Below are 57,269 nucleotides of genomic sequence, written 5' to 3' on the forward strand. Positions count from 1 at the left end.
GACTGACTGTGCGGTCAGGACTGACTGTGCGGTCAGGACTGACTGTGCGGTCAGGGCCGCTCGTCCGGGCGGGGGGAGCGGACCATGTCCTGGTAGCGGGGGTGGCTGGCGCCGTAGACGGCGAAGTTCAGCCGGGCGTGGCTGAGGCTGAGGTCGCCGTTCGGGCCGCCGCGCACCTCGTCGGCGTCCCCATCGGCCTGGCCGTCGTCGGTCCAGAAGCAGACCGGGCAGGTGCCTCCGCCGGTCCGCGCGGCGCAGCAGGGACAGGCGACCGGTACCCAGAGCTCACCCACGCCGAGCAGCATTCCACACCGGACGGCGCGGCGGCAGGGTCAGCGTTGCCCGCACACCGTGACCACGTCGCCCGGCGCCACCCCGAGCAGGTCCGCCGCCCGGCCGCCGTTCACCGCCACCGCCAGCAGGTTGGCGGAGTCCACGAAGAGCACCAGCGCCCCGGCCGGCGCGTCGGCGAAGGTCCGTCCGCGGACGGCGGCCCGCCCGGCCACGCGCGTGGTGGGAGGCACCGTGGCCAGCAGGTCGGCCCCGGCGGCGAGCTGGACGTTGCCGAAGTGGTCGACGGTCAGCACCTCGGCGGTGAATCCGTCGGCGTCCCGCCGCAGCACCGGTTCGGGCAGGCGGACCAGGGTGGCCGGGTCCACCGGTGGCCCCGCGTCGGCGGGCGGGGCGCCGAGGGCGAGCCGGGCCGCGACCGGGGCGAAGACGTCCCGGCCGTGGAAGGTGCGGGAGACCTCCGGGGCCAGCCACTCCGGATTGGTCAGCTCCACGGCCGCGGTGAGCCCGCCCAGGGCCTCGGCGGCGGCCAGCAGCAGGCCGTTGTCCGGCCCGACCAGCAGTCCGCCCGGGGTGATCAGCGCGATCCCGCGCCGGGCCGTGCCGACACCGGGGTCGACCACGGCGACGTGCACCGCGTACGGCAGGGACGGCACCGTCTGCGCCAGCACCGCCGACCCGCGCCGTACGTCGGCCGCCGGCACCAGGTGGGTCACGTCGATGACCCGTACCGCCGGAGCGATCCGCGCGATCACCCCGTGGCAGGCGGCCACGAACCCGTCGGCGAGGCCGTAGTCGGTGGCCAGCGAGATCCAGGCGGTCGGGGCCATGTCCAGGAGGCTAGCCGGTGCGTGGGTGGCGCTGACCGGAGAACGCCGGTCGGCCGACCGGCCGGTGCCGCCCGGTCACCGCGTTCGGCAGACTGCCGGGGTGACGAAACGCGCTCGTGTCCTCCCGGCCGCCGTGACGATCCTGCTCGCCCTCGGGCTTGCCGCCTGTGGCAGCGACCCCGAGCCCGGCGACCCGTCCTGGGCCAACGGTTCGCCGAAGGCCGTCGCCACCAGCGAGGCGCCGCCGCCCGAGGAGCCGGCCGCCCCGACGAACGGCAAGGCGCCCCGTACCCCGTCGGAGAGTCCGTCCACCCCGGCGTTCCGGATGCCCACGAAGGCCGCCGGCACCCCGGGCGCCCGGAAGGTCGTCGACGCCTTCAAGGCGGCCGGCCTGAAGGTGACCAACCTGCGCAACCGGACGGTCGACTGTGGACCGGACGGCGCCGGCATCGGCTGCGCCGAGCTGCTGACCACCGACGCCGTGAAGGTGTACGTCTTCCCCACCGAGGCGAACGCGACCAACCAGATGGACGTCTGGGGTGCGGACGCCTTCCGCAAGGGGGCCGTGGTGCTGAGCTATCTGGGTACGAAGACCGGGGCTGCGGAGCGCAAGCGCTACAACGACGTCCTCACCAAGCTGGGCTGAGCCGCACCGGGGTGCCGTTCCGGACGCCCGGTGCCGGAGTGGTCGAGGAGTGCTGCGGTGCCGCCCAGCCCGCCGGCCGCCGGCCCGGGCGAGCACATCAGCGGCGGTGCGGCCTAGCCCCCGTCGCATCGCTGTCGCAGTCAGGAACAGCGGTGGCAGCGCCCCGCCGTCGCACTGCGGTGGCCGGGTGGAACAGCCGGGGTCAGCCGCGCAGCCGCAGCCCGCGCGGGGTGGCGCGGAAGCCGGCGGCGGTCAGCGCGTCGCGCAGCGGCGAGGAGCGCACCGCCTCGCCGTCGGCCCGCTCCACCGACATCGCCCCCAGCGCGCCGGAGTGCACCGCGTCGGCGAGCGCCTTGCCGGCCGCGGCCAGTGCTTCGGCGTCGTCGGTGAACGACAGGATCGTCCGGCCGCCCCGCTCCACGTAGAGCACCAGGTCCCCGTCCACCAGCACCACCAGCGCACCGGCCTTGCGCCCGGCCCGGTGCCCGGTCGCCGGGGCGGCCCCGTCCCCGGAGTCCACCACCCGTTCCGGCCAGGGCAGCGCCGCCCCGTACGGGTTGGCGGGGTCGGTGGCGGCGAGCACCACTGCCGGCCCGCCCCGGCCCCGCGCTCCGTCGACCGGGTCGGCCAGGGCCCGGATCCGGTCCACCGCCCCGGGCACGGCGAACTGGGCCGCGCCCAGCCCCTCCACGAAGTAGCCGCGCCGGGCGGCGCCGCGCTCCTCCAGCGCGGAGAGCACCGGGTAGACCGCGGCGAAGCCGCCGACCACCTGCTCGGCCATCACCGCGCCGCGGGTCACCACCCCGTGCCGTTCGAGCAGCAGGTCGGCCAGCGCGGCGGAGCGTCGGGTCGGGTCGGTGTCGCGCTCCGGCAGCCGGGACCAGCGCCCGGCCACGGTCGGCGGGCCGCCCCGGGTGGGCAGCGCGACCCGGCCCGGCCGGCGGTAGCGGGTGCGCGGCGCGGACGGCCGGGACCGGTGCGCCCCGCCGCCGCCGAGCACGGCCCGCAGTGGGGCGAGAGTGTCGTTGGTGAGGTGACCGGCCCAGACCAGGTCCCAGATCACGCCGGTCAGCGCCGCGTCGTCGGTGGCGCCGACCCGGTCGGACAGCGAGCGGAAGAAGAGCGCCTGCCCCTCGGCGAGGGCGTCGAGGACCGCCTCGTGCAGCGGGGTGAGGGTCAGCGCCTCGTCCGGCGGCGGCAGCAGCAGCGGCGCGGTGTCCGCGTACGCGAGGGTGACCCAGCCGTCCCCGCCGGAGATCGCCCCGGCACCGGCCCAGAGCACCTCGCCGGTGGCGCAGAGCTCGTCGAGCTGGGCGGGGGAGTAGTCGGCGACCCGTGCGGGCAGCACCAGCCGTTCCAGCGCGGACGCCGGCACCGCCGCCCCCTGCACCTGTTCGATGGTGGCGGCCAGCGCCTCCACGCCCCGCGCCGACGAGCCGACCTGCTGCCAGCGGGGCAGGAACGCCGCGAGGGCCCGGGGCGGCACCGGTTCGATCTCCCGGCGCAGCGCGGCCAGGCTGCGCCGGCGCAGCAGCCGCAGCACCTCGGCGTCGCACCACTGGGTGCCGACGGTGTCCGGGGCGAACTCCCCGGAGACCACCCGCCCGGTGGCGGCGAGCCGACGCAGCGCCTGCTCCACCACGAACACCCCCAGCCCGAAGCGGGCGGCGCAGGTCGCCGCCGCGAACGGCCCGTGGGTGCGGGCGTACCGGGCGACCAGGTCGCCGAGCGGGTCGGCCACCGGCGCCAGGTACGCCTCGGCCACCCCCACCGGCAGCGCCACGCCGAGCGCGTCGCGGAGCCGGGCGGCGTCCTCGACGACCACCCAGCGTTCCTCGCCGGCGACCCGGACCCGCAGCACCCGGCGGGCGGCCTCCAGCTCGGTCAGCCAGGGCAGCGGCGCGCCCCGCTCGGCCAGCTCCGCCTCGGCGAGGTCGCCGACCACCCGGAGCAGTTCGACGACGTCCTCCGCGTCGCGGGGGCGGCGCTGCTCGGTGAGCCAGCGCAACTGCCGTTCGGTCTCGGCGAGCACCGCCGGGTCCAGCAGCTCGCGCAGGTCGACCCGGCCGAGCAGCTCACCGAGCAGGGCCGAGTCGAGCGCGAGCGCGGCGGCCCGACGCTCGGCGAGTGGTGCGTCCCCCTCGTAGAGGAAGGCGCCGACGTACCCGAAGAGCAGTGAGCGGGCGAACGGCGACGGGCGGTCGGTCTCCACCTCGACCAGGCGCACCTTGCGGGCGGTCAGGTCGCGCATCAGCTCCGCCAGGGCCGGCTGGTCGAAGACGTCCTGGAGGCACTCCCGGGCGGCCTCCAGAGTGACCGGGAAGTCGGCGTACTCGCGGGCGACGTCGAGCAGTTGCGCGGCGCGCTGCCGCTGCTGCCAGAGCGGCTGGCGGCGGCGCGGGTCGCGGCGGGGCAGCAGCAGCGACCGGGCGGCGCACTCGCGGAACCGGGACGCGAAGAGCGCGGACGTGCCGACGGACTCCTCGACCAGCTGGGCGATCTCGTCGGGCTCAAAGACCACCACGTCGGCGCCGGGCGGCTCCTCGGCGGTGTCGGGCAGCCGCACCACGATGCCGTCGTCCGAGGGCATGACCTGGGCGTCCACCCCGTACCGCTCGGCGAGCCGGCGGCCGATGGCCAGCGCCCACGGCCCGTTGACCCGGGCACCGAGCACGCTGTGCACGGCGAGCCGCCAGTCGCCCAGCTCGTCGCGGAACCGTTCGACCACCACCGTGCGGTCGTCCGGCAGCGAGCGGGTCGCGGCCTTCTGCTCGCGCAGGTACGCCATCAGGTTGCCGGCGGCCCAGTCGTCCAGCCCGCCGGCGCGCAGCGCGGCGACCGCGGTCTCGTCGCTCTGCCGCAGCAGGGCCCGTACCCGGGCGCCGATGGCCCGACCCAGCTCCACCGGCCGGCCGAGCTGGTCGCCCTTCCAGAACGGCATCCGGGCGGCCTGGCCGGGGGCGGGGGAGACCAGCACCCGGTCGGGGGTGATCTCCTCGATCCGCCAGGAGGAGGAGCCGAGCAGGAAGACGTCGCCGACCCGCGACTCGTAGACCATCTCCTCGTCCAGCTCGCCGACCCGGGCGGCGCGTTCCGCGCCGGCCAGGAAGACCCCGAACAGCCCTCGGTCGGGGATGGTGCCGCCGCTGGTGACGGCCAGGCGTTGGGCACCGGGCCGGCCGGTGAGAACGTCGGCGGCGCGGTCCCAGACCAGCCGGGGGCGCAGCTCGGCGAAGGCGGTGGACGGGTAGCGCCCGGAGAGCATGTCGAGCACGGCGTGCAGCGCGGAGTCGGGCAGCTCGGCGAAGGGGGCGGCCCGGCGGACCAGCACGGCCAGGTCGCCGACCCGCCACGGCTCCAGGGCCACCATCGCGACGACCTGCTGGGCCAGCACGTCCAGCGGGTTGCGCGGGTAGTGCAGCTCCTCGATGGCGCCCTCGGCCATCCGTTCGGCGACCACGGTGCAGGAGAGCAGGTCGCCCCGGTGCTTGGGGAAGACCACGCCCCGGGAGACCGCGCCGACCTGGTGCCCGGCCCGGCCGACCCGTTGCAGGCCGGCCGCGACGCTGGGCGGCGCCTCGATCTGCACCACCAGGTCGACCGCGCCCATGTCGATGCCGAGCTCCAGGCTGGAGGTGGCCACCACGGCGGGGAGCTGACCGGACTTGAGCGCCTCCTCGATGTGCTTGCGCTCCTCGCGCGACACGCTGCCGTGGTGGGCGCGGGCGATCACCGGCGGCGCGCCGACCGCCGCGCCCGACTGGGCCATCACCTCGGCCGGCGGCCGGTTGGTCCGCAGCGGCCCGACCGGCCCGCCCCAGGCCTCGGAGCCCGTCTCCGGCGTGCCCTCCGGGGCGCTCGCGGCGGCCAGCTCGTCGGCGGCGAGCTCGTTGAGGCGGGCGCAGAGCCGTTCGGCGCTGCGCCGGGAGTTGGTGAACACGATGGTCGACCGGTGCGCCCGGATCAGCGAGAAGACCCGTTCCTCGACGGCCGGCCAGATCGACGCCCGGCGCGGCCCCGGGCCGCCCAGGTCGTCCTCCGGCGGCTCCTGCTCGTCGAGGCGGGTCATGGCCTCCACCGGGACCTGGACGCTCACCTCGATGGTCTTGGCGCTGGCCGGCTGCACCACGTCGACCGGGCGGGCGCCGCCGAGGAACCGGGCGCACGCGTCGATCGGCCGGACGGTGGCGGAGAGGCCGATCCGCTGGGCGGGGGCCGCCAACAGCTCGTCGAGGCGTTCCAGGGAGAGCGCCAGGTGCGCGCCGCGTTTGGTGCCGGCGACCGCGTGCACCTCGTCGACGATCACCGTCTCGACGCCGCGCAGCGAATCCCGGGCGGCGGAGGTGAGCAGCAGGAACAGCGACTCCGGCGTGGTGATGAGGATGTCCGGCGGGGTGCGGGCGAAGGCCCGCCGCTCGTCGGCGGGAGTGTCGCCGGTGCGCATCCCGACGGTGATCTCCGGGGGTGCGACGCCGAGTCGGGTGGCCGCCTGGCGGATGCCGGCGAGCGGGGCGCGCAGGTTGCGCTCGACGTCGACCGCGAGCGCCTTGAGCGGGCTGACGTAGAGCACCCGGCAGCGCTGCCGCGCCTCGGCGGGCGGCGGCTCCTTGGCCAGCCGGTCCAGCGACCAGAGGAAGGCGGCGAGCGTCTTGCCGGAACCGGTCGGCGCGACCACCAGCGCGTTGCGCCCGGCGGCCACCGACCGCCAGGCGCCGGTCTGCGCCGGGGTGGGCGCGGCGAACGCGGCCGTGAACCACTCCCGGGTCGCCGCGCCGAAGCCGGCCATCACCCGCGCGCCGTCGGCCCCGCCCACCTGCTCTGTCACGCCTTCCATCCTGCCCGGTCGGTGTGACATCCGGCCGGGCGCGGACGCGGTCTGTCCGGCTGCGACTGCTTACGGGTCGGATGAGCGGCTTGACGTGTTAAGTCTTAACTAACTGCTTGCTTGTGACGCGCAACATAAAGTAACTTCACTCGCAACGCAGCGTCGGGTGGAGGGGATCGGATGACCGTCGAGGAGCCCGGCTTCGCGCCCGCCACCGACGTGCTCATCCGCAAGGTCGACAGTCACCTCGCCGCCGTCCGGGGCAGTCTGCGCGGCCCGGAGCTGGAGCTCGCCGAGCGGCTCGCCCGTTCGCTGCGCGAGCTGGTCGTCTCCACCGCCCAGGCGAGCGCCGCCGACCGGGGTCAGGTGCGAGCCGCCGTGCACTACTTCGTGCTGCGCCGGGAGAGCCGGGGCAACCTGCTCTCGGTCCGGTCCCTCGCCGCCGCCCAGCGCGTGGTCAACAAGGTCGTCGTCCAGCTCGGCCGCCCCGACCTGCTGGTGGAGACCCGGCGGGAGCGGCCGTCCCGAGAGGCCGCCGTGCCGGCCGGCGACGTCGCGCTGCGCTGACCAGCCGGGCGGGTCAGCCGTGCGGCTGAGTCGTTCACGACATCCGCTCCACAGCAGCACCAGGGGGTAGCTGCCACCTTCGCCCTGGAGCACGGCGACGGCGGGCGATTTCGGCAAAACGCTCCATCGACCGGCGATCTGACGTCTGATCGGTGCAGACCGGGACATTCCTCCCGGCGCGCGCCGCCAGCTCGACCGGGGGAGGACGCGTGCTCGTACTGCTGCTCCTCCACCTGGCGGCGGCCCTCGCCGCGCCGCTGCTGGTCCGGCGGTGGGGTCCGCGCGCCTGCTACCCGCTCGCGTTGGCGCCGGCCGCCGCGTTCGGCTGGGCGCTGACCCGTACGCCGACGGTCCGCGACGGCGGCGCGGTCGTCGAGACGTACCACTGGATCGACCAGCTCGACCTCGACGTGGCGCTGCGGCTGACCACGCTGTCCTGGCTGATGACCCTGCTGGTCGGCGGCGTCGGCGCGCTGGTGCTGGTCTACTGCGGCCGGTACTTCGCCTCCGACTCCGCCGGCCTGGTCCGGTTCGTCGCGGTCCTGGTCGCCTTCGCCGGCGCGATGCTCGGCCTGGTCCTCGCCGACGACCTGCTGCTGCTGTACGTCTTCTGGGAGCTGACCACGGTCTTCTCCTACCTGCTGATCGGCCACAGCACCGAGCGGCGGGCCAGCCGCTGGGCGGCGGCCCAGGCGCTGACCGTCACCACCCTGGGCGGCCTGACCATGCTGGTCGGCTTCCTGATCCTCGGCGAGCACGCGGGCAGCTACCGCTGGTCGGAGATCGCCGGCGCGCCGTTGCCCGGCGGCGCCGCGCTGGTCGTCGCGGTACTGCTGATCCTGACCGGCGCGCTCGCCAAGTCGGCGATCGTGCCGTTCAACTCCTGGCTGCCGGTGGCGATGGCCGCGCCCACGCCGGTCAGCGCGTACCTGCACGCGGCGGCCATGGTCAAGGCGGGGATCTACCTGATCGGAATGCTCGCCCCGGTGCTGGCCGACGTCGGGCCGTGGCGACCGGTGGTGCTCACCCTCGGCCTGGTCACGATGATCGCCGGCGGCTGGGCGGCCCTGCGGCAGTGCGACCTGAAACTGCTGCTGGCGTACGGCACGGTCAGCCAGCTCGGGCTGCTGGCGGTGGTGCTCGGCGCCGGCAGCCCGGACGCCGCGCTCGCCGGGGTGGTGATGCTGCTGGCGCACGCCCTGTTCAAGGCGGCGCTGTTCCTCGTCGTCGGCATCATCGACCACGAGGTCGGCACCCGTGACCTGCGGGAGCTGTCCGGGCTGGGGCGACGGGCGCCGGTGCTCGCCGCGGTGGCCGCGCTCGCCGCCGCCTCGATGGCCGGGGTGCCGCCGCTGATCGGCTTCGTCGGCAAGGAGGCGGTCTTCGCCGCGCTGGCCGAGCGGCCGGTCGTCCTCGCCGGCCTGGTCGTCGGCACCACCCTCACCGTCGCGTACAGCATCCGGTTCCTCTGGGGCGCCTTCGCCACCCGGCCGGACGTCGAGCCGACCGAGCCCGACCCGGTGCCCGTACCGATGCTGCTGCCACCGGCCCTGCTCGCCGTGGGCGGGCTCGTCGCCGGTCCCGCCGTGGCCGGGCTGGAGGGGCCGCTGCGCCCGTACGCGGAGCTGTTCGGCGCACCGCACGAGCACCTGGCGCTCTGGCACGGCCTGACCCCCGCGCTCGGCCTGTCGGCGGTGGCGCTGGCCGGCGGCTACGTGCTGCACGCGGTGCGCGGCCCGCTCGCGCCCGCCCTGGCCCGGCTGCGCGCGCCGGTCGGCGGCAACCAGGGGTACGAGTGGGTCACCCACCGCTTCGACCGGCTCGCCATCGAGGTCACCGGCGCCACCCAGCGCGGTTCGCTGCCGCAGTACCTGGGCGCGATGCTGCTCGCCCTGGTGCTGGTGCCCGGCGCGACGCTGCTGGCCGCCCGCCCCTGGCGCGAGCGGATCGCGCTCTGGGACAGCCCGTTGCAGCTGGTGGTCACCCTCGTCGTCGCGGTCGCGGCGCTGCTGGCGGTCCGCGCCCGGCGGCGGCTGACCGCGATGCTGCTGGTGGGGGTGACCGGCTACGGCACCGCGATGCTCTTCGTGCTGTACGGCGCACCCGACCTGGCACTGACCCAGTTCCTGGTGGAGACGGCGACCATCGCCGTCTTCGTGCTGGTGCTGCGCCGGTTGCCGGAACGCTTCTCCGCCCGACCGCTGCGCCGCAGCCGGTGGGCCCGGCGGCTGGTCGGCGTCGGCGTCGGGGTGGTCCTCGCCGGCCTCGCCCTGGCCGCCGCCGGCGCCCGGACCGCCGCGCCGATCTCGCTGGCCTTCCCCGACCTCGCCGTGGTCGAGGGGTACGGCCGCAACGTGGTCAACGTGACCCTGGTGGACATCCGGGCCTGGGACACCATGGGCGAGCTCGCGGTGCTGGTGGTGGCCGCGACCGGGGTGGCCAGCCTGATCTTCGAGCGGTCCCGCACCGGCCCCCGACCACGGCGGGGCGAACCGACGCGGGCGCCCCGGCGGGACACCGGGCCGGTCTGGCTCAGCGGTGGCCCCACCCTGCACGAGCGGCGTCGCTCGATCGTCTTCGAGGTGGTCACCCGGCTGATCTTCCACACCATGGTGCTCTTCTCGTTCTTCCTGCTCTTCTCCGGCCACAACGCCCCCGGCGGCGGCTTCGCCGGCGGACTGGTGACGAGCCTCGCGCTGACCCTGCGCTACCTCGCCGGCGGCCGGTACGAGCTGGCCGAGGGCGCCCCGGTCGGCGCGGGCACGGTGCTCGGCGCCGGGCTGGCGATCTCCGTCGGTGGCGGCGTGGTGTCCCTGCTGACCACGGGAGACGTCCTGGAGAGCACCAAGGTGAACCTGCCGCTGCCCTGGCTGGGCGAGCCGTACCTGGTCACCTCGCTCTTCTTCGACGTCGGTGTCTACCTGGTCGTGGTCGGGCTGGTGCTGGACATCCTGCGCAGCCTCGGCGCCGAGGTGGACCGGCACATCGAGGCGGCCGGCAGGTCCGAGCGGGGGCTCGTCGTCGAGCGGGAGGGGGAGTCGGGGTGAGGCAGGGCGGCGCGGGGCCGACCCTGGTGCTGGTGCTCGCCGTCGGCGTGCTCGCCGCCACCGGGGTGACCCTGCTGCTGGAGCGCAGCCTGACCCGGATCCTGCTCGGCGTCATCCTGCTCGGCAACGGGGTGAACCTGCTCATCCTGCTCGGCGGCCGGTCCGGCGCGGCGCCGGTGGTCGGCACCGCCGAGGTGGCGGAGTTCAGCGACCCGCTGGTCCAGGCCATGGTGCTCACCGCCATCGTGATCACCTTCGGGCTGACCGCGTTCCTCGCGGCGGTCGCCTACCGCAGCTGGTATCTCGGCGGCGACGACGAGGTGCAGGACGACCTGGAGGACCGCCAGATCGTGCAGCTCGCCGAGCGCAACGAGGCGCTCGACGCCGACCTCGGCGGGGAGGGGCCCGACGACGACCCGGAGCAGGTGGACCCGGAGCCCGCCCGACGCCGGCTGCGCCGACGGGGTGGGCGGCAGTGAACCGGCTCGTGCCGCTGCCGGTGGTGGTGCCGCTGCTCGGCGCCGCGCTGACCCTGATCCTGGCCAACCTGCCCCGGGTGCAACGCACGGTCAGCGTGGTCGCGCTCACCGGCAACCTGGTCGTCGCGGTGGCGCTGCTGGTGCAGGCGTACCGGCACGGGCCGGTGGTGACGCAGGTGGGCGGGTGGCGGGCGCCGGTGGGGATCGTGCTGGTCGCCGACCAGTTGTCCGCGCTGATGCTGGTGGTCTCCTCGGCGGTCACCCTCTGCGTGCTGATCTACTCCATCGGCCAGGGCCGGAGCGAGACCAGCGAATCCGCGCCGGTGAGCATCTACCACCCGACCTACCTGGTGCTGACCGCCGGCATCACCAACGCCTTCCTCGCCGGGGACCTGTTCAACCTCTTCGTCGGCTTCGAGATGCTGCTGGCGGCCAGCTTCGTGCTGATCACCCTGGGCGGCACCGAGGCCCGGATCCGCACCGGCTCGACGTACGTCGTGGTCGGCATCCTCTCCTCGATGATCTTCCTGGTCGCGGTCGGGCTGGTGTACGCCGCCACCGGCACCCTCAACCTGGCCCAGCTCGCCACCCGCCTCGACGCGCTGCCGGACGGCGTACGGCTGGGGTTGCAGCTGATGCTGCTGCTCGCCTTCGGCATCAAGGCGGCGGTCTTCCCGGTCTCCGCCTGGCTGCCGGACAGCTACCCGACCGCGCCGGCCCCGGTGACCGCGGTCTTCGCCGGCCTGCTCACCAAGGTCGGCGTCTACGCGATCATCCGGACCGAGACGCTGCTCTTCCCCGGCGGGCAGGTCTCCGGCCTGCTCATGGTGGTGGCCGGGCTGACCATGGTGGTCGGCGTGCTCGGCGCGGTGGCGCAGTCGGACATGAAGCGGCTCTTCTCGTTCACGCTGGTCAGCCACATCGGCTACATGATCTACGGGGTGGCGCTGAGCACCGCCGCCGCGCTCTCCGGCGCGATCTTCTACGTGGTGCACCACATCACCATCCAGACCACGCTCTTCCTCGTCGCCGGGCTGGTCGAGGAGCGCGCCGGCAGCACCGACCTGCGCCGGCTCGGCGGCCTGGCCCGGATCGCCCCGCTGCTGGCGGTGCTCTTCTTCGTCCCGGCGATGAACCTCGCCGGCATCCCGCCCTTCTCCGGCTTCCTCGGCAAGGTCGGCCTGCTCCAGGCCGGCGTGTCGGTCGGCGGGCCGCTGCCCTGGGTGCTGGTCGCCGCCGGCACGGCGACCAGCCTGCTCACCCTCTACACCGCCTCCCGGGTGTGGAACATCGCGTTCTGGCGGGCGCCCCGGCTGGCCACCGACGAACCGGTGGTCCGGCTGCCGCGGCTGATGGTGGGCGCCACCGCCGCCCTGGTGGTGCTGGGCCTGACGTTCACCCTCGCCGCCGGCCCGCTGTTCCGGGTCACCGCCGACGCCGCGGCCGATCTGCGGCTGCGCACCCCGTACGTGCGGGCCGTGCTGCCCGGCGGTGCCCCGTGACCGCCCCGGACGCCGCCGGGTCACCGCCCACGAGACGCGCCGGCCGCCGCCGCGACCAGGCGATCGCCCTGGGCTGGCTGATCGCGGTCTGGAACCTGCTCTGGGGCGAGATCTCCTGGGGCAACCTGCTCGGCGGGGCGCTGGTCGGCGTCGCGGTGCTGCTGTTCTTCCCGCTGCCGTCGGTCTCCTTCGGCGGCCGGCTGCGGCCCCGGGCGCTGCTGGTGCTGCTGGCGACGTTCGTCGCCGAGCTGGTCGACGCCAGCGTGCACGTCGCCGCGATCGCCGTCCGCCCCGGCTACCGGCCGCGCGGGGCGATCATCGGAGTACGCCTGCGGGTGGGCTCCGACCTCAACCTGGCGCTCACCGCCGAGCTGCTCTCGCTGGTCCCCGGCACCCTGATCCTCGAGATCGACCGGGACGCGGGCGTCCTCTACGTGCACATCCTGGACGTCCGTCGTCCGGAGGACCTCTCCGACAGCCGGGACCGGGTCCTCGCCGTCGAGGCACGCGTCGTCCGGGCGATCGGCTCCGACGCCGAGGTGCGCCTGCTCGCCACCGATCCCGTCGACCGGAGGTCCCCATGACCGTCGTCCTCACCGTCGTCCTGACCGTGCTGCTCTCGGTCACCGCGCTGCTGGCGCTGGCCCGGATCTACCGGGGGCCGTCACTGCTGGACCGGGTGATCGCCGCCGACCTGCTGCTCGCGATCATGCTCGGCGCGGTCGGGGCGGAGGCCGCGGTCAACCGGCACGCCACCACGCTGCCGGTGCTGGTGGTGCTCTCGCTGCTCGGGTTCGTCGGCTCGGTGGCCCTGGTCCGCTTCGCCGTCCGGGAGGAGGCGTGACGCGCCGGGCCCCGGCCCGGCTGCCCGCCGTCCCGGCCGGGCCGGCGCGCGGCGGCGCCGCGAACGGAGAGGTGGCGCGGTGAGCGCGAGGAGTGCAGCGCAGCGGAGCCCTGCAGTCGCGAACGAAGAGGTGGCGCGGTGAGCGCGGGTACGGTCGCCGACTGGTTGGGAGGGGTCGCCCTGGTGGCGGGGGCGCTGCTCAGCCTCGCCGCCGGGATCGGGGTGCTGCGCTTCCCGGACGTGCTGGACCGGATGCACGCCGCCACCAAGCCGCAGGTGCTCGGGGCGCTGCTCCTGCTGCTCGGGCTGGCGTTGCGGCTGCGCAGCCCCGCCGACCTCGGCATGATCGCGCTGGTCGCCGTCTTCCAACTGGCCACCGCGCCGGTGACCGCGCAGATGATCGGGCGGGCCGCGTACCGGTCGGGGCGGGTGGACCGGACCCTGCTGGACCGGGACGAACTCGCCGAGCACCGGAAATAGGGGATGAGCGGCGGCTTTGTCCCCACCTTCAGCGGGCTTTCAGCGACCGCCGATAGAATTACGGCATGATCGACTCCTCTGCCCAGGAGGGCAGCAGTAGCCAGCCGGGTCGTGCCCGGCATCCCATCACCCCGACGTCCCCGGGAGCCCTGAGCGACCCGTGTTGATCGTCGTCGGTCTCGTACTCATCATCGTTCTCACCGCCGCCACCGGCTACTTCGTGGCCCAGGAGTTCGGCTACGTCGCGGTGGACCGCGGCCGGCTCAAGCAACAGGCCGAGGAGGGCGACCAGGCGGCCGCCCGGGCCCTGGAGGTCACCGGCCGGCTCTCGTTCATGCTCTCCGGCGCCCAGCTCGGCATCACCGTGACCGCCCTGCTGGTCGGTTACGTCGCCGAACCGTACCTGGGTGCCGGGCTGGCCGAACTGCTCGGCGGCGCCGGTGTCTCCACCGCGGTCAGCCTCCCGCTGTCGGTGGTGCTGGCCCTGCTCATCGCCACCGTGGTGCAGATGGTCCTCGGTGAACTCGCTCCGAAGAACCTGGCCATCGCCCGCGCCGAGCCGCTGGCCCGGGCGCTGAGCCGCTCCACCCTGATGTACCTGAAGGTCGCCGGCCCGCTGATCACGCTCTTCGACCGGGCGGCGGTACGGCTGCTGCGCCGGGTCGGCATCGAGCCGATCGAGGAGCTGCCCAGCGGCGCCACCCCGGAGGACCTGGAGCAGATCATCGCCGAGTCCCGGGAGGAGGGGCACCTCGACGCCGAGATGTCCGACCTGCTCGACCGGGGCCTCGACTTCCGGGAGCTGACCGCCGGGGAGGCCATGGTGCCCCGGGTCGACGTGCACACCGTACGGGCGCACGAGCCGGTCAGTCGGGTCGTCGAGCTGCTCGACACCGGCCACTCCCGCTTCCCGGTTCGCGGCGCCGAGGGCGTGGACGACCTGGTCGGCGTGGTCGGTATCGCCGACGTGCTCGGCGTACCCCCGGCGCGGCGCGCGACCACCCCGGTCAGCGCGGTGGCCGTACCCCCGTTGCTGGTGCCCGAGACGCTGCCGCTGCCGACGGTGCTGGACCGGCTGCGGTCCGGGCACCGGCAGCTGGCCTGCGTGGTCGACGAGTACGGCGGCTTCGCCGGTGTGATCTCGCTGGAGGACATCGCCGAGGAACTGGTCGGCCCGATCCGCGACGAGGACGACCCGCCGGAGCGCGCCCCCGCCCGGCAGGCGGACGGCTCCTGGGTGGTGCCGGCCCGCTGGCGGATCGACGAGGTCGCCGACAGCACCGGCATCGCACTGCCCGAGGCCCCCGAGTACGACACCCTCTCCGGGCTGGTCATGCGGGAGCTGGGCCGGGTGCCCGAGGTGGGTGACCGGCTGGAGATCAGCCTGCCCGCCGACGGCGAGGAGCCACGCGAGCGCGCCCTGGTCGAGGTGCTCGTGGTGGACCGGCACGTGGCCGACTCGGTGCGGCTGCGGATGGCCGGCGAGGCCCCCGACGGGGAGGTGGCGGCATGAGCCCCGGCGTCGCACTGCTGGTCTCGGCGCTGTTGCTGGTGCTCAACGGCTTCTTCGTGGCCGCCGAGTTCGCCCTGGTGGCGAGCAAGCGCTACCGCCTGGAACAGGCGGCCGCCGGTGGCGGTCGGGCGGCCCGGGCGGCCCTGGACGGCGTCCGCGAGCTGTCGCTGATGCTGGCCGGGGCGCAGCTCGGCATCACGCTGTGCACCCTGGGGCTCGGCGCGCTGGCTGAGCCGGCGATCGAACACCTGCTCAGCCCGCTGCTGCACACGGTGGGGCTGCCCGACGCGGCCAGCCACGCCGTCGCGCTGGTCTTCGCACTGGCGCTGGTGACCTTCCTGCACCTGGTGGTCGGGGAGATGGCCCCGAAGTCGTGGGCGATCACCGATGCCGAGCGGTCGGCGTTGCTGCTGGCGCTGCCGTTCCGGGCCTTCGCCCGGGTGGCCCGGCCGGTGCTCTCGGCGCTCAATGCGCTGGCCAACGTGGTGCTGCGGCTGTTCAAGGTGCAGCAGCAGGACCAGCTCGCCCAGGTGCACGGCCCGGACGAGCTGCGCATCCTGCTGGAGCAGTCCCGCGAACACGGGCTGCTCGGCGCCGAGCAGCACCACCTGCTGACCAGCATGCTGGAATTGCAGGGCACCACCGTCCGCGACGTGATGGAGCCCTTCGACGAGATCGTCACGGTCCGCCGCGACGACACCGCGGACCGGATCGAGCAGGTCAGCCGGGACAGCGGCCGGTCCCGGCTCGCCGTGCTGGACCCGGGCGGCGAGGTCTGCGGCCTGGTACACGTGCGGGAGGCGGTGCGGGCGGTCACCACCGGCCGGCCGGCGACGGCGGGCGAGCTGATGACCCGGGCGTTCACCCTGCCGGCGACCTCCTCGGTCACCGAGGCGGTGGCCGCGATGCGCGCCGACCAGGCCCAGCTCGCGCTGGTCCGCAACGGTGGCGGCCCGACCCGACCGATCGGCTTCGTGGCCCTCGAAGACCTGCTGGAAGAGGTCATCGGCGAGTTCGACGACGAGACCGACCCGGTCCCGCGCGGCCGACGCCTACGCTGACACCCCACCCCACCCACCTCCCGCCCGGCCGCCGGCTCCCCGTGACCCGGCGGCCGGCCTCGTTCCACCCGCCGCCCCCGTTCCCACCCGCCGCCGCCAAGATCCGAGCACTTTCGGAGAAAGGGTGGCCATCGGGCGGGAAATAGCCACTCTTTCCCCGAAAGTGCGCGGCGGACTGCCGCTCGGGGCGCTCGGGAAGTGCGCGGCGGGTTCTCGGAAGTGCGCGGCGGACCGCCGCGGGGGCGGGGAGTGTCGGGACAGGGGGTGGGAAAGCCCCGGGTGAGGCCAGGGGGGAGGGGAGCGCGGGCGTGCGGCTGACCGGGGTGGCGCGGGAGTCCGGGTGGACCGGGCTCTCGGTGAGCACCACGCTGACCAATCCGAGCACCCGGCCGGGGTTGCGGCTGCCGGGGCGGGTGACGCTCGCCGCCGGGCCGGACGACGTGCCGATCCGGCACGTACGGCTGGGCCTGGTCGCCACCGCGGAATCGGACGATCCGCGCAGTCCACGCCGACTGGTGCAGTACCACCAGGTGCCCATCGGCGGCCGGTTCGTGGTGCCGGCGGGGCGACGCCGGGCGATCGACTTCGCCCTGCCGCTGCCCTGGGAGACCCCGGTGACGATCTTCGGCGGGGTGCCCCTGATGAGCATGCGCACGGGGCTACGGACCGAGGTGTCGGTCGACCCCGAGCTGGACCAGGGGGCGATGGTGCCGGTCTTCGTCCATCCGCTCCCCACCCAGCAGCACATCCTCGCCGCACTGGACACGCTCGGCTTCCTGATCCGGCAGGCCGCCCTGTCGCACGGCCGGCTGCCCGGCGTCGAGCAGGCGCTGCCGGTGCACCAGCGACTCGGCTACTGGGTGGGACCGCTCTACGCCGGGCCGATCACCGAGCTGGAGGTGATCTTCGTGGCGAACTCGGCCGGCCTGGAGGTCGTCCTCTGGCTGGACCGCCGACTGTCGCTGACCGGGATCAGCCACCAGAGCATCAGCCGCTTCCGGATCTGGCACACCGGTGCCGACGAGCGGGACTGGGTCGCCGTCGTGGACGGCTGGCTGCGCGCGGCGATCAACCGGCACGCGGCGGCCGCCTCGCACGCCGACTGGTCCGCCAAGATCACCGAGTCCGCCCACGTCAGTCGCCATCCCGACGAACCGGTCGCGCCCGGCTACGGCCTCGGCGGCACCGCCGGGGGCGGGGGCATCGGCGGCGGTGGCGGCGACGGCACCTGATCGCCCTGCGCCGGCGCCCGACCGAGGTGGGGGCGGTTGATCGCCAGACCCCGGCGGGGGCGACGGCACCCGGGGCGTCGCCGCCCGGCCGGTGTCAGACCGAGGCGGTGGCGAGCTTGAGGCTGAAGCCGAGGAAGAGCACCGCGACGCCGGTGGTCGCGCTCGCGGCCAGCCGCCGGCGGCGCCGGAACTGCGCGGCCAGGAAGGTGCCCATGAAGATCAACGCGGTCAGGTAGAGCGCGCTGGTGACCTGGGCGATCAGTCCGAGCAGCAGGAACGACAGCGCTGGCCAGGCGTACCCGGGGTCGACGAACTGGATGAAGAACGAGATGAAGAAGAGGATCGCCTTCGGGTTGAGCAGGCTGATCACCAACGCCTTGCGGAACGGGCTGCGCATCGCCGCCGGCTCCGCGGCGTCGATCAGCCGCGGCGCCGCCGGGTCGTTGCGGTCGCGCCAGCGCCGCCAGGCCCCACGCAGCATCGTCAGCCCGACATACCCGAGGTACGCCGCACCCGCGTACTTGATCACCAGGAAGAGCGGTGGGTACGCCTTGAGCAGCGACGCCACCCCGGCGGCGGAGAGGAACATCAGCACGCCGTCGCCGACGAACACCCCGCCCGCCGCCCGGTAGCCGGCCCCCACGCCCCGCTTGGCGGCGGTGGAGAGCACGAAGAGTGAGTTCGGCCCCGGCAGCAGAATGATCGCCACGGTCCCCAGCACGTACGTCCAGATGTCGGTGATGCCCAGCACGCCCGCCATCATCACGCCACGGGTGCCGTACGGCGAAGCCTTTCCCGGAGCCTGGCCTGTGCGTTCGGCCACTCGTCGACGGTCATCGCGTACTGCACGGTGTCCCGCCAGGAGCCGTCCGGGCGCTGCCGGTGCATCCGCAGCACGCCCTCCCGGGTGGCGCCCAAGCGCTCGATCGCCGCCTGCGAGCGGGTGTTGCGGATGTCGGTGTGCCACGCCACCCGGACCGCGCCGAGTTCGTCGAAGGCGCGGCTGAGCAGCAGCAGCTTGGCCTCGGTGTTGATCCCGCTGCGCCACCACGGCCGGCCGAGCCAGGTGTGGCCGATGGCGACCGCCCGCCGCTCGGGGTCGATGTCGTAGTACGAGGTGGTGCCGACCACCGCGCCCGTCCGCGCGCAGCGCTGCACCCAGGGCACCCGTTCGCCCCGGTGCCCGGCCGCCAGCGCGCCCGCGACGATCTCCCTCATGGTGGCCGCGTCGGTGGGCAGCGGGTGGGTCAGGTGCGCCCAGACCTCCGGTTCGGCGGTGGCGGTGAAGAGCTCGTCGGCGTGGGCCAGGTCCAGCGGCTCCAGCAGCACGTGCTCGCCCCGCAGGGTCGCCGCCTCCCGCCACGGCGATCCGACGGTTCGCAGTCCCGCCGGCACCGGCGCGGTGACGCCCGCGTCCGGTTCCGGCAGCCCGGCGGTCAGCCGCAGCGGCACCACCCCGGCCCAGTACGGCAGGTCGAGGTCGGCGGGGTCGTCGCGGACCCCACCGGTGCGGGACCGCAGGGACACCTCGCGCAGCGGCAGCGCCAGCACGGCCGTCTCGGCCAGCTCCCGGCGGCTCGGCGGGCGGCTGTCCGCGCTGCGACCGGCGGCGACCTTCTCCACCAGGGCGGTCAGCATCCGTGACTTCTCGGCGTCGTCGGTGACCAGGTGGGCGGTGCCGTGCGCGACCACCGACCGGTAGTTGGCGCTGTGGTGGAACTGTGAGCGGGCGTAGACCAGCCCGTCGAGCAGGGTGACCGTGACGCAGATCCGCAGCCCGGCGTCGCCGCGGGCGGCGAGCAGCGGCCGGCTGCCGGTGGAGCCGTGCAGGTAGAGGGTGTCGCCGATGCGCACGTGCAGGGTGGGCAGCAGTCGGGGCTCGCCGTCGACGGCGAACCCGAGCACGCAGTGGTACGCCTCGTCGAGCACCGCGTGCACGGCGGCCGGGTCGTAGCTCATCCGGTCGCGGGAGCGGCTGGCCGTGGTGCGCGGGGTCGGGGCGTACATGCGACATCCCACCTTTGTTCTAGTACAATCTCCGAACTGTGGCAGTACGTTATCAGATCAGTGGCAGCACGTCGGCCGCCATTTCAGCGAGCGTGGAAACCGGCATCCGGGCCGACGCGCTGGCCCCGGGCAGTCCGCTGCCCGCCGTCCGGGCGCTCGCCACCGAGCTGGGGGTCAGCCCGGCCACCGTCGCCCGGGCCTACCAGGAGCTGCGCCAGCGGGGTCTGGTTGTGACCGCCGGCCGGCACGGCACCCGGGTGCGCCCCCGGCCCCCGGTCGCCGGGCGGCGTGCCGCGCTGCACCCGCCGCCCGCCCCCGGCACCCGCGACCTCTCCCAGGGGTACCCCGACCCTCGGCTGCTGCCCCCGCTCGGCCCGCACCTGGCCGCGCTGGCCGCCGAGATCGGCCCACCCGTCGGGTACGCCTCGACCGCCCTGCTCCCGGCGTTCGCCGAGGCGGCCCGGGACCGGCTGGCCGCCGACGGCGTGCCGGCCGAGGAGATCACCGTGACCGGGGGCGCGCTGGACGGCATCGAGCGGCTGCTCGCCGCGCACCTGCGACCCGGTGACGCGGTGGCGGTGGAGGACCCGGGCTGGGCCAACCTGCTCGACCTGGTCGCCGCGCTCGGGCTGCGGCCGATCGGCGTACCGGTGGACGACGACGGGCCCACCGAGGCCGGCGTCCGCGACGCCGTGGCCCTCGGCGCCCGGGCGCTGGTGGTGACCAGCCGCGCGCAGAACCCGACCGGCGCCGCGGTCTCCGCCGAGCGGGCCGGGGCCCTGCGGGCGCTGCTCGCCGGCCGCCCGGACCTGCTGCTGATCGAGGACGACCATGCCGCCGAGCTGGCCCGGGTGCCGCTGCACCCGCTCGCCGGTGCCACCCCGGCGTGGGCCTTCGTCCGGTCGGTGAGCAAGCCGTTCGGGCCCGACCTGCGGCTGGCGGTGCTGGCCGGCGACGAGGCCACCGTGTCCCGGGTCGCCGGCCGCGCCCGGGTCGGCGCCGGCTGGGTCTCCACCGTGCTGCAACGGCTGGTGCTGTCGCTCTGGCGCGACCCGGCCACCGCGGAGCTGGTCCGCCGCTCCGGCGAGGAGTACGAGCGGCGGCGCACCGGGCTGCTGGCGGCGCTCGCCGCCCGGGGCCTGGCCGGGCGCGGTCGCAGCGGCATCAACATCTGGCTGCCGGTGCCGGACGAGACCAGTGTGGTCACCGCGCTGCGCGACGCCGGGTGGTCGGTGGCGCCCGGCGCGCTCTACCGGATCGGTGCCGAGCCCGGGATCAGGATCACCGTCAGCGCGCTCGACGACGCCGACCTGGTGCCGGTCGCCGACGCGGTCGCCCGGGCGCTCCGGCCGGCCCGGCCGGGCCGGTTCACCGCCTGACCTGGCTGGTCCTCGACGCGCATGGTCGACATTCCGGAGGGTAAGCGCGCGGCCGGGAGGTGACCGGTCATGGCTGCACCCAGGTCGAGGACGGGGCTCTGGATCGCCATCGCGATCGCGGTGATCCTGATCGTGATCGTGATCGCGATGGCCATGGGCGGCGGTGGCGACGGTGGCGGGGGTTACTGACGCGCGCCGGCGCGGCCGCGCCACACCCGGCGTCGCCGGCGAATCCGGGATATAAAGTTCGCCATGGCCGAGACCGACGCCGCGCCCGGTGCGCAGCAGTTCATCCCGCCGCAGGCCGACACCCTCGACGCGCTGCGCGCCGCGGCCGCCGGTTGCCGGGGCTGCGAGCTCTACCGCGACGCGTCGCAGACGGTCTTCGGCCGGGGTGACGAGAGCGCCCGGGTGGTCCTGGTCGGCGAGCAGCCCGGCGACATGGAAGATCAAAAAGGACTGCCCTTCGTCGGTCCGGCCGGCCGGCTGTTGCGGCGGGCGGTCGACGACGCCGGCCTCGATCCCGGGCACATCTATCTGACCAACGCGGTCAAGCACTTCCGCTTCGAGCTGCGCGGGAAGCGGCGTATCCACCAGACGCCGGACCGGGTACACATCACCGCCTGCCGGCCGTGGCTGGTCGCGGAGTTCTCCCGGTTGCGTCCGGACCTGGTGGTGGTGCTCGGCGCCACCGCCGCCAAGGCCCTGCTCGGCCCGACGTTCCGGGTGACCAGGCAGCGCGGCGAGCTGCTGCCCTGGCCGGCCGCCGCGCAACGCCCGGAGGACTTCGCCCGGGTCCCGGTGGACAGCGCCGGCAAGGTGGCCGACGCGCCGGCCGCGCAGCTGCTGGCCACCATCCACCCGTCCGCCGTGCTGCGCGCCGACGACCAGGACGCCGCGTACGCGGGGCTGGTGCAGGACCTGACGGTCGGCGCCCGCGCGCTGGCCGGGTAGCGCCGGGTCCGCCACCGTCTTCGGGCTCGTGCTCGCCACGCGCACCCTGACCCGGGTACGCCGCCGGCAACGCCGGCCACCGCCCCCTGGGCAGCGCGGGTGAGCGGTGCCACACTGGCCGCCATGGAGCAGCATCTGTACGAACCGGTCCACGAGGAGTTCCGCGACCTGTGCCGGGAGTTCCTGGCCCGCGAGGCGGTGCCGCACCACCCCCGGTGGGAGGCCGACGGCATCGTCGACCGCGAGGTGTGGCGCAAGGCCGGCGCGGCCGGACTGCTCGGCATGGACGTCGACACCGACCACGGCGGCGGCGGGCAGCGCGACTTCCGGTTCAACGCGGTCCTGGACGAGGAGATCGTCGCGTCGGGCTGCTCGGGGCTCGGCTTCGGCCTGCACAACGACGTGGTGGCGCCGTACCTGACCGAGCTGACCACCGACGAGCAGCGCAAGCGCTGGCTGCCCGGGTTCTGCTCCGGCGACCTGGTCACCGCGATCGCGATGAGCGAGCCGGGCGCGGGCAGCGACCTGGCGGGGATCCGCACCAGCGCGGTCCGCGACGGCGACGGGTGGGTGCTCAACGGGCAGAAGACGTTCATCACCAACGGCGAGATGGCCGACCTGGTGATCGTGGTGGTGCGTACCGCGCCGGACCAGGGCGCGCACGGGGTCAGCCTGGTCGCGGTGGAGACCGGTACCCCCGGCTTCACCCGGGGCCGGCGGCTGGCGAAGGTGGGCCTGAAGGCCAACGACACCGCCGAGCTCTTCTTCGACGACTGCCGGGTGCCGGCGGAGAACCTGATCGGCACCGAGAACCACGGCTTCTACCACCTGATGGCCAACCTGCCCCGGGAGCGGCTCAGCATCGCCGTCGCGGCGGTGGCGGCGGCGGAGAAGCTGCTCGCGGTGACCCTCGACTACGCCCGCTCGCGGGAGGCGTTCGGCCGGCCGATCGGCAGGTTCCAGCACAACCGGTTCCTGCTGGCGGAGCTGGACACCGAGGTCACCATCGCGCGCACCTTCGTCAACCACTGCGTGGCCGAGTTCAATGCCGGCCGGCTCTCGGTCACCGACGCCGCGAAGGCCAAGTGGTGGACCACCGAGCTGCAGAACAAGGTCGCCGACCGCTGCGTGCAGCTGCACGGCGGCTACGGGTTCATGCTGGAGTACCCGGTGGCGAAGGCCTGGCTGGACGGGCGGGTGCAGACCATCTACGGCGGCACCACCGAGATCATGAAGGAGATCATCGGGCGCGGGCTCGGCCTCTAGCGAAACCGGGTCCCCCGGGGCGGGGCCGGTTTGCAAGGATGGGGCCGCGTCTGACCCCTTACCGAGGAGGCCGCATGGCCACCGACCTGACCGCGCCGGCCCGTACCCGGCCGGACGTCGCGCCGATCCAGCGACGGACCCTGCGCCTGCTGTTCACCACCCAGATCATCGGCGGGATCGGCGTCACCATCGGCATCTCGGTGGGGGCGCTGCTCGCCGCCCGGGTCGCCGGGACCGCCGTCGCCGGCCTGGCGCAGAGCGCCGCCGTGGTCGGCGGGGCGCTGCTCGCCGTCCCGGTCACCCGGATCATGAACGGGCACGGCCGGCGACCCGGGCTGGCCGTCGCCTACCTGTCCGGCGCCGTCGGCGCCGTGCTGGTGGTGCTCGCCACGGTCACCCGCTCCGTACCGCTGCTCTTCCTCGGCATGCTGCTCTTCGGCGGCGGCACCGCGGCGAGCCTCCAGGCCCGCTACGCCGCGGTGGACCTCGCCGAGCCGGCCCGCCGGGGCCGCCAGCTGTCGCTGATCGTCTGGGCCACCACCATCGGCGCGGTGGCGGCGCCGAACTTCGCCGCGCTGGCCGACCGCACCACCAGCGGGTGGGGACTGCCACCGCTGGCCGGTCCGTTCGCGTTCAGCGCCGCCGCGTTCGTGCTCGCCGCCGTCGTACTCCTGGTGCTGCTGCGGCCGGACCCGCTGCTCACCGCGCGCCGGCTGGCGGCGGCCGAGGCCCCGGTCGCGGCCGCCGTCGCGGACGTCACCCCGCCGGCCGAGGCCGTCGCCGCGCCGGCGCGGACCGCCCGGCGCGGTGCGGGGATGCGCGCGGCCTGGCAGGTGGTACGCGTCCGCCCGGCGGCCCGGCTCGGCATCGCGGCGGTGGCGGTCGGCCACGTGGTGATGGTCGCGGTGATGTCGATGACGCCGGTACGCCTCGGCGAGTCGCACGGCGACGCCGACGTGCTGCGGGTGGTCGGCATCGTGCTGAGCCTGCACATCGCCGGCATGTACGCGCTCAGCCCGCTGGTGGGCTGGCTCACCGACCGGGTGGGACGGCGCGCGGTCGTCCTCGGCGGCGTCGGGCTGCTGCTGGCCGCGTGCGCGGTCGCCGGCACCGCCGGGCACCACACGCCCCGGCTCTCGGTCGGCCTGGCCCTGCTCGGGCTGGGTTGGTCCGGCACCATGGTGGCCGGCTCCACCCTGCTGTCGGAGTCGGTGCCGGCGGCGGTCCGGCCGAGCGTGCAGGGTCTCTCCGACCTGACGATGGGGCTGGCCGGCGCCGGCGCCGCCGCCCTGAGCGGGTTTGTCATGCGGGCGGCGGGTTATCCGGTGCTGACCCTGCTGGCGGCGATCGCGGTGGTGCCCCTGGTGGCGCTAGCGTTGCGTCCGGTGCCGGCGGCGGCACCGGACGAGGAGGACTGATCACGTGCGGCTGACCGACTTCTGGGCCCGGCTGGACGAGGCCTTCGGGCCGGGCTACGCGGCCAGCATCGCCCGCGACCAGGTGTTGTCCCAGCTGGGCGGGCGGACCATCGAGCAGGCGCTCGCCTCGGGTGAGCAGACCCACGTGGTGTGGCGGGCCGTCGTCGCCGCCTACCCCGACCGGGTGCCCGCCCGGCTACGCTGAGCGGCGTTCTCGTCGCTCCCGCGTGTCGCTTGCCGACTCGTACACCTGTTCGGCTATTGTCCACAGCGGGGTGCTCGTCCACAGCTCACGGCCCGTCGGCTGGTTTTCTGTCGGACCCAGCGCCTAGCGTGTCCCGCGTGACGCGAAGCTCAGGAAAGACGCCGGCGAAGGCAGGGGTGGCAAACATGGCCGCAGGGCCCGATCGGGAGAAGGCACTCGACCTTGCTCTCGCTCAGATCGACAAGCAGTTCGGCAAGGGTTCGGTGATGCGGCTGGGGGAGCGGCCGGTCATCCAGACCTCGGTGATCCCCACCGGCTCGATCGCCCTCGACGTGGCGCTCGGCGTGGGCGGTCTGCCCCGCGGCCGGGTCGTCGAGATCTACGGTCCCGAGTCCAGCGGTAAGACCACGGTCGCCCTGCACGCGGTGGCCAACGCCCAGCGGGCCGGCGGCATCGCCGCCTTCGTCGACGCCGAGCACGCGCTCGACCCGGACTACGCGAAGGCCCTCGGCGTCGACACCGACGCCCTGCTGGTCTCCCAGCCGGACACCGGCGAGCAGGCGCTGGAGATCGCCGACATGCTGGTCCGCTCCGGCGCGATCGACATCATCGTGATCGACTCGGTGGCGGCCCTGGTGCCGCGCGCCGAGATCGAGGGCGAGATGGGCGACAGCCACGTGGGCCTCCAGGCCCGGCTGATGAGCCAGGCGCTGCGGAAGATCACCGGTGTGCTCAACAACACCGGCACCACGGCGATCTTCATCAACCAGCTCCGCGAGAAGATCGGCGTGATGTTCGGCAGCCCGGAGACCACCACCGGTGGTCGGGCGCTGAAGTTCTACGCCTCGGTCCGACTCGACGTGCGCCGCATCGAGAGCCTGAAGGACGGCACCGACGTGGTCGGTAACCGCACCCGGGTCAAGGTCGTGAAGAACAAGGTCGCCGCGCCGTTCAAGCAGGCCGAGTTCGACATCATGTACGGCAAGGGCATCTCCCGCGAGGGCTCGCTGATCGACGTCGGCGTGGAGCAGGCGATCATCCGCAAGTCCGGCGCCTGGTACACCTACGACGGTGACCAGCTCGGCCAGGGCAAGGAGAAGGCCCGGGAGTTCCTCAAGGAGAACCCGGACGTGGCCGCCGAGATCGAGAAGAAGATCCTGGAGAAGCTCGGCGTCGGGGTCGGCGCGGGCGACGCCGCCGGCGGCCCGGAGCTGCCGCCGGTCGACTTCTGATCGGCCCCGGCTAAGTGGCAGGACGACGCGCCCGCTCGGGGCGGGGCTGGGATGCCAGCCCGCCCCGGGCGGGTGACGGCAGCACGCCCCGCCCCCGTCGGGGTCGTCGTGGCCGGTCCGACGAGACCGAGCCGGAGGCGACCCCGACCCCACCGCGCGACGAGGCCGAGGTGGCCCGGGAGATCTGCCTGCGGCAGCTCGCGGTGCGCCCGCGTACCCGGGCCGAGCTGGCCGGCGCGCTGGCCAAGCGGGGCATCTCCGACGAGGTGTCGGCCGACGTGCTCGACCGGTACGACGAGGTCGGCATCATCGACGACGCCGCCTTCGCCCGCGCCTGGGTCTCCAGCCGACACACCGGCCGGGGCCTGGCCCGCCGGGCGCTGGCCAACGAGCTGCGCCAGCGCGGCGTGGACGGCGACGTGGCCAGCGAGGCGCTGGGCGAGCTGGACGAGGAGACCGAGGCGGAGACCGCCCGCGCCCTGGTGGACCGGAAACTGCGCACCGCCCGGGGTGAACCGGACGCGGTGTTCCGCCGGCTGGTCGGGATGCTCGCCCGCAAGGGCTACCCGCCGGGCGTGGCGATCCGCGCGGTGAAGGACGCGCTGGCGGCGCAGAGCGCCGAGGCGGCCGAGTTCGCCGAGCAGATCGACGCCGACGCCCTGGCCGAGGCCGAGGGCGAACTGGACCGCGACACCCGCGCCACCGACTGACCGACGCCTCCCGGCGAGACGCCCACGCCACCGGACGCCCGCGCACCGGCTGGCGAAGCCCCGCAGCAGGACGTCCCGCGCCTCGCCGCCCGGTGCCGCCCGGCATCCGCCCGGCGCCCGGCGCTGATCATGCCGGTGGCGTCCGGGCGGGGGAGGATGATCCGGTGCTGAAGGCGTGTCTCAACGGCGGCCGGGGTCGCGACGAGCATCCCGGCGTGCCGGTCACCCCGGCCGAGCTGGCCGCCGACGCGGCCCGCTGCGCCAACCTCGGCGTGGCCGCCGTGCACGTCCACCCCCGCGACGCCTCGAGCGTGGAGTCGATGGCGCCGGCGGTGATCGCCGACGCGGTGGCCGCCGTCCGGGCCGCCCGGCCGGGGCTTCCCGTCGGGGTGAGCACCGGGGCGTGGATCGAGCCCGACCCGGCCGCCCGGGTCGCCGCCGTACGGGCCTGGACGGTGCTGCCCGACTTCGCCTCGGTCAACGCGCACGAGGAGGGGGCGGAGGCCGTCGCCGCCGCACTGCACGAGCGGGGAGTGCTGGTCGAGGCCGGCCTCTGGACCCCGCAGGCCGTCCGCGCCCACCAGGGGTGGCGGGTGCCGGTCGGGCGGATCCTCGTCGAGTGCACCCCGGACGACCCGGCCCGGGCACTGGCCGACGCCGACGCCATGCTCGCGCTGCTCGCCCCGGCTGGCCCGCCGGTGCTGCTGCACGGCGAGGGCACCGCCGCCTGGCCGGTGCTCGCCGAGGCGGTACGCCGGGGCCTGGACACCCGGATCGGCCTGGAGGACACCCTCGGCCTTCCGGACGGTGCTCCCGCCCCCGACAACGCCGCCCTGGTCGCCGCCGCCCGCGCCCTCGGCGCCTGCTGACCCCCGCCCTCGACGCCTCCTGATCCCGCGCTCCTGGTGGCCCCTGCCGGGGCCGTGAGCAGGTCCGGAGGGCGACGCGCACCCCGGCTCGCCGGGTCGTTTGTCCGCTGCTGTCCGTCATGCCATCAGCAGCGGGTGACAGCTCAACTTCGCTCCGTTCGGGGGGTTTGATCATGAGTTCTTGACCGAACGGCCCTCGGCGACCTAGCCTCGCCCTACAGGCTCACATTGCCCGACCAGCGCAGGCTAAGCGCACAACATAGATCGCGTAACAGAACAGCATCACTTTGGCCAGCTCCACCGGCCTTTGACGGTCGCTCCGGACAGCCGGTCCGGAGCCGATCCGACAACTGCACCCGGCGGTCGACGATGCCCTGCGGGGCACCGCCGACGGAGAGCTGTACCCGCGGCCAGCCGCTCGGTCGGGCGTCCAGGGCCGTGGAGGCGCGTGCCCGCCGGCACGAACCTCCACGGTGTCGACGTTCAGGGGAGGCGGCCATGACGGGGCGGCACAGGGACCACGGGTCCCCAGGGGGTGTCGGCGGTCGGGGGTCCGCCGGTGGCGTAGGGCGGTCCGACCTCGCGCGCGGCAGTGACGGGGCGCCGAGATGAGCGGCGTCGAGGTGGTGCTGCTCGTCGCCGTGCTGCTGCTGGCGCTGGTCGTCGTGGGCGCGGTGCTCTTCGGCGTCCGCGTGCTCCGCGGCTTCCGCGCGGCCCCGGCCCCGGAGGACCCGGCCTTCATCGCCGAGAAGGATCGCCAGGAGCAGTCCCTGGCGGCGCTGCGCAGCGCCGCCGACGAGGCGAACAGCACCATCGACGTGGCGAAGTCCGCCGCGGCCGCCGCCCGGACCGAGGCGGCCGCCGCGAAGGCCGAGGCGAAGTCGGCCCGGGCCGAGGCCCGCCGGGTGCTCGACGACGCCCGCGCCGAGGCGGACACCATCCTGGAGCGGGCCCACCGGCAGGCCGAGGCCGACGCCGAGCAGTTGCGGACCGCCGCCCGGCGCAGCGGTGAGCGGGAGGTGGCCGTCCTCGCCGCCACCACCCGCGAGCAGGCCGCCGAGGTGGAACGCCGGGCCGCCCGGATGGACGAGCGGGAGCGGCTGCACACCGAGGAGGTCGAGCGCCTGGCCGAGCGGGAACGGCAGCTCACCGCGGCCAGCGCCGACCTGGCACGCCGGGAGGCCGGGCTGGTGGAGCGGGAGACCGCGCTGGCCGCCGCCGAGGAGCAGCGCCGCCGTGAGTTGGAACGGGTCGCCGGGCTGACCGCCGACGCCGCGCGGGCGGAGCTGATCGAGGCGATCGAGACCCAGGCCAAGCGGGAGGCCGCGCTGCTGGTGCGGGACATCGAGTCCGACGCCCGCACCACCGCCGACCAGCGCGCCCGGCACATCGTGGTGGACGCCATCCAGCGGGTGGCCAGCGAGCAGACCGCGGAGAGCGTGGTCAGCGTCCTGCACCTGCCCGGCGACGAGATGAAGGGGCGGATCATCGGCCGGGAGGGGCGCAACATCCGCGCCTTCGAGTCGGTCACCGGGGTCAACCTGATCATCGACGACACCCCCGAGGCGGTGCTGCTGTCCTGCTTCGACCCGGTACGCCGGGAGGTCGGCCGGCTCACCCTGGAGAAGCTGGTCCTCGACGGCCGGATCCACCCGCACCGGATCGAGGAGGTGCACGACCTGGCCCGCCACGAGGTGGAGGAGCTCTGCCACCGGGCCGCCGAGGACGCCCTGGTCGAGGTCGGCATCACCGAGATCCACCCGGAGCTGGTCACCCTGCTCGGCCGGCTGCGCTACCGGACGTCGTACGGGCAGAACGTGCTCAAGCACCTGGTGGAGACCGCGCACATCGCCGGGATCATGGCCGCCGAGCTGCGGTTGGACATCCCCACCATCAAGCGGTGCGCGTTCCTGCACGACATCGGCAAGGCGCTCACCCACGAGGTGGAGGGCTCGCACGCCATCATCGGCGCCGACCTGGCCCGCAAGTACGGCGAGAGCGAGGACGTGGTGCACGCCATCGAGGCGCACCACAACGAGGTGCCGCCGCAGACCATCGAGGCGGTGCTCACCCAGGCCTCCGACGCCTGCTCCGGCGGGCGGCCGGGCGCCCGGCGGGAGAGCCTGGAGGCGTACGTCAAGCGGCTGGAGCGGATCGAGGAGATCGCGGCCGGCAAGCTCGGCGTGGAGAAGGTCTTCGCCATGCAGGCGGGCCGGGAGGTCCGGGTGATGGTCAAGCCGGAGGACGTCGACGACATCGGCGCGGCGGTGCTGGCGCGGGACGTGGCCAAGCAGATCGAGGAGGAGCTGACCTACCCGGGTCAGATCCGGGTGACCGTGGTCCGCGAGTCCCGGGTCACCGAGATCGCCCGCTGACGGTACGCAGACGGTACGCAGACGGAAAGGGCCGGCCCGCGCGGGCCGGCCCTTTCGTCGTATGCCAGGTCAGAGGCCCTGACCGGTGCTCTCGGCCTGCGACATGAGCGCCGCGGGCGGCGGGTTCTGGGCCGGGGTGCCGGCGGTCTTGCGGCCCTGCGAGAGCCGGCGCTGGAGGTACTGCGCGAGCTTCGACAGCGAGTAGTTGACCACGATGAAGAGCACGGCGATCACGACGTAGACCTGGATCGGGTTGCTCAGCACGCCGATGATCTGCTTGCCGATGTTGAGCGTCTCCTCGTAGCTGATGATGAAGCCCAGCGAGGTGTCCTTGAGCACCACCACGAGCTGGCTGATCAGCGCCGGCAGCATGATCCGGAACGACTGCGGCAGCAGGATCATCCGGGTGGTCTGCAGCGGGGAGAGCCCGATCGCCTCGGCGGCCTCCCGCTGACCACCCGGCAGCCCTTCCATGCCGGAGCGCAGGATCTCCGCGATGACCACCGAGTTGTAGATGGTCAGGCCGATCACCAGGTACCAGAGCGTGTCGAACGAGGCGCCGAACTCGGGGAAGCCGCGGGCCACGAAGAAGATCGTGATGACCACGGGCAGGCCGCGGAACACCTCGACGCAGACCCGGGTGACCGCCGAGAGCAGCAGGCTCAGCCCGCGCAGCAGGTACGCCACCGGCGTCGCCAGCCCGGTGAAGCGGCGCCGGGTCAGGCTCTTGAGCTGGATCCGCAGCACGGCCAGCAGGGTCCCGATCACCAGCGACGCGACGATGGCCAGCGCCGCCGCGATCAGGGTGTTCTTGAAGCCGAGGCCGATCCGCTCCCACACCAGGGAGAAGTTCTCGTTGGAGGGGTCGACCAGCGGCCCCCACAGCTCCATCGAGAACTGGCCCTTCTCGTCCAGCGGCCGGTAGATCAGGAAGTACGCCCCGACGAGCAGGGCCACCCCGGCGATGATGCTGCTGATCAGGGTGATCCGCTGCTGGCGGGGGCCGGGGACGTCGTAGAGGACGCTGGTCTGCTGACTCATCGGGCCACCGCCTGTCGCTTCTCGATCCGGTCCAGCAGGGCGCCGAGCGGCACGGTCATGATCAGGTAGCCGATCGAGATGCCGATGGCGACCGGGATGAAGGCGTAGCCCTCGGCGCCGGTGAGCTGGTCGGCCGTGGCCGACAGGTCGCCGACGACCCCGAAGAAGCCGGCCAGCGCCGAGTTCTTGATCATCGCGATGATGACCGAGCCGAGCGGCACCACCGACGCCTTCCAGGACTGCGGCAGCACCACGTACCGCAGGTTCTGGCCGAAGGTCAGGCCGAGCGACCGCGCGGCCTCGGCCTGCCCGGCGGGGACCGCGTTCACCCCGGACCGCAGCGCCTCGCAGACGAAGGCCGCGGTGTAGAGCACCAGGGCGATCAGGGCGAAGCGGAAGTACGGCAGGTCGGTGTCGAGCCGGCTGAACACCGCGTCCAGGCCGGGGATGCGCAGGAAGTCGGCGTTGGAGCCGAGTGCCGGCAGGCCGAAGGCGGCGAAGAACATCACCACGGTCAGCGGCATGTTCCGGAAGACGTTCACATACCCGGTGCCGACCGCGCGCAGCGGCGGCACCGGGGAGATGCGGAGTACCGCCACGACGGCGCCCAGGAGCAGGGCGCCGATCGCGGCGAGTACGCAGATCTGGAGGGTGAGCCAGAAACCACCCGCAAAGACGTCGAACTTGTCGATGAGCACGTTCACGGGTCGGTGTTCCTCCCCACCCTCTGCGATCGAAGGATCAGATCAGTAGCGGTTGACGGTCGGGGCGGTGCCCAGCTCCGCGCCGAACTTGCCGGCGGTGTCGTCCCAGGCCTTCTTCCAGCTGCCGTCGGCGAACGCCTTCTCGAGCGTGTCGTTGATGAAGGTACGGAACGCGGCGTCCTCCTTCTTCACCCCGATGCCGTACGGCTCCTTGGTGAAGTTGTCGCCGGCGAGCTTGAAGGCACCCTCGTTCTTGGCGATGTAGCCGAGCAGGATCACGTTGTCCGTGGTGACCGCGTCGACCTGGCCGCCGTTGAGGGCGTCCCGGCACTTGTCGTAGGTGTCGAAGAGCACCAGCTGGGTGGCGACGTCCTTGACGTACTGCTTGATCGTCTCGGCCGGGGTCGAGCCGGTGACCGAGCAGACCTTCTTGGTGCCGTCCTTGAAGGAGTCCGGGCCGGTGATCGTGGTGTCGTCCTTCTTGACCAGGATGTTCTGGCCGGCCTCGTAGTACGGGCCCGCGAAGGCGATGCGCTCCTTGCGCTTGTCGTTGATCGTGTACGTCGCCGCGACGAGGTCGACGGTGCCGTTGACGATGACGTCCTCACGGACCTTCGACGGCGTCTCGACGTACTCGATCTTGTCCTCGGGGATGCCGAGCTCCTTGACGATGATCTTGGCGATCTCGACGTCGAAGCCCTCCGGCTTGCCCGACAGGCCCTTCTGACCGAAGCCCGGCTGGTCGAACTTGGTGCCGATCTTGATCTTCTGGGCCTTGTTGAGCTTCTCCATGGTGCTGCCGGCGGCGAACGACTTGCTGCCGGCGCCGGTGCCCTCGTCGGAATCGCCGCCGCAGGCGGCCATGCCGAGCGCCAGCGTGGCGGCCGCCGCGAGCGCGGCTACGCGCTTGATACGCATACTCATCTCCTTCTTGGACGGAGCCCGCCGGAGGACGGCGTGCTCCACGTACGGACGCCTAGTGCGTGAGGATCTTGGAGAGGAAGTCCCTGGCCCGCTCGCTGCGGGGGTTGGCGAAGAACTCGGCCGGCGGGGCGTCCTCGACGAGCTGGCCGTCGGCCATGAAGATGACCCGGTTCGCGGCGTGCCGGGCGAAGCCCATCTCGTGGGTGACCACGACCATGGTCATGCCGTCGCGGGCCAGTGAGGTCATCACGTCCAGCACCTCCCCGACCATCTCCGGGTCGAGCGCGCTGGTCGGCTCGTCGAAGAGCATCGCCTTGGGCTGCATGGCCAGCGCGCGGGCGATCGCGGCGCGCTGCTGCTGGCCGCCGGAGAGCTGGGCGGGGTACTTGTCGGCCTGGTTGGCGATGCCGACCCGGTCCAGCAGGGCCAGGCCGCGCTCGCGGGCGACGGCCGGCTTCTCCTTGCGGACCTTGATCGGGCCGATGGTGACGTTCTCCAGGATCGTCTTGTGCGCGAAGAGGTTGAACGACTGGAAGACCATGCCGACCTCGCTGCGCAGCTTCGCCAGCGCTCGACCCTCGGCGGGCAGCGGCTGCCCGTCGAAGGTGATGGTGCCGGAGTTGATGGGCTCCAGCCGGTTGATCGTCCGGCAGAGCGTCGACTTGCCGGAGCCGGACGGGCCGATCACCACGACCACTTCGCCCCTGCCGACGGAGAGCGACACGTCGTCCAACACGTGCAGCGGGCCGAAGTACTTGTTGACCCCGTCCAGCACGATGAGCGGTTCGCCCGTCGTCACGTCGTACACCGTCCCTGTCGTCTGTCCCGGAAGCGGGGTCGGTCGACCCCCGGTTGGGCAACTGTAGGCGGGGTGAAGTGGCGGAACGCAACCTGGTTGGTCACGGAGCGGTAACACCACTGCGGGCCGTGCCCGGGAGTCCGAATTCCGCCCCGTCGCGGGGGTCCGAGTGGCGGTGGCGGCGCTCCGCCCGAGATCATGTGGGGATGACCGACCGGGTCCGCCTGACCGATTACGCCCGTGGCGGCGGCTGCGCCTGCAAGATCCCGCCCGGCGAGCTGGAGTCGATGGTGGCCGGGCTGGGCCCGGCCGGTGGCACCGCCGAACTGCTGGTCGGGCTGGACCACGGCGACGACGCCGCGGTGGTCCGCCTGGACGAGCGGACCGGGCTGGTCAGCACCGCCGACTTCTTCACCCCGGTGGTCGACGACCCGTACGACTGGGGCCGGATCGCCGCCGCCAACGCGCTCTCCGACGTGTACGCCATGGGCGGCACCCCGCTGGTCGCGTTGAACCTGCTCTGCTGGCCGCGCGAGGTGCTCCCGCTGGAGCTGGCCCGCGAGGTGCTGCGCGGCGGGCAGGACGTGGCCCGGGAGGCCGGCTGCCACCTCGCCGGCGGGCACAGCGTCGACGACGACGGCCCCAAGTACGGCCTGGCCGTCACCGGCGTGGTCCGCCCCGAGGAGCTGATCACCCTGGACGCCGGCCGGGCCGGCCTGCCGCTGTCGCTGACCAAGCCGCTCGGCGTCGGGGTGCTCAACACCCGGCACAAGCGGACCGGCGAGCGGTTCGCCGAGGCGGTCGCCTCGATGGTCGCGCTCAACCGGGACGCCGCCCGCGCGGCCGTGGCGGCCGGCATCCGCTGCGGCACCGACGTCACCGGCTTCGGCCTGCTCGGGCACGCCGCGAAGCTGGCCCGGGCCAGCCGTCTCACGGTCGCGATCGACACCGCCCGGGTGCCGTACCTGCCGGGCGCGCGGGAGGCCGTCCGGGACGGGTACGTCAGCGGCGGCACCCGGCGCAACCTGGACTGGGTGACCCCGTGGACCGACTTCGGGTCCACCGACGAGGCGGAGCGGCTGCTGCTCGCCGACGCGCAGACCTCCGGCGGGCTCCTGGTCGCCGGCGAGGTCCCCGGTGGCACCGTGGTCGGCGAGCTGCTGCCCGCCGGCGAGCACCGCCTCGTGCTCCGCTGACCCCGCCCCGCCGGTCCGCCCGCCGAGGAGCCGCAAAGGCGAGAATCCGATACGAACCCGCCGACCCCGGTTGCCCGGATCGGGCACGATACCCGATAAACTGTCACCTTCCCGCTACTCGGTGCAATGGCGCCCGAGGAAATTTTGCCCGTAATGGTCACAGACCGGTAACTTGCCCCCGGCCGAGGTCATATGCACCCCACCATCGTCAGTAAGGCCCGATCCGGAGGCCGGTGGGACGAACGCAGCGAGGAGGCGGCATGACCGAGCTGTGGAACTGGAGAATCGACGGGGCGGCACCCGTGGAGGTGTACCCCGCGCTGGCCGAGGCGCTCGGTCGGGTGGTGATGCCCCTCGCCGTCGCCGACCCGGCCCGGCTGCCCACGTACGCGGTGATCTGCGACGTGTGGGAGGCGCCGGGGGAGTTCGGCACGGTGGTGGACTGCTACGGGGTGCCCGAGCGGCTGAGCGAGCGCACCAGCATCGCCGCGCTGGCCCGGCTGCTGGGCCGCAACTGCCTGCTGACCGACGACACCCTCGACGCCGGCCGGCACCTGCTGGTCGCGCCGGACGGCACGATCCGCCCGGTGCACTTCGACGTGACCGAGACCGACGACGGCGAGGTGCTCAGCAACCAGCGGCTCTGCACGCTGGCCCATCCCGGCTGCCGGGGCTGGTCCCGGTGCCACCGCTCGCGCTGGGCGCCCGACTCGGTCAACCCGGCCCTCGCCGCGGCCTGACCTCGCCGGGGCCGGCCCCCGCCGCCCCCGCCGGGCCGCCCCGCCGGGCCGGCCCCTGCCCAGCCGGGCCCCGACCGAGCAGGCCGGGGCTCAGCCGGCCCGCGCCGGGCGGGAGCCGCGGACCTGCAACTGGTCGAGCAGGGTCGCTGTGGCGGCGGCCACCGCGCGCACCGCCGCGTCGAACGCCTCGGCGTTGTGCGCGGCCGGAGCGCGGAAGCCGGAGATCTTGCGGACGTACTGCAACGCCGCCGCCTCGATGTCGGCCGGCGTCACCTCCGGCACGTACGGCTCACGCAGGGTCTTGATGCTTCGGCACATGGCTCCTCCTCGTTCGGGTCCACCCGGTCCGCCCGGATACGCTGTGCACGTCATGACTACCGCAGCCGCCAGCAGCCCGCGCACCTACCAGGTGCGCACCTACGGCTGCCAGATGAACGTGCACGACTCCGAGCGCATTTCCGGCCTGCTGGAGCAGGCCGGCTACGTGCGCGCCGCCGAGGTCGACGACAACCCGGACGTGGTGGTGTTCAACACCTGCGCCGTCCGAGAGAACGCCGACAACCGGCTCTACGGCAACCTGGGTCATCTGCGCCCCGTGAAGGACAAGCACCCCGGCATGCAGATCGCCGTCGGCGGCTGCCTGGCCCAGAAGGACCGCGGCGAGATCGTCCGCAAGGCGCCCTGGGTCGACGTCGTCTTCGGCACGCACAACATCGGCTCGCTGCCGGTGCTGCTGGAGCGGGCCCGGCACAACACCGCCGCCGAGGTGGAGATCCTCGAATCCCTCGACGTCTTCCCGTCCACGCTGCCCACCCGGCGCGAGTCGACGTACGCCGGCTGGGTGTCGATCTCGGTGGGCTGCAACAACACGTGCACGTTCTGCATCGTGCCCTCCCTGCGCGGCAAGGAGAAGGACCGCCGCCCCGGCGACATCCTCTCCGAGGTGCGCGCCCTGGTCGACGAGGGCGTGCTGGAGGTGACCCTGCTCGGGCAGAACGTCAACTCCTACGGCGTCGAGTTCGGCGACCGGTACGCGTTCGGCAAGCTGCTGCGCGCCTGCGGTGACATCGACGGCCTGGAGCGGGTCCGGTTCACCAGCCCGCACCCGAAGGACTTCACCGACGACGTGATCGCCGCGATGGCCGAGACGCCGAACGTCTGCCACTCGCTGCACATGCCGTTGCAGTCCGGCTCGGACGACGTGCTGCGCGCGATGCGCCGCTCGTACCGGTCGGAGAAGTACCTGGGGATCATCGAGAAGGTCCGGGCGGCGATGCCGGACGCGGCGATCACCACCGACATCATCGTCGGCTTCCCCGGCGAGACCGAGGCCGACTTCCAGCGCACCCTGGACGTGGTCCGCGAGGCCCGGTTCTCCTCGGCGTTCACCTTCCAGTATTCGAAGCGCCCCGGCACGCCGGCGGCCACGATGGACGGCCAGCTGCCCAAGCAGGTGGTGCAGGAGCGCTACGAGCGGCTGATCGCCTGCGTGGAGGAGATCACCTGGGCGGAGAACAAGCGCCTGGTGGGGGAGACCGTCGAGGTGCTGGTCGCCGTCGGCGAGGGACGCAAGGACGAGCGCACCGGCCGGATGTCCGGCCGGGCCCGCGACGGGCGGCTGGTCCACTTCGACGCGGGTTCCCTGGTCGGGCAGATCCGTCCCGGCGACATCGTGCACACCACCGTGACCTACGCGGCCCCGCACCACCTCAACGCCGACGGTGAGCCGCTGTCGCACCGGCGTACCCGGGCCGGCGACGCCGCCGAGGCGGGCCGCTCACCGCGTACCCCCGGGGTGCTGCTCGGGCTGCCCACGGTCGGCGCGCCGGCCGCGGCGCCCGCACCGGCGACCGGCTGCGCCGCGCACTGACCGGCGCCGACGGCCGGGACCTCCCCGCGGAGGCCCCGGCCGTCGCCGTGTCGGTGGCGGTCAGCAGGCGGTGCCGGTGAGTTTTACCGTGCCCGGCGCGGACGCCGCGCCGTTGGCGGTGAAGCCGATCGTCACCGACGCCCCGGCCGCGAGGGACCGCGACCAGTCGGGTGCGGCGGCGGTGACCGTCGTGCCGGACTGGGTGACGGTGGCGTTCCAGCCGCTGGCCAGGCTGACCCCGGACGGCCAGGCCCAGGTCACCGACCACGGGTTCACCGCGGCGGTGCCGGTGTTCTTCACGGTCAGCTCGCCCTGGAAGCCACCCTGCCAGGCGTTGACCTGCTTGTAGCTGGCGGTGCAGCCGCCGGTCGGCGCCGGGGTGGTCGGCGTCGGACCCGGGGTGGTCGGCGTCGGCGACGGTCCACCGCCGCCCACCGGCGGGATCAGGTACGGCTGGAGGATGGCCTGCTTGGTGGTGTTGATGTTCGTCCAGTCGTCCAGCGCGATGCCGCCGGTGTCCCCGGAGTTCGGGTTCCAGGACCAGTAGGTGAAGGACATCCCGTTGACCCCGGTGCCGGTGTAGGCCATCAGGTTCTCCAGCCAGACCTTGTCCTTCGGGTCCGCGAGGGTGCTGCCGAACTCGCCCATCATGATCGGCGCGATGTTCTGCTTGTGCAGGTAACCCCAGTACCTGTCCCAGATCGCCGGCATGTTCGCCGGGTAGTCGGGGGCGTCGAACCAGGTCTGGCGGTAGACCGACGTGGCGTACTCGTGCGGCGAGTAGACCAGCCGGTTCGCCACGTTCAGCCGGACCGGGAAGTCCTTGGCCTTCGTGAGGTTGCCGCCCCACCAGCCGCAGTCCTCGTCGTTGCTGGGGTCGCCGTCCCAGACGTTCGACAGCCCGCCGCTGGGGCAGCTCACCCCCTCCACGAAGATCAGCCAGTTCGGCTGCACCCCGAGGATGGCGTTGCCGGCCCGCTCGGCCGCCAGCCGCCAGTCCCGCGCGGTGTCCCCGCAGCCCCAGCAGGCGCCGGTGGCGGCCGGGTTGGTGCCCTCGGCGTGCGGCTCGTTGTGCAGGTCCGCGCCGATCACGGTCGGGTTGCCCGCGTACCGCTGGGCGAGCATCTTCCAGTCGTTGATCCAGGTCGCCTCGGAGACCGTCGAGGTGTACCAGAGCGGCGACTGCCCGGCCGCGGTCGGCCGGTGCCGGTCCAGGATGACCCGCATCCCCTTGCCGCCGGCGTAGTCGATCACCTTGTCGAGGATCTGCAACGGGGAGAGCCCGACCAGGTCGGGGTTGACGAAGTCGTTGATCCCGCTGGCGGTCGCCCCCGGCTTCAGCGCGTCGTTGGAGTAGGGGATGCGCAGCGTGTTGTAGCCGAGGCTGGCCATCTTGTCGAGCTGACCGCGCCACGGGTTGCTCGACCAGAGCCCGTGGAACGTCTTGTTGTCCGTCTCCATGCCGAACCAGTTGATGCCGGTGAGCCGGACCGTGGCGCCGGTGCTGTCGACGATCTTGTTGCCGCTGGTGTGCAGGTAGCCGGTGCCGGTGCCGCCGACGGCGGCGGCCGCCGGGGTGGTGCTGACGGCGGCGGCGACGAGGACGCCGGCCGCGGCGGTGGCGAGCGCGGTGAGCGCGCCGCCGAGGGCGGTGGGTCGGTGCCTGCGAACTCCACTTCGGATGCCCCGCCGCGCCGTGCTCAGGCGGCGCGAGGGGCGAAGGGCCAGGTGGGTGGCCGCGCTCTCTCCCGGGTACGCGGGCAGTGCGCGGCGGACGACGCCCCGCGGACGCCTCCACTCGCTACGGACACCGGCGACTCCCGACGGCGATGTCCACCGTCGATGCCCTCGCGCCGGGGCCTGACCTGGCTCTGCCGCCCATTCTGATCAGCACACCTCGATGCGTCAACCGCCCCCACCAGGACCACGCTTTCTCCCACACCCCCCGACCCCACCCGGGCGCACTTTCTCGGAAAGCGGGCCTGTCCGCCGCCGTATGAGCCCGCTTTCTCGGAATGTGCGCGGATCTTGAGGGGGGTGTGGGGTGGGGTGGATGCGCGGGAGCCCCGGTCCCGTCGAGGGACCGGGGCTCCCGGAGCGTTACGGCGTCAGCCGGCCTGCTCGGCGAGCTGGAGGAACTGCCGCTTGGAGGCGAGCGCCTGCTCGGCCTCCTTGATCCGGCGGGCGTCCCCGGCGGCCTGCGCCCGGGCCAGCCGCTCCTCGGCCTCGGCCACCTGCGCCCGCATCTGGGCGAGCAGCGGGTTGTCCTCCTTGGTGGTCCGCCGCCAGGCCGAGTCCATGACCTCGCGGACCTTGTCGTCCACGGCCCGCAGCCGCCGCTCCAGCCCGGCGGCGGCCTCGCGCGGCACCCGACCGGCCTCGTGCCACTGCGCCTGGATCTCCCGCAGCTTGGCCTGGGCGCCCTTCGGGTCGGCGTCGACGTCCAGCGCCTCGGCCTCGGCGATCAGGGCCTGCTTGCGCTCCAGGTTGGCCCGCTGCTCGTTGTCGCGGGCCGAAAAGACCTCGCTACGCCGGCTGAAGAAGGCGTCCTGGGCGGCCCGGAACCGTTCCCAGAGCTTCTGCTCGACCTCCTTGGAGGCGCGCGGCGCGGCCTTCCACTGGTTCATCAGCTCCTTGAGCTGGTTGGCGGTGACCGCCCAGTCGGTGGAGTCCTTCAGCTTCTCCGCCTCGGCGACCAGCTCCTCCTTGACCGTCTGCGCCTGCTTGCGCTGCTGGTCGAGGGAGGCGAAGTGGGCGCCCCGGCGGCGGGTGAACCCGTCCCGGGCGGCGGCGAACCGCTTCCACAGCTCACCGTCGGCCTTCTTGTCGACCCCGCGGATGGTCTTCCACTCGTCGAGGATCTCCTTGAGCCGGTCACCGGCGGTCTTCCAGCCGGTCGACTCGGCGGCCAGCTTCTCCGCCTCCTCGACCAGGGCGGTCTTGCGGGCGAGCGCCTCGCCGCGGGCGGCGTCCCGGGCGGCCTTGGCCTCACCGGCCTTCTCCTCGGCGACGGCGGCGAGCTTGTCCAGCCGTGCGGCCAGGGCGTCGATGTCGCCGACGACGTGCGCCTCGGCCAGCGAGGCGCGGATCCGGCGGATCGTGGTCAGGGAGTGGCCGGCGTCCGCCGCGCCCGAGTTGAGCCGGGCCTCGGTCAGGTCCACCTCGGTCACCAGGTCGGCGAAGCGTCGGGCGAAGTGGGCCAGCCCCTCCTCGGGGGCACCCGCCTGCCAGGATCCGACCACCCGCTCGCCCTCAGCGGTCTTGACGTACACGGTGCCGTCCGCGTCCACCCGTCCGAAGGCAGTCCAGTCGCTCATGTGCCCATCCTCGTTCTCCCGGCGTCGACGGGACGGACCCGCGAACGCCGCCACGGCGCAGCCAAGTTACTCCCGGCATTGTCACAGGTCCGCCCCCGTGAGTGTGAAGCGCCTGTCGTCGACCGTGACCATACGGTGTCCTACCGCTGCAATGACCGGATCGGCGCGGGGACGCACCGGCGCGTCCGGCTACCGTGAACCCGTGCCTCTGGTCGCCGCCGCCGTCTGCCCTCACCCGCCCCTGATCGTGCCCGAGCTGGCCGGCGCCGCCGCCGCCGAGCTGGACGACCTCCGCGCCGCCTGTGACGCCGCCGTCACCGGGCTGCTCGCCGCCGCGCCGGACGTGGTCCTGCTGGTCGGCGACGGGCCGCGGACCACCACGTTCGACGCCGCGGACTTCGGCTCGCTGCGGGCGTACGGGCTGGACCGGCGCGTGCCGCTCTGGAAGACCAACTGCGCCGGCGGCGAGCGGCTGCCGCTGAGCCTGACCGTCGGCGCCTGGCTGATCGGCCGGTCGGGAACAGCGCTGCCCCGGCTGGCCCGGTCGGTGGTGACCGACGCCCCGCCGGCGGACTGCGTCGAGCTGGGGGCGGCACTCGTCGGCGAGCCCGACCGCCGGGTCGCGCTGCTGGTGCTGGGGGACGGGTCGGCGTGCCGGGGCCGGCAGGCGCCCGGCTACGACGACCCGCGCGCCGAGGCGTACGACGACGGGGTCGCCCGGGCCCTGGCCGACGCGGACGCCGAGGCCCTGCTCGGCCTGGACCCGGTGCTGTCGGCGGAGCTGCGGGTGGCCGGGCGGGCGCCGTGGCAGGTGCTGGCCGGCGCGGTCCGCGCGGCCGGCGGCGACTGGCGGGGCGAGCTGCGCCACTACTCGGCGCCGTACGGCGTTGCCTACGTCGTGGCGTCCTGGGAGCCGGCGTGACCGGCATGGTGGTGGCGGTGGTCGGTCCGACCGCCGCCGGCAAGTCCGCGCTGAGCATCGCCCTGGCGCACGCGCTCGACGGTGAGGTGGTCAACGCCGACTCGATGCAGCTCTACCGGGGCATGGACATCGGCACGGCCAAGCTGACCCCGGCCGAGCGGGAGGGCGTGCCGCACCACCTGCTGGACATCTGGGACGTCACCGAACCGGCCAGCGTCGCGGAGTACCAGCGGCTGGCCCGCGCGGCGGTCGACGACATCCTGGCGCGGGGCCGGGTGCCGCTGCTGGTCGGCGGCTCCGGGCTGTACGTGCGGGCGGTGCTGGAGCAGTTCGAGTTCCCCGGCACCGACCCGGCGGTGCGGCAGCGGCTGGAGGCGGAGCTGGCGACGGTGGGCCCGGCCCCGCTGCACGCCCGGCTGGCGGAGGCCGACCCGGCCGCCGCGGCCGGCATCCTGCCCGGCAACGGCCGGCGGATCGTCCGGGCCCTCGAGGTGATCGAGCTGACCGGGGCGCCGTTCACCGCCTCGCTGCCCGAACCGACCCCGTACTACCCGTCGGTGCAGCTCGGCGTCGACCTGGACACCGCGCTGCTGGACGAGCGGATCGCGCTGCGGGTGGACCGGATGTGGGCCGACGGGCTGGTCGCGGAGACCCGTGAGCTGGTCGGCCACGGCCTGCCCGAGGGGCGGACGGCCAGCCGCGCGCTCGGCTACCAGCAGGTGCTGCGCTTCCTGGCCGGGGAGCTGACCGAGACCGAGGCGCACGACGAGACGATCCGGGCCACCCGGCGCTTCGTCCGCCGGCAGCGCTCCTGGTTCCGCCGCGACCCGCGGATCCACTGGCTCGACTCGGCCTCGCCGGCGTTTGTCGACACTGCGCTGCGGATGGTCGCCGACCATCGGGGATGATGGGGGCGTGGAGTTCACCAAGGGCCACGGCACCGGCAACGACTTCGTCATCCTGCCCGACCCGGACGGGGCGCTCGACCTGACGCCCGGGCTGGTCGCCGCGATCTGCGACCGGCGGCGCGGCGTCGGCGGCGACGGCGTGCTGCGGGTGGTGCGGGCGGCGAAGCATCCGGAGGGCGCCGCCCTGGCGGCCGAGGCCGAGTGGTTCATGGACTACTGGAACTCCGACGGGTCGTTCGCGGAGATGTGCGGCAACGGCGCCCGGGTCTTCGTCCGCTACCTGCTGGAGAACGGCCTGGCCACCCCCGCCGGCGCGGCGCTGCCGGTGGCCACCCGGGCCGGTGTCGTGCGCGCCCGGGTCGAGGCCGACGCCATCGCCGTCGAGATGCGCCGCCCCCGGGTGTACGACGCCTCGACCGCCACCCTGGGCGGGCTGACCCTGCCCGGCGCGGCGGTGGACGTCGGCAACCCGCACCTGGTCTGCGCGCTGCCGGCCGGGCTGGAGCTGGCCACCCTCGACCTGACCCACGCGCCCGAGTACGACGCCGGGGTCTTCCCGGCCGGGGTGAACGTCGAGTTCATCACCTCGGGGGAGCCGGTCGCCGGCACCGACGGGCACGTGCTGATGCGGGTCTACGAGCGGGGCTCGGCCGAGACGCTCTCCTGCGGCACCGGCGCCTGCGCGGTGGCCGCGGTGGCCCTGCGCGACGCCGCCCGGGACACCGGCACGGTCGCGGTCGACGTCCCCGGCGGTCGCCTGACGGTCACCGTCACCGACGACTCCTGCTGGCTGTCCGGCCCCGCCGTCCTGGTGGCCACCGGCACCGTCATCCCCGCCACCCTGCTCCCCTGAGGCGCCCGCCGACCCGCCGGGAGGTGGCGCTGAGCCGACTCGTCCGTCCGGGGTCAGCGGGCGTACCCGCAGGTGGGCGTCAGGGGGTCGCGGAGGCGTTGGCGGCGATCTCGGGGAGGTCGGCCGGGCCGGAGTCGGCGGCCGGTCGCGGCGCGGTGGCCGGGTTCTGGGCGGCGGCGCGGACGGCGGCGGCGACCGCCGGGGCGACCCGGGAGTCGAAGACGCTCGGCACGATCACCGTCGGGTTGATCTTGTCCTCGCCGACCACGTCCGCGATGGCCCGGGCCGCGGCGATCGCCATCTCCTCGGTGAACTCCTCGGCGTGCGCGTCGAGCATGCCGCGGAAGACGCCCGGGAAGGCGAGCACGTTGTTGATCTGGTTCGGCTGGTCCGAGCGGCCGGTGGCGACGACCGCGGCGTGCTTGCGCGCCTCCCGCGGGTCGACCTCCGGGTCCGGGTTGGCCAGCGCGAAGACGATCGCGTCCTTCGCCATGGTGGCGATGTCGTCGCCGGTGAGCAGGTTCGGCGCGCTCACCCCGATGAAGACGTCCGCGCCGCGGACCGCCCCGGGCAGGTCGCCGGAGTAGTTGTCCTTGTTGGTGTTCTCCGCCAGCCACTGCCAGGCCGGGTTGAGCCCGGTCAGGCCGCGGTGCAGGGCGCCCTGCCGGTCGTACGCGATGATGTCGCCCACGCCCTGGCGCAGCAGCAGCTTCATGATCGCGGTGCCGGCCGCGCCGGCGCCGGAGACGACCACCCGGACGTCCGGGAGCTGCTTGCCCACCACGCGCAGCGCGTTGGTCAGCGCGGCCAGCACGCAGATCGCGGTGCCGTGCTGGTCGTCGTGGAAGACCGGGATGTCCAGCGCCTCGCGCAGCCGGGCCTCGATCTCGAAGCAGCGCGGCGCGGCGATGTCCTCCAGGTTGATCCCGCCGTACGCGGGGGCGATCGCCTTGACGATCTGCACGATCTCGTCGGTGTCCTGGGTGTCCAGCACCACCGGCCAGGCGTCCACCCCGCCGAAGCGCTTGAACAGCGCGGCCTTGCCCTCCATCACCGGCAGCGACGCCGCCGGCCCGAGGTTGCCCAGGCCCAGCACGGCCGAGCCGTCGCTGACCACCGCGACGGTGTTGCGCTTGATGGTCAGCCGGCGGGCGTCCGCCGGGTTCTCCGCGATCGCCATGCAGACCCGGGCCACCCCCGGGGTGTACGCGCGGGACAGCTCGTCGCGGGTGCGGAGCCCGACCTTGGAGGTGACCTCGATCTTGCCGCCCAGGTGCAGCAGGAACGTCCGGTCGGAGACCTTGCGCACGTCCACGCCGTCCAGCGCGGTCAGCGCGTCGACCACCTGGTCGGCGTGGCTGGCGTCGGCGGTGTCGCAGGTGAGGTCGACGATGACGCTGGTCGGGTCGGAGTCGACCACGTCGAGGGCGGTGACGATCGCGCCGGCCTCACCGACCGCAGTGGTCAGCCGGCCGATCGAGGAGGCGTCCGCGGGTACCGCGATCCGGATCGTGATCGAGAATCCGGCACTCGGTAGTCGGGTGATTGCCACGGGGTCCCTCCGTCGACGCTGAGCGGCTCGCCAGGCATTTCTACCCGCCTGCCGAGGTCGCCCGGCAGCCGCCCCCGACTTTTGCCACCTCAGGGGCGGGCATATAGCAGGTGCGTCCGGCGTTGCCACATGTCAGGATTACTTTCCTTAGGCGTCAAAAAACGGACAGGAGACCGGTTTGCGGAACCAGGAGAGCTTCGTGCCCTTCGAGGACGAGGAGCTCGATGTCACCACCGGCGAGATGGAACTGTCGGAGCGTCAGTCGCTGCGGCGCGTCCCCGGCCTCAGCACCGAACTCACCGACATCACCGAGGTCGAGTACCGGCAGCTGCGCCTGGAGCGGGTGGTCCTGGTGGGCGTCTGGACCGAGGGCACGCAGAACGACGCCGAGAACTCGCTGACCGAGCTGGCGGCGCTGGCCGAGACGGCCGGCTCGCAGGTGCTCGAAGGGCTGATCCAGCGGCGGACCCGCCCGGATCCGGCCACCTACATCGGCCGGGGCAAGGTCGACGACCTCGGCGCGATGGTCCTCGCCACCGGCGCCGACACCGTCATCTGCGACGGTGAGCTGTCGCCGTCCCAGCTGCGCAACCTGGAGCAGCGCACCAAGGTCAAGGTCGTCGACCGGACCGCGCTGATCCTCGACATCTTCGCCCAGCACGCCAAGAGCAAGGAGGGCAAGGCGCAGGTCGAGCTGGCCCAGCTCGAATACCTGCTGCCGCGCCTGCGCGGTTGGGGCGAGACGCTGTCCCGGCAGACCGGTGGTTCCGGTCGCGGCGGCGGCGCCGGCGGCGGCGTGGGTCTGCGTGGTCCCGGTGAGACCAAGCTGGAGACCGACCGGCGTCGGATCCGCATTCGCATCTCCCGGCTGCGCCGCGAGATCAAGGGCATGAAGACGGTACGCCAGACCAAGCGCGCCCGGCGCTCCCGTAACGCCGTGCCCGCGGTCGCCATCGCCGGCTACACCAACGCCGGTAAGTCGAGCCTGCTCAACCGGCTGACCGGCGCGGGCGTGCTGGTCGAGAACGCGCTCTTCGCCACCCTCGACCCGACCACCCGCAAGGCCACCACCTCCGACGGCCGGCTCTACACCCTCTCCGACACGGTCGGCTTCGTCCGGCACCTGCCGCACCAGATCGTCGAGGCGTTCCGCTCGACCCTCGAGGAGGTCGCCGAGGCGGACCTGGTGGTGCACGTCGTCGACGGCGCCCACCCGGACCCGGAGGAGCAGGTCCGCGCGGTCCGCGAGGTGCTCTCCGAGGTCGGCGCCGACCGGCTGCCCGAGCTGCTGGTGGTCAACAAGACCGACGCGGCCGACGAGGACACCCTGCTGCGGCTCAAGCGGCTCTGGCCGGACGCGATCTTCGTCTCCGCGCACAGCGGGCGCGGCATCGACGGGCTGCGACAGGCCGTCGAGGAGCGGCTGCCCCGCCCGGCGGTGGAGATCCGGGCGGTGCTCCCGTACGACCGGGGTGACCTGGTGGCCCGGGTGCACCGGCAGGGCGAGGTGCTGAGCACCTCCCACCTGCCCGAGGGCACCCTGCTGCACGTGCGCGTCGGTACGGCGCTCGCCGCCGAGCTGGCGCCGTACGCCGCGGTGGAGGCGGTGGCCGGGGCGCGGTAGCGCTCCCGGCGTGACACGCCCGTTCACCGCGGCATGCGACACTGGCGCAATGCGCCGCGCTGTTTTCTCGGTCACGGTTGCCCTCGGTCTGCTGGGGGCCACCGTGGCGTCCGCCGGTGTCGCCCTGGCGGCACCGGCGACCTCCGCTCCCGCCCCGAAGAAGCGCTGCACCGTCACCGACGAGCGGCTGGACGAGCTCTCCGGGCTGGTGGCGACGAAGACCGGCTACATCGTGGTGAACGACGGCTCGCTGCAGGCGAACCGGAAGCGGGTCTTCTACCTGGACACGAAGTGCCGGGTCACCAAGGAGGTCAGCTATACCGGCTCGGGCCCCTTCGACACGGAGGACCTGGCCGTCTCGCCGGACCGGAATACGCTCTGGATAGCCGACATCGGGAACAACCCGGGCACGGACCGGCGCCCCCGGATCGCCGTGTGGAGCATGCCGATCGCCGGCGGCAAGCAGCCGGTGCTGCACCGGATGTCGTACCCGGACCAGAAGCAGCGCGACGCGGAGGCGCTGCTCATCGGCGCCGACGGCCTGCCGCTGGTGATCACCAAGGTGCCCAGCGGCAAGGCCGAGATCTACACCCCGACGGGGAAGCTGCCCAAGGGTGACACCGATCCGGTGCCGATGAAGAAGGTCGGTGAGATCAGCCTCCCGGAGACGACCACCGACAACCCGATGAACATCTTCGGCCGGGTGTCGATCACCGGGGCGGCCCGCTCGCCCGACGGCTCGAAGGTGGTGCTGCGCACCTACGCGGACGCCTTCGAGTACGACGTGACCGGCGACGACCTGGTGGCGGCGCTGACCACCGGCAAGCCCCGGGTGACTCCACTGGACGACCCGTTCGGCGAGGCGATCTCCTACACCCAGGACGGGAAGACCTTCGTCACCGTCTCCGACGGCGGCACCCTCAACGACGGCGACCCGATCGACATCCTCGCGTACACCCCGTCGACGACCGGGGCCGAGGCGCTCGCCGGCGCCGACGGCCTCAAGAAGCCGGTGACCGAGAAGTCCTGGTACGACTCGCTCAGCCTGGACCAGATCACGTACCTGATCGGCGCGATCGGCGTGCTCGGCGCGCTGCTGGTCGGCGCGGGCATCGTCGGCATCCTGCGGTCCCGGCGCCGGCCCGCCCCGGCGGACGACAGCCGGGACGGCGACGACCCGTTCTCCTCCGGGGCGATCGACCGCGGCCCCGACGACGGCTTCGGCCCCGGCGACCGGGACGGTCCGCGCGGTGGCGTCTACGGCGGCGCTCCGGCCGCCGGCGTCTACGGCGGTCCCGCGCCGGCCGGTGGCGTCCCGGGCCGCGCGCCCGGCGGCGGTGGCGTCTACGGCGGCGGCCGCCCCGGTGGCCGTCCCGACGGGCCCGGCGTGCCGGCCGGCGGGCGTCCGGCCGGGCCGGGCGGGGGCCGTCCCGGTGGCGGTGTCTACGGCGGCGGTCGGCCGGCGGGCGGCGGTGTCTACGGTGGCGCCCCCGCGGGCGCTCCGCAGGGCGGCGGCGGCCCGCGTGGCGGTGGCCCGGGTGGCCCGCCCGGCGGCGCGCCGAACGGCGGTGGACCGCGCGGCGGCGCGCCGAACGGCGGTGGACCGCGCGGCGGCGGCGACCCACGAGGTGGCGGCGTCTACGGCGGTGGCGGACGCGCGGAACCTCCGCGCCGCCACCCCCGGGACCCGCGCGGCCCGCGCCACGACGACGGGTACGACGACCCGCGGGGTGGCCAGTACGGGTACGGACAGCCGCCCGGCCGGGGCGAACGTTACTGAGCCGAGCAGCACCGCGCCGGTGTGACCGGCCGGCCACGCCGGCAGGTGGCCTGACGCGACGACGGGTGGCAGCCCCTGGGGGCGGCCACCCGTCGGGTGCGTGTGGGGTCAGATCCGGCGCAGCACCGCGACGACCCGGCCCATGATGGTCGCGTCGTCGCCGGGGATCGGGTCGAAGGCCGGGTTCTGCGGCATCAGCCAGACGTGCCCGTCCCGTCGCCGGTAGGTCTTGACGGTCGCCTCGCCGTCGAGCATGGCGGCCACGATCTCACCGGAGTCGGCGGTCGGCTGCTGCCGGACCACCACCCAGTCGCCGTCGCAGATCGCCGCGTCGAGCATCGAGTCGCCCTTGACCTGGAGCATGAAGACCTCGCCCTCGCCGACCAGCTCGCGCGGGAGGGGGAAGATGTCCTCCACCGCCTGCTCGGCCAGGATCGGCCCACCGGCGGCGATCCGGCCCAGCATCGGCACGTACGCCGGGGTGGGCCGCTGGGAGCGGCTCAGCTCGTCGTCGACGGCGTCGCTGGGGGCCCGGACGTCGACCGCGCGCGGCCGGTTGGGGTCGCGGCGCAGGAAGCCCTTCTTCTCCAGCTCCTTGAGCTGGTAGGCGACGCTCGACGGGGAGACCAGGCCGACCGCCTCGCCGATCTCGCGCACGCTCGGCGGGTAGCCCTGCCGCTCGACCCAGCTGCGGATGAACTCCAGGATCCGGCGCTGCCGGGCGGTGAGGTCGACCGTGGCCGGGTCGGGGAAGCTGCTGACCACCGGGGTGACCGCGCGCACGGCCGGCTGCCCGGTCCGACTGCGGGCGGGGCGGGGGCGCCGAGTGGCCGGCGGACCCGCCTCGGCGATCTGCTGCGGGTTCTTCGGCCGGCTGGCCCGGTCCTCGGTCACGTCCGTCCTCCCTGGTCGGCGCTGGGTGCCTTGGCGGCTCGTGGTGCGTGCGGGGGTGTCGCGGCCGGGCCCGACGTCGTGCGACGCGCCCGGTTGTTCATGACCGTATAGGTGGGATCGGTCATTTTCAAACATCTGTACGACCTGCCGTCGGCGTGTCGGCGCGGTAATGCTGGAAACTCGAACGCCCGTTCTGATAAATGGTACGTCGTCGTCGAACTCCTGTTCGACTCGCCAGGTGCTTTCGCGATGGCCGTCCGTTTCCCGGGTCCCGTCCGGACGGGCGGTAACCTCCCGCGGGCCGTGCCGTTGGGGATGTCGGCGGGCGGCGCGCGGGCGGTTTTCCAGGTGACGCGCCGGACACGCCGCCAACTTGACCACTGCTCGTCGGCGGCATACGGTCGACCCCTAGATGTAGTAGTCACACGGGCGTAAGTTGCCTACAGGTTGGGTTCGACTACCGACCGCACTCCCGTACCGTCGACGACGGCGACGGCCACCGACGGTGGCCCCGCCGGGCCGACGCGTGCCCGGAGACGGTCGGCGGGCGCCCACGGTCGATCAAGGAGGTCAGGCTATGCGGTGTCCGTACTGCCGACACGCCGACTCCCGGGTGGTCGACTCGCGGGAGGCCGACGACGGGCAGCTGATCCGTCGTCGCCGCTCCTGCCCGGAGTGCGGCAAGCGGTTCACCACGGTCGAGGAGGCCGTGCTCGCGGTGGTCAAGCGCAGCGGGGTGACCGAGCCGTTCAGCCGGACGAAGATCATCGGCGGGGTGCGCAAGGCGTGCCAGGGCCGGCCGGTCGACGAGGACTCGATCGCGCTGCTGGCGCAGAAGGTCGAGGAGACCGTGCGGGCGAAGGGGGCCGCCGAGATCCCGAGCCACGAGGTGGGGTTGGCGATCCTGGGCCCGCTGCGGGACCTGGACGAGGTGGCCTACCTCCGCTTCGCCAGCGTCTACCGGTCCTTCGACTCGCTCGCAGACTTCGAGCGCGAGATCGAGACGCTGCGGGCCGCCGCGCGCGCCCGCGCCGACGCGGTCGAGGCCGCCGGCCGGACCAGTTGATTTTCGAGTTTCTGACAGATGAACGACGCGCGGTGGGTGACCGCGCAGACGAGGGGGCGGATGAGATGGCGGGGGACGGCGTGACAACCAGTCGGTCGCGGACGAAGGCCGGCGCGGGGTCGGGGCTCAAGGTCCAGCGGGTCTGGACCACCGAGGGCGTGCACCCCTACGACGAGGTGGCGTGGGAGCGCCGCGACGTCGTGATGACGAACTGGCGGGACGGCTCGATCAACTTCGAGCAGCGCGGGGTGGAGTTCCCCGAGTCCTGGAGCGTCAACGCGGCCAACATCGTGACCACCAAGTACTTCCGGGGCGCGGTGGGGACCCCGGAGCGCGAGTGGTCGCTCAAGCAGCTGATCGACCGGGTGGTCACCACCTACCGCAAGGCCGGTGAGGAGCACGGCTACTTCGCCACCGCGGCGGACGCCGAGGTCTTCGCGCACGAGCTGACCTGGATGCTGCTGCACCAGGTGTTCAGCTTCAACTCTCCGGTCTGGTTCAACGTCGGCACACCGTCGCCGCAGCAGGTCAGCGCCTGCTTCATCCTCGCGGTCGACGACTCGATGGACTCCATCCTGGACTGGTACAAGGAGGAGGGGCTGATCTTCAAGGGCGGCTCCGGCTCCGGCGTCAACCTGTCCCGGATCCGTTCCTCCCGCGAGCTGCTCTCCTCCGGCGGCACCGCCTCCGGCCCGGTCAGCTTCATGCGCGGCGCCGACGCCTCCGCCGGGACCATAAAGTCCGGCGGCGCCACCCGGCGCGCGGCCAAGATGGTCATCCTCGACGTGGACCACCCGGACATCGAGGAGTTCGTGGTCACCAAGGCGCGCGAGGAGGACAAGATCCGCGCGCTGCGCGACGCCGGCTTCGACATGGACCTGGGCGGCGCCGACATCGTCAGCGTGCAGTACCAGAACGCCAACAACTCGGTCCGGGTCTCCGACGAGTTCATGACCGCGGTGGAGAACGGCGGCGGCTTCGACCTGCGCGGCCGGCTCGACGGGCAGACCATCGAGACGATCGACGCCAAGAAGCTGTTCCGCACCATCTCCCAGGCCGCCTGGGAGTGCGCCGACCCCGGCCTGCAGTACGACGACACCATCAACGACTGGCACACCTGCCCGGAGACCGGGCGGATCACCGCGTCGAACCCGTGCTCGGAGTACCTGCACCTGGACAACTCCTCGTGCAACCTGGCCTCGCTCAACCTGATGAAGTTCCTCCGCGCCGACGGCGGCTTCGAGGTGGAGAAGTTCGTCCGCTCGGTCGAGTTCGTCATCACCGCGATGGACATCTCGATCTGCTTCGCCGACTTCCCGACCGAGAAGATCGGCGAGACCACCCGCGCCTACCGGCAGCTCGGCATCGGGTACGCCAACCTGGGCGCGCTGCTGATGGCGTCGGGCCTGCCGTACGACTCGGAGCAGGGCCGCTCGGTCGCCGCGGCGATCACCTCGCTGATGACCGGCACCGCGTACCGCCGCTCGGCCGAGCTGGCCGGCATCGTCGGCCCGTACGAGGGCTACGCCCGCAACGCCGAGCCGCACAAGCGGGTGATGCGCAAGCACGCCGCCGCCAACGACGCGATCAAGCCGGCCGGCACGGTCGCCACCGCGATCCAGCGGGAGGCCACCAAGCAGTGGACCGAGGGCAACAAGTTCGGTGACAAGTTCGGCTGGCGCAACTCGCAGGCCAGCGTGCTCGCCCCGACCGGCACCATCGGCCTGATGATGGACTGCGACACCACCGGCGTCGAGCCGGACCTGGCGCTGGTCAAGTTCAAGAAGCTGGTCGGCGGCGGCTCCATGCAGATCGTCAACCAGACCGTGCCGCGCGCCCTGCGCAGCCTCGGCTACCCCGAGGAGCAGGTCGAGGCGATCGTCGAGCACATCGCCGACCACGGCCACGTGGTGGACGCCCCCGGCCTCAAGCCGGAGCACTACCCGGTCTTCGACTGCGCGATGGGCGAGCGCTCCATCGCCCCGATGGGGCACGTGCGGATGATGGCGGCGGTCCAGCCGTTCATCTCCGGCGCCATCTCCAAGACGGTCAACATGCCGGAGCAGGCCACCGTCGAGGACGTCGAGAAGATCTACTTCGAGGGCTGGAAGCTCGGCCTCAAGGCCCTGGCGATCTACCGGGACAACTGCAAGGTCGGCCAGCCGCTGTCGGTGGCGAAGCCGAACAAGGCCGCCGAGTCGGCCCCGGCCGCCGTCGAGACCGCCGCCCCGGCGGTCGAGAAGGTCGTCGAGTACCGGCCGGTGCGCAAGCGGCTGCCGAAGAAGCGCCCGTCGGAGACGGTCAGCTTCTCCGTCGGCGGGGCCGAGGGCTACCTCACCGCGTCGTCCTACCCGGACGACGGCCTCGGCGAGGTCTTCCTCAAGATGTCCAAGCAGGGCTCGACCCTGGCCGGCGTGATGGACGCCTTCTCGGTGGCCATCTCGATCGGCCTCCAGTACGGCGTGCCGCTGGAGACGTTCGTCAGCAAGTTCACCAACATGCGCTTCGAGCCGGCCGGCATGACCGACGACCCGGACGTGCGGATGGCCGCCTCGGTGATGGACTACATCTTCCGTCGCCTGGCCCTGGACTTCCTGCCGTACGAGCGCCGCGCGGAGCTGGGCATCTTCACCGCCCAGGAGCGGGCCGCCCAGCTGCGGGCCGAGGCCGAGGCGGAGAGCGCCGGCACCGACCTCACCGCCATGGCGTCCTCCGCGCCGGTGGAGTCGCCGGAGACGAAGACCGGTCCGGTCGCCCAGCCGGCCCAGGAGGTCGCCGACGTCGCCGCCGCCAAGCCGGCGCCGGCGGTGGGCTCCTCCACCGAGCTGCTGGAGGCCGTGATCGGCAAGGCGGCCGACGCGCCGCTCTGCTTCACCTGCGGCACCAAGATGCGCCCCGCCGGTAGCTGCTACGTCTGCGAGGGCTGCGGCTCCACCAGCGGCTGCAGCTGACCTGCCCAGGCCGGCGGCAGGGTCGGTCGACCTGCCGCCGGCCCGATCATCGGAATGTCCCCCGCGCCGTTACGGTGCGGGGGACATTCCGCATGGTGCGGGGCCCGTCGGCAGCCCACCGATCGCACGTCGCCACGGTGGAACGCGTCCGGTGAGCACTGCGATCATCGGACCATGACCATCGCCGCGAGCTACGCCGAGTTCGCCGCGCGCGAGGCGCGCGGGGTGTCGCCCGGGTACGAGCGCCTGGCCCTCGCCGTCTCGCGCGACGAGGAACTGCTCGCCCTGCTCGGTACGCTGCCGCCGGACAAGCGGCAGCCGAATCTGCTGTTCGGCGTCGTGCGGTGGCTCGATGGGCCGGTCGCCGACCCGGCCGCATTCCGCGACTTCACGATGGCGAACTGGTCGGCGGTCGAGGCGGAGCTGCGCACCCGGGCAACCCAGACCAACGAGCCGGGGCGGTGTGCCGTCCTGCTGCCGGTGCTCGTCGCGTTGCCGCAGCCGCTCGCGCTGCTGGAGGTCGGCGCCTCCGCCGGGCTCTGTCTCTACCCCGACCGGTACGCCTACCGCTACGGCGCGCACCTGCTCGGCGCGGGCGAACCGGTCTGCGAGTGCGCGGTCACCGGCACGGCGCCGCCGAGCCGCCTACCCGAGGTGGCGTGGCGGGCCGGCCTGGACCTGAATCCGCTCGACGTGACCGATCCCGCCGACGTCGACTGGCTCGACGCCCTCATCTGGCCGGAGCACGAGCACCGCCGGGCCCGGCTCCGGGCGGCGGCGGCCGTCGCCGCGGCCGAGCCGCCGCTGCTGGTCCGCGGCGACCTGGTGGACGACCTGCCGGCACTGGCCGCGCGGGCGCCGGCCGGGGCGACGCTGGTGGTGTTCCACACCTCCGTGCTCTACCAGGTGCCGGCCCCGCGGCGGGAGGCGTTCGCCGAGCAGGTACGTGGGCTGCCCGGGCACTGGATCTCGAACGAGGCCCCGGAGGTGCTGACCCACGACGGGCTGCCGGAGCCGCCGGGCGAGGCGCTGTACAACGTGCTGGCGCTCGACGGGCGGCCGCTCGCCTGGACCCGCTCGCACGGGCAGGCGATGACCTGGTTCGGCTGACCCGGACTCTCCGGGCGCCGCAGCGGTCGGCCGAATCCGTACGAGCGGGGGCTGCCGAGTCGGTGCGGCAGCCCCCGCCCGATACGTCAGCGCTGCTTCTGCTGGCAGGGCACGCAGAAGCGGGCGTGCGGCAGCACCTCCAGGCGTTCCTGGGGGATCGGCCCGGCGCACCGTTCGCAGATCCCGTACCGGCCCTCGGCGATGCGCCGCAGCGCCCCGGTGATCTGCTCCAGGCTCTGCCGGGTGCCGGCGAGCAGCGCGTCCCGGGTGTGGGCCTCGGCCGGATCACCGGTGTCGGCGGTGAGTTCGGTCAGCCGGGCGGTGTGCATCTCGAAGTCGGACGTCAGGGTCGACCGCAGTTCGTCGATCCAGTTCTGCTGGCCCGGCTGGGTGTGCGTGGTCATGGCGTAGCTCCTCAGAAAAAGAAAAAGGGCCGAAGCTGTGGAAGCTTCGCCCTGGTGGCCGTTCACGTGGTGTGCACCGGTCCAGGAGGGCTACGTCCGGCGGGGCTCGGCAGGCCGGGGGCGACCGAGCCGGCGCGCGACGGCGCGACGGCGACTCGCACGACGCGGGTCGCCACGGTGACCCGAAGGGCAGGCCGGCGGACAGCAGCGGGCGCCGCCGTCGTGCTGACGGCGGTGCTCTCCTGCTGCCCGGACAGACGCATGTCGCCCACCATAGGCCGGGCCGACGGGAAAGCCAACGCCCTTACCAGGGGCCCTCCCGCCCGCTCGCCGGTGCGGCGCCGCCCGCCGGTGCGGTCGCTGCGTCCGGGCTCGTCGGCCGCTGATCTGCACCGGACCGGGTCGCCCCACAGGTGGGTGGTGAGCTGGCCGGTCGCGTCAGTCCCGGGCGCGCTCGTGCCGCAGCAGGACGACGCCGTTGCCGAAGGTGCGGCTCCCGGTCAGGCGCAGCGGCTGGCGGTCGCCCGACGCGGGGAAGAGCTGGCGGCCGCCGCCGAGCACGACCGGGTGGACGTAGAGCCGGTACTCGTCGACCAGGTCGTGCCGCAGGAAGGTGCTGAGCAGGTCCGCCCCGCCGAGGGCAAGGTCGCCGCCCGGCTCGGCCTTGAGCCGTCGCACCTCGTCGGGTACGACCTCCCGGACGACGGTGGCGTTCCAGTCGACCGCGTCCAGCGTCCGGGAGTAGACGATCTTCGGCATGTCCCGCCAGATGCCGGCGAACTCCACCACCGGGGCGGTGCTGGCCGGATCCTGGTCGGCGGTCGGCCAGTACTCGGCCATCAGCTGGTAGCTGCGTCGCCCGTTGAGGAAGCCGCCCATGGTGCGCAGCTCCGCGTTGAAGTGCCGGTGCAGCTCGTCGTCGACCTGATGCCACCCGAGGTCGCCGCCGGGGCCCTCGAAGAACCCGTCGAGCGACACGCTCATCTGTACGACGATCTTCCCCATCTGCCGTCCTTCCACAGTCGAACCCCCGTCGGCGCCCAGCATTCCGCAGCCCTCCGACACGATCGGTCAGGTCGACCGGTGAGTCCCGGCTCCACCCCCTCCGGAGGCGGTGGGTCACCACGACGGGACAGCCGGTGAGCCTGATCTTCACTAGGCTGGCGGTCCAGCCCGCTCCGGCCCCGGCGAGGTGTCATGGCGCAGCCGTCGTTCCCCCGTACCCGCCTGCCCCTGGCTCTCGCGGCCCCGGTCGCCTGGGGTCTGGTCGTCGGCTGGTGGACCCCGCGCGGCCCGGGCGGAAATGTCGACGCCGTCGGCTCCGTCCTGGTCAGCCTCGCCGTCGGGTTGCTCGCCGGCTGGCTCAGCCGCTCCCGCTGGTCGATGCTGGCCGCCCCGGTGCTCTTCGCGCTCGCCGTCGAACTGGTCCGGATGCCGCTACGCGGGCCTTCCGTGGACGCCCCGCACCTGAGCGGCTTCGGCCTCGGCGCGCTGGTCCTGGGCCGGGGCCTGCACGGCCTGCTGACGCTGCTGCCGCTGCTGGTCGGGGCGGCCTACGGCGCCGGGATCGCCCGTCGTACCGCCAGCCGGGCCGACCGCCCGGCGAGCGGGGACGGCCGTCCGCTCGCGACCAGCCCGGACGACGTGGCGGGCGGCGAGACCCGTCCGTCCGCGCCACGGCATCGGCTGCGGGTCTGGCTGGGTCGCGGTGCGGTCGGCCTGCTCGCCGCTGTCCTCCTGCTGGTCACGGTGGCGGTGGCGCTGCCGGCGCGGACCGCACCGATCGCCGGCGGCGTCGCCGAGCTGACCACCGTCCGCAGCGGCGACCGCGACCTGGGGCTGATGCTGCGCGGGGCGGACGCCGGCGCGCCCGTCCTGCTCTTCCTGCCCGGGGCGCCCGGCAGTTCCGAGATCGGCGCCGTGCGCCGGCACCTCACCGGGCTGGAACGGCACTTCGTGGTCGCCACCCTGGACCGACGGGGTGCGGCGAAGTCCTGGGCCGCCTTCGCGCCGTCGTCGACGTTCACCCTGGACAGCGAGGTCGCCGACGCCGTCGCCGTGGTCAACCACCTGCGGCAGCGGTTCCGGCAGGACAAGGTCTACCTGATGGCGCACTCCGGCGGCTCGCTGGTCGCGGTGACGGCCGTGCAGCGGCAGCCGGAGCTGTTCCGGGCGTACGTCGGTGTCGGCCAGGCGGTCGACCTGCGCGCGGCCGACCGCAGCCAGTACGCCGACACCATCGCCTGGGCCCGCCGCACCGGCCGGTCCGACCTGGCGCGGCAGCTCACCGACCTCGGCCCGCCGCCGTACGCCGACATGTACACCTACGAGCCGTTGCTCGCCAACGAGACGGGCGCGTTCGACCACGACCGCACCGGCACCAGCGAGGGCCGGGACGGCGCGGTCACCAACCTGGACGTGCCCGAGTACACGCTGCTGGAGAAGGCGCACGTGCTCGGCGGCACGCTCGACGGCTGGGACGTGCTCTACCCGCAGCTCCAGGACCTCGACCTGCGCCGCGAGGTCCGCCAGCTCCAGGTGCCGGTATACCTGGTGGACGGCGTCCACGAGGTGCCCGGCCGGCTGGTGCTGGCGAGGCAGTGGTACGCGCAGCTCCAGGCGCCCCGCAAGGAGCATGTGGTGCTCGACGGCGCGGGGCACCGGTCGCTGTTCCAGCGGCCCGGCCCGTTCGTCGACCTGCTCGCCCGGGTACGCGCCGAGACCGGCCCGCCGGGCGTGTGACGGCGGTGACCCCGACGGGTGGCGGGAGACGGCGGACGGCTTCGTAGACTGCGCCGGTGGGTGCAGAGCGGCGACCGTTGGCGGACCGACCGTTGACCGAGCCGCACCCGTCCCGGCTGCCGCCGGAGCACCCCGACCGG

At 73.6% G+C, this 57,269-nt stretch carries 49 protein-coding genes (1 of these 49 running past the window's edge); 33 read left to right on the top strand and 16 right to left on the bottom strand.

Going from position 1 to position 57,269, the window contains the following annotated elements:
* Positions 1-50: 50 nt before the first annotated feature.
* Together FHX75_RS24945 and FHX75_RS24950 are read right to left on the bottom strand one after the other, a co-directional pair.
* Positions 51-293, bottom strand: coding sequence for a CPCC family cysteine-rich protein (locus FHX75_RS24945; RefSeq protein WP_211364581.1), 243 nt, complete (start codon positions 291-293; stop codon positions 51-53).
* A gap of 39 nt (positions 294-332) precedes the next feature.
* Positions 333-1,121, bottom strand: coding sequence for an SAM hydrolase/SAM-dependent halogenase family protein (locus tag FHX75_RS24950; RefSeq protein ID WP_154942797.1), 789 nt, complete (start codon positions 1,119-1,121; stop codon positions 333-335).
* 100 nt (positions 1,122-1,221) lie between these two features.
* Here FHX75_RS24950 and FHX75_RS24955 point away from each other — a divergent pair, with 100 nt between their 5' ends.
* Entirely contained in the window at positions 1,222-1,767 is a 546-nt protein-coding gene (locus tag FHX75_RS24955; RefSeq protein ID WP_154942798.1) for a hypothetical protein, read from the top strand.
* A gap of 202 nt (positions 1,768-1,969) precedes the next feature.
* On the opposite strand, the gene FHX75_RS24960 is transcribed toward FHX75_RS24955, so the two are convergent.
* Positions 1,970-6,553, bottom strand: a complete 4,584-nt coding sequence (locus FHX75_RS24960; protein ID WP_246158685.1) for an ATP-dependent helicase — start codon at positions 6,551-6,553, stop codon at positions 1,970-1,972.
* A 219-nt stretch (positions 6,554-6,772) separates the two neighbouring features.
* Between FHX75_RS24960 and FHX75_RS24965 the strand changes: the two genes are divergently transcribed.
* The 10 genes from FHX75_RS24965 (at position 6,773) to FHX75_RS25010 (ending at position 17,317) form a co-directional block, all read left to right on the top strand.
* Positions 6,773-7,159: a hypothetical protein gene (locus FHX75_RS24965; RefSeq protein ID WP_154942800.1), complete on the top strand. Its 387-nt coding sequence runs from the start codon at positions 6,773-6,775 to the stop codon at positions 7,157-7,159.
* Positions 7,160-7,368: 209 nt separating this feature from the next.
* Complete coding sequence (locus tag FHX75_RS24970) at positions 7,369-10,206, top strand: Na+/H+ antiporter subunit A (RefSeq protein ID WP_154942801.1); 2,838 nt, start codon at positions 7,369-7,371, stop codon at positions 10,204-10,206.
* Complete coding sequence (locus tag FHX75_RS24975) at positions 10,203-10,685, top strand: Na(+)/H(+) antiporter subunit C (protein WP_154942802.1); 483 nt, start codon at positions 10,203-10,205, stop codon at positions 10,683-10,685. The genes FHX75_RS24970 and FHX75_RS24975 overlap by 4 nt, the downstream gene beginning before the upstream one ends.
* Complete coding sequence (locus FHX75_RS24980; protein ID WP_154942803.1) at positions 10,682-12,187, top strand: Na+/H+ antiporter subunit D; 1,506 nt, start codon at positions 10,682-10,684, stop codon at positions 12,185-12,187. The genes FHX75_RS24975 and FHX75_RS24980 overlap by 4 nt, the downstream gene beginning before the upstream one ends.
* Positions 12,184-12,771 carry a Na+/H+ antiporter subunit E gene (locus FHX75_RS24985; RefSeq protein WP_154942804.1) on the top strand — a complete coding sequence of 196 codons (588 nt, stop codon included), beginning with the start codon at positions 12,184-12,186 and terminating at the stop codon, positions 12,769-12,771. Before FHX75_RS24980 ends, FHX75_RS24985 begins: the two co-directional genes overlap by 4 nt.
* On the top strand, positions 12,768-13,031 hold the full coding sequence (locus FHX75_RS24990) for an MrpF/PhaF family protein (protein ID WP_154942805.1): 264 nt from the start codon (positions 12,768-12,770) through the stop codon (positions 13,029-13,031). The genes FHX75_RS24985 and FHX75_RS24990 overlap by 4 nt, the downstream gene beginning before the upstream one ends.
* Positions 13,032-13,169: 138 nt before the next feature.
* Positions 13,170-13,511, top strand: a complete 342-nt coding sequence (gene mnhG / locus FHX75_RS24995; RefSeq protein WP_154942806.1) for a monovalent cation/H(+) antiporter subunit G — start codon at positions 13,170-13,172, stop codon at positions 13,509-13,511.
* Between the two features lie 160 nt (positions 13,512-13,671).
* The gene (locus tag FHX75_RS25000; protein ID WP_154942807.1) at positions 13,672-15,024 is read left to right on the top strand and encodes a hemolysin family protein; all 1,353 of its coding nucleotides are present in this window, start codon (positions 13,672-13,674) and stop codon (positions 15,022-15,024) included.
* Positions 15,021-16,085: a hemolysin family protein gene (locus tag FHX75_RS25005; protein WP_154942808.1), complete on the top strand. Its 1,065-nt coding sequence runs from the start codon at positions 15,021-15,023 to the stop codon at positions 16,083-16,085. The genes FHX75_RS25000 and FHX75_RS25005 overlap by 4 nt, the downstream gene beginning before the upstream one ends.
* 308 nt (positions 16,086-16,393) lie before the next feature.
* Positions 16,394-17,317 carry a sporulation protein gene (locus FHX75_RS25010; protein WP_154942809.1) on the top strand — a complete coding sequence of 308 codons (924 nt, stop codon included), beginning with the start codon at positions 16,394-16,396 and terminating at the stop codon, positions 17,315-17,317.
* Between the two features lie 94 nt (positions 17,318-17,411).
* On the opposite strand, the gene leuE is transcribed toward FHX75_RS25010, so the two are convergent.
* Positions 17,412-18,080: a leucine efflux protein LeuE gene (gene leuE / locus FHX75_RS25015; RefSeq protein ID WP_088963369.1), complete on the bottom strand. Its 669-nt coding sequence runs from the start codon at positions 18,078-18,080 to the stop codon at positions 17,412-17,414.
* Entirely contained in the window at positions 18,080-19,324 is a 1,245-nt protein-coding gene (locus FHX75_RS25020) for a bifunctional pyridoxamine 5'-phosphate oxidase family protein/GNAT family N-acetyltransferase (RefSeq protein WP_154942810.1), read from the bottom strand. The genes leuE and FHX75_RS25020 overlap by 1 nt, the downstream gene beginning before the upstream one ends.
* A gap of 38 nt (positions 19,325-19,362) precedes the next feature.
* Between FHX75_RS25020 and FHX75_RS25025 the strand changes: the two genes are divergently transcribed.
* The 9 genes from FHX75_RS25025 (at position 19,363) to rny (ending at position 29,732) form a co-directional block, all read left to right on the top strand.
* A complete protein-coding gene (locus tag FHX75_RS25025) occupies positions 19,363-20,703 on the top strand; it encodes an aminotransferase class I/II-fold pyridoxal phosphate-dependent enzyme (RefSeq protein WP_154942811.1) in 1,341 nt (446 codons plus the stop codon).
* A 252-nt stretch (positions 20,704-20,955) separates the two neighbouring features.
* Complete coding sequence (locus tag FHX75_RS25030) at positions 20,956-21,657, top strand: UdgX family uracil-DNA binding protein (protein WP_154942812.1); 702 nt, start codon at positions 20,956-20,958, stop codon at positions 21,655-21,657.
* Between the two features lie 123 nt (positions 21,658-21,780).
* Positions 21,781-22,923 (top strand): acyl-CoA dehydrogenase family protein, encoded by a 1,143-nt coding sequence (locus FHX75_RS25035; RefSeq protein ID WP_154942813.1) that lies wholly within the window; start codon positions 21,781-21,783, stop codon positions 22,921-22,923.
* A gap of 74 nt (positions 22,924-22,997) precedes the next feature.
* Positions 22,998-24,341 (top strand): MFS transporter, encoded by a 1,344-nt coding sequence (locus FHX75_RS25040; RefSeq protein WP_154942814.1) that lies wholly within the window; start codon positions 22,998-23,000, stop codon positions 24,339-24,341.
* A gap of 4 nt (positions 24,342-24,345) precedes the next feature.
* Positions 24,346-24,546 (top strand): DUF3046 domain-containing protein, encoded by a 201-nt coding sequence (locus FHX75_RS25045; protein WP_088963362.1) that lies wholly within the window; start codon positions 24,346-24,348, stop codon positions 24,544-24,546.
* Between the two features lie 185 nt (positions 24,547-24,731).
* Positions 24,732-25,778: a recombinase RecA gene (gene recA / locus FHX75_RS25050; protein WP_154942815.1), complete on the top strand. Its 1,047-nt coding sequence runs from the start codon at positions 24,732-24,734 to the stop codon at positions 25,776-25,778.
* A gap of 14 nt (positions 25,779-25,792) precedes the next feature.
* The gene (locus FHX75_RS25055; RefSeq protein ID WP_154942816.1) at positions 25,793-26,488 is read left to right on the top strand and encodes a regulatory protein RecX; all 696 of its coding nucleotides are present in this window, start codon (positions 25,793-25,795) and stop codon (positions 26,486-26,488) included.
* Between the two features lie 164 nt (positions 26,489-26,652).
* Positions 26,653-27,357 (top strand): 3-keto-5-aminohexanoate cleavage protein, encoded by a 705-nt coding sequence (locus FHX75_RS25060; RefSeq protein ID WP_154942817.1) that lies wholly within the window; start codon positions 26,653-26,655, stop codon positions 27,355-27,357.
* A 608-nt stretch (positions 27,358-27,965) separates the two neighbouring features.
* A complete protein-coding gene (gene rny / locus FHX75_RS25065) occupies positions 27,966-29,732 on the top strand; it encodes a ribonuclease Y (RefSeq protein WP_154942818.1) in 1,767 nt (588 codons plus the stop codon).
* Positions 29,733-29,801: 69 nt separating this feature from the next.
* Here the strand turns inward: rny and FHX75_RS25070 are convergent, their stop codons facing one another.
* From FHX75_RS25070 to FHX75_RS25085, 4 genes are read right to left on the bottom strand one after another with little or no spacing between them, the layout of a single operon-like run.
* Entirely contained in the window at positions 29,802-30,773 is a 972-nt protein-coding gene (locus FHX75_RS25070) for an amino acid ABC transporter permease (protein WP_154942819.1), read from the bottom strand.
* Positions 30,770-31,477 carry an amino acid ABC transporter permease gene (locus FHX75_RS25075; protein WP_154942820.1) on the bottom strand — a complete coding sequence of 236 codons (708 nt, stop codon included), beginning with the start codon at positions 31,475-31,477 and terminating at the stop codon, positions 30,770-30,772. Before FHX75_RS25075 ends, FHX75_RS25070 begins: the two co-directional genes overlap by 4 nt.
* A 42-nt stretch (positions 31,478-31,519) precedes the next feature.
* Complete coding sequence (locus tag FHX75_RS25080) at positions 31,520-32,395, bottom strand: glutamate ABC transporter substrate-binding protein (protein WP_154942821.1); 876 nt, start codon at positions 32,393-32,395, stop codon at positions 31,520-31,522.
* Between the two features lie 58 nt (positions 32,396-32,453).
* Positions 32,454-33,209 carry an amino acid ABC transporter ATP-binding protein gene (locus tag FHX75_RS25085; protein WP_154942822.1) on the bottom strand — a complete coding sequence of 252 codons (756 nt, stop codon included), beginning with the start codon at positions 33,207-33,209 and terminating at the stop codon, positions 32,454-32,456.
* A gap of 191 nt (positions 33,210-33,400) precedes the next feature.
* Here FHX75_RS25085 and selD point away from each other — a divergent pair, with 191 nt between their 5' ends.
* Together selD and FHX75_RS25095 are read left to right on the top strand one after the other, a co-directional pair.
* Positions 33,401-34,396: a selenide, water dikinase SelD gene (gene selD, locus FHX75_RS25090; RefSeq protein WP_425463537.1), complete on the top strand. Its 996-nt coding sequence runs from the start codon at positions 33,401-33,403 to the stop codon at positions 34,394-34,396.
* A gap of 260 nt (positions 34,397-34,656) precedes the next feature.
* The gene (locus tag FHX75_RS25095; protein ID WP_154942824.1) at positions 34,657-35,136 is read left to right on the top strand and encodes a hypothetical protein; all 480 of its coding nucleotides are present in this window, start codon (positions 34,657-34,659) and stop codon (positions 35,134-35,136) included.
* Between the two features lie 90 nt (positions 35,137-35,226).
* On the opposite strand, the gene FHX75_RS25100 is transcribed toward FHX75_RS25095, so the two are convergent.
* Positions 35,227-35,454, bottom strand: coding sequence for a DUF2277 domain-containing protein (locus tag FHX75_RS25100; protein WP_154942825.1), 228 nt, complete (start codon positions 35,452-35,454; stop codon positions 35,227-35,229).
* Positions 35,455-35,506: 52 nt separating this feature from the next.
* Here FHX75_RS25100 and miaB point away from each other — a divergent pair, with 52 nt between their 5' ends.
* Positions 35,507-37,006 carry a tRNA (N6-isopentenyl adenosine(37)-C2)-methylthiotransferase MiaB gene (gene miaB / locus FHX75_RS25105; protein WP_154942826.1) on the top strand — a complete coding sequence of 500 codons (1,500 nt, stop codon included), beginning with the start codon at positions 35,507-35,509 and terminating at the stop codon, positions 37,004-37,006.
* A gap of 60 nt (positions 37,007-37,066) precedes the next feature.
* Here the strand turns inward: miaB and FHX75_RS25110 are convergent, their stop codons facing one another.
* Both FHX75_RS25110 and FHX75_RS25115 read right to left on the bottom strand, forming a co-directional pair.
* The gene (locus FHX75_RS25110; protein ID WP_154942827.1) at positions 37,067-38,689 is read right to left on the bottom strand and encodes a cellulase family glycosylhydrolase; all 1,623 of its coding nucleotides are present in this window, start codon (positions 38,687-38,689) and stop codon (positions 37,067-37,069) included.
* Between the two features lie 425 nt (positions 38,690-39,114).
* The gene (locus tag FHX75_RS25115; protein WP_154942828.1) at positions 39,115-40,323 is read right to left on the bottom strand and encodes a DUF349 domain-containing protein; all 1,209 of its coding nucleotides are present in this window, start codon (positions 40,321-40,323) and stop codon (positions 39,115-39,117) included.
* 151 nt (positions 40,324-40,474) lie between these two features.
* Between FHX75_RS25115 and FHX75_RS25120 the strand changes: the two genes are divergently transcribed.
* Genes FHX75_RS25120 through dapF form a run of 3 tightly spaced genes read left to right on the top strand, consistent with a single transcriptional unit; the run spans position 40,475 to position 43,006 of the window.
* Positions 40,475-41,245, top strand: a complete 771-nt coding sequence (locus FHX75_RS25120) for a class III extradiol dioxygenase subunit B-like domain-containing protein (protein ID WP_170285456.1) — start codon at positions 40,475-40,477, stop codon at positions 41,243-41,245.
* Positions 41,246-41,250: 5 nt separating this feature from the next.
* Positions 41,251-42,153, top strand: a complete 903-nt coding sequence (gene miaA / locus FHX75_RS25125; protein ID WP_154943147.1) for a tRNA (adenosine(37)-N6)-dimethylallyltransferase MiaA — start codon at positions 41,251-41,253, stop codon at positions 42,151-42,153.
* 7 nt (positions 42,154-42,160) lie between these two features.
* Positions 42,161-43,006, top strand: a complete 846-nt coding sequence (dapF, locus tag FHX75_RS25130) for a diaminopimelate epimerase (RefSeq protein ID WP_154942830.1) — start codon at positions 42,161-42,163, stop codon at positions 43,004-43,006.
* A gap of 79 nt (positions 43,007-43,085) precedes the next feature.
* Here dapF and FHX75_RS25135 read toward each other — a convergent pair whose 3' ends face one another.
* A complete protein-coding gene (locus tag FHX75_RS25135) occupies positions 43,086-44,558 on the bottom strand; it encodes an NAD-dependent malic enzyme (RefSeq protein ID WP_154942831.1) in 1,473 nt (490 codons plus the stop codon).
* Between the two features lie 178 nt (positions 44,559-44,736).
* Here FHX75_RS25135 and hflX point away from each other — a divergent pair, with 178 nt between their 5' ends.
* Both hflX and FHX75_RS25145 read left to right on the top strand, forming a co-directional pair.
* Entirely contained in the window at positions 44,737-46,182 is a 1,446-nt protein-coding gene (gene hflX, locus FHX75_RS25140; protein ID WP_154942832.1) for a GTPase HflX, read from the top strand.
* Between the two features lie 49 nt (positions 46,183-46,231).
* Positions 46,232-47,962: a hypothetical protein gene (locus tag FHX75_RS25145; RefSeq protein ID WP_211364582.1), complete on the top strand. Its 1,731-nt coding sequence runs from the start codon at positions 46,232-46,234 to the stop codon at positions 47,960-47,962.
* 108 nt (positions 47,963-48,070) lie between these two features.
* Here the strand turns inward: FHX75_RS25145 and lexA are convergent, their stop codons facing one another.
* The gene (gene lexA, locus FHX75_RS25155) at positions 48,071-48,856 is read right to left on the bottom strand and encodes a transcriptional repressor LexA (RefSeq protein WP_154942833.1); all 786 of its coding nucleotides are present in this window, start codon (positions 48,854-48,856) and stop codon (positions 48,071-48,073) included.
* Between the two features lie 577 nt (positions 48,857-49,433).
* Between lexA and nrdR the strand changes: the two genes are divergently transcribed.
* The 3 genes from nrdR to FHX75_RS25170 all read left to right on the top strand — a co-directional run bounded on the left by nrdR (position 49,434) and on the right by FHX75_RS25170 (position 53,983).
* Complete coding sequence (gene nrdR / locus FHX75_RS25160) at positions 49,434-49,922, top strand: transcriptional regulator NrdR (RefSeq protein WP_154942834.1); 489 nt, start codon at positions 49,434-49,436, stop codon at positions 49,920-49,922.
* Positions 49,923-49,987: 65 nt separating this feature from the next.
* Entirely contained in the window at positions 49,988-52,873 is a 2,886-nt protein-coding gene (locus FHX75_RS25165; RefSeq protein ID WP_154943148.1) for a vitamin B12-dependent ribonucleotide reductase, read from the top strand.
* A 174-nt stretch (positions 52,874-53,047) separates the two neighbouring features.
* Positions 53,048-53,983 carry a DUF2332 domain-containing protein gene (locus FHX75_RS25170; protein WP_154942835.1) on the top strand — a complete coding sequence of 312 codons (936 nt, stop codon included), beginning with the start codon at positions 53,048-53,050 and terminating at the stop codon, positions 53,981-53,983.
* Between the two features lie 86 nt (positions 53,984-54,069).
* Here the strand turns inward: FHX75_RS25170 and FHX75_RS25175 are convergent, their stop codons facing one another.
* The gene (locus FHX75_RS25175) at positions 54,070-54,387 is read right to left on the bottom strand and encodes a TraR/DksA family transcriptional regulator (RefSeq protein ID WP_154942836.1); all 318 of its coding nucleotides are present in this window, start codon (positions 54,385-54,387) and stop codon (positions 54,070-54,072) included.
* Positions 54,388-54,825: 438 nt separating this feature from the next.
* Positions 54,826-55,392: a dihydrofolate reductase family protein gene (locus tag FHX75_RS25180; RefSeq protein WP_154942837.1), complete on the bottom strand. Its 567-nt coding sequence runs from the start codon at positions 55,390-55,392 to the stop codon at positions 54,826-54,828.
* A gap of 192 nt (positions 55,393-55,584) precedes the next feature.
* Here FHX75_RS25180 and FHX75_RS25185 point away from each other — a divergent pair, with 192 nt between their 5' ends.
* Together FHX75_RS25185 and FHX75_RS25190 are read left to right on the top strand one after the other, a co-directional pair.
* A complete protein-coding gene (locus tag FHX75_RS25185) occupies positions 55,585-57,129 on the top strand; it encodes an alpha/beta fold hydrolase (RefSeq protein ID WP_154942838.1) in 1,545 nt (514 codons plus the stop codon).
* 56 nt (positions 57,130-57,185) lie between these two features.
* A protein-coding gene (locus tag FHX75_RS25190) for a DUF5522 domain-containing protein (RefSeq protein WP_154942839.1) crosses the window boundary here: on the top strand, positions 57,186-57,269 show its 5' portion. 159 nt of this gene lie beyond the right edge of the window; only the first 84 of its 243 coding nucleotides appear in the window; the start codon lies at positions 57,186-57,188; the stop codon falls past the right edge of the window.

It is taken from the genome of Micromonospora palomenae (genome assembly GCF_007829925.1).
Classification (GTDB): domain Bacteria; phylum Actinomycetota; class Actinomycetes; order Mycobacteriales; family Micromonosporaceae; genus Micromonospora; species Micromonospora purpureochromogenes.

What these genes read in the sequence shown, in the direction of transcription:
- FHX75_RS24950 (WP_154942797.1), bottom strand. Translation starts at nt 1,121, where the DNA reads ATGGCCCCGACCGCCTGGATCTCGCTGGCCACCGACTACGGCCTCGCC.
- FHX75_RS24960 (WP_246158685.1), bottom strand. Translation starts at nt 6,553, where the DNA reads ATGGCCGGCTTCGGCGCGGCGACCCGGGAGTGGTTCACGGCCGCGTTC.
- FHX75_RS24965 (WP_154942800.1), top strand. Translation starts at nt 6,773, where the DNA reads ATGACCGTCGAGGAGCCCGGCTTCGCGCCCGCCACCGACGTGCTCATC.
- FHX75_RS24990 (WP_154942805.1), top strand. Translation starts at nt 12,768, where the DNA reads ATGACCGTCGTCCTCACCGTCGTCCTGACCGTGCTGCTCTCGGTCACC.
- FHX75_RS25005 (WP_154942808.1), top strand. Translation starts at nt 15,021, where the DNA reads ATGAGCCCCGGCGTCGCACTGCTGGTCTCGGCGCTGTTGCTGGTGCTC.
- leuE (WP_088963369.1), bottom strand. Translation starts at nt 18,080, where the DNA reads ATGATGGCGGGCGTGCTGGGCATCACCGACATCTGGACGTACGTGCTG.
- FHX75_RS25020 (WP_154942810.1), bottom strand. Translation starts at nt 19,324, where the DNA reads ATGTACGCCCCGACCCCGCGCACCACGGCCAGCCGCTCCCGCGACCGG.
- FHX75_RS25030 (WP_154942812.1), top strand. Translation starts at nt 20,956, where the DNA reads ATGGCCGAGACCGACGCCGCGCCCGGTGCGCAGCAGTTCATCCCGCCG.
- FHX75_RS25035 (WP_154942813.1), top strand. Translation starts at nt 21,781, where the DNA reads ATGGAGCAGCATCTGTACGAACCGGTCCACGAGGAGTTCCGCGACCTG.
- FHX75_RS25040 (WP_154942814.1), top strand. Translation starts at nt 22,998, where the DNA reads ATGGCCACCGACCTGACCGCGCCGGCCCGTACCCGGCCGGACGTCGCG.
- recA (WP_154942815.1), top strand. Translation starts at nt 24,732, where the DNA reads ATGGCCGCAGGGCCCGATCGGGAGAAGGCACTCGACCTTGCTCTCGCT.
- rny (WP_154942818.1), top strand. Translation starts at nt 27,966, where the DNA reads ATGAGCGGCGTCGAGGTGGTGCTGCTCGTCGCCGTGCTGCTGCTGGCG.
- FHX75_RS25070 (WP_154942819.1), bottom strand. Translation starts at nt 30,773, where the DNA reads ATGAGTCAGCAGACCAGCGTCCTCTACGACGTCCCCGGCCCCCGCCAG.
- FHX75_RS25080 (WP_154942821.1), bottom strand. Translation starts at nt 32,395, where the DNA reads ATGCGTATCAAGCGCGTAGCCGCGCTCGCGGCGGCCGCCACGCTGGCG.
- FHX75_RS25095 (WP_154942824.1), top strand. Translation starts at nt 34,657, where the DNA reads ATGACCGAGCTGTGGAACTGGAGAATCGACGGGGCGGCACCCGTGGAG.
- FHX75_RS25100 (WP_154942825.1), bottom strand. Translation starts at nt 35,454, where the DNA reads ATGTGCCGAAGCATCAAGACCCTGCGTGAGCCGTACGTGCCGGAGGTG.
- miaB (WP_154942826.1), top strand. Translation starts at nt 35,507, where the DNA reads ATGACTACCGCAGCCGCCAGCAGCCCGCGCACCTACCAGGTGCGCACC.
- FHX75_RS25115 (WP_154942828.1), bottom strand. Translation starts at nt 40,323, where the DNA reads ATGAGCGACTGGACTGCCTTCGGACGGGTGGACGCGGACGGCACCGTG.
- FHX75_RS25120 (WP_170285456.1), top strand. Translation starts at nt 40,475, where the DNA reads ATGACCGGATCGGCGCGGGGACGCACCGGCGCGTCCGGCTACCGTGAA.
- miaA (WP_154943147.1), top strand. Translation starts at nt 41,251, where the DNA reads ATGGTGGTGGCGGTGGTCGGTCCGACCGCCGCCGGCAAGTCCGCGCTG.
- FHX75_RS25145 (WP_211364582.1), top strand. Translation starts at nt 46,232, where the DNA reads ATGCGCCGCGCTGTTTTCTCGGTCACGGTTGCCCTCGGTCTGCTGGGG.
- nrdR (WP_154942834.1), top strand. Translation starts at nt 49,434, where the DNA reads ATGCGGTGTCCGTACTGCCGACACGCCGACTCCCGGGTGGTCGACTCG.
- FHX75_RS25165 (WP_154943148.1), top strand. Translation starts at nt 49,988, where the DNA reads ATGGCGGGGGACGGCGTGACAACCAGTCGGTCGCGGACGAAGGCCGGC.
- FHX75_RS25170 (WP_154942835.1), top strand. Translation starts at nt 53,048, where the DNA reads ATGACCATCGCCGCGAGCTACGCCGAGTTCGCCGCGCGCGAGGCGCGC.
- FHX75_RS25175 (WP_154942836.1), bottom strand. Translation starts at nt 54,387, where the DNA reads ATGACCACGCACACCCAGCCGGGCCAGCAGAACTGGATCGACGAACTG.
- FHX75_RS25180 (WP_154942837.1), bottom strand. Translation starts at nt 55,392, where the DNA reads ATGGGGAAGATCGTCGTACAGATGAGCGTGTCGCTCGACGGGTTCTTC.
- FHX75_RS25185 (WP_154942838.1), top strand. Translation starts at nt 55,585, where the DNA reads ATGGCGCAGCCGTCGTTCCCCCGTACCCGCCTGCCCCTGGCTCTCGCG.